This window comes from Vreelandella maris (genome assembly GCF_013371085.1).
Lineage (GTDB): Bacteria > Pseudomonadota > Gammaproteobacteria > Pseudomonadales > Halomonadaceae > Vreelandella > Vreelandella maris.
Map to the genome: position 1 here is coordinate 1 of NZ_JABWCV010000025.1, position 55,497 is coordinate 55,497.

A 55,497-nucleotide genomic window follows, 5' to 3' on the forward strand; every position below is an offset into this window, starting at 1 on the left:
CCGAACTCAGCAGTGAAACCGCTTAGCGCCGATGGTAGTGTGGGGTCTCCCCATGCGAGAGTAGGTCATCGTCAGGCACCTATACCACGAAGAACCCAGCCACCCGGCTGGGTTTTTTGTTTGCGTGGAAGAAAATAAATAGAGCTGGATAAATGCTATGATGCGCCCCAATGAATTAGGCAGCCATCACCGTTTGTGATGGACGAAATCGAGGTGAAGTGGTGAGCGAAACGGTACCTACGTCATGGTTAGTTTACTGCCGTCCAGGGTTTGAAAATGATGCGTTAGCTGAAATGCAGCATCATGCAGCATTAAACGACGTAGCCTGTGAGAAATTCTACGGCGAAGGGTGGGTAAGCTTAACGCGTCTTGATGGCGAACCGATAAATGAGTTACATCGTCAAGCAGCCTTTAAAAAGCTAATTTTTGCACGCCAAAGCTTAGCGGCGTTGCCCGCTCTCACTCTTTCACGAGATGATCGCCTTACCGCTATTTTGGAGCAGGTAAAGGCTAGTCGATGGAACTTTGAGGAAATTTGGCACGAAACACCGGATACCAATGATGGCAAAGCACTGGCTGGGCTGATTAAGGCGCTTACCAAGCCGCTGGAAAGTATGTTGAAAAAGCGGGGTGCGTTAAGGCGTAGCGCGGGCGCACGACGTTTACATATTTTCTGGACTGACGGTGATCAAGTGCAGCTAGCGATGAGCTTTCCAGGCAATCGTAGCGATTTGATTAATGGTATTCGTCGGTTGCGTTTTCCCTCTCGTGCGCCTAGCCGCTCAACGCTAAAGCTGGAAGAGGCATGGCACGAGTTTATTCCTAGGGATGAGTGGGATGAGCGGTTAGCACCGCATATGCAAGCAGCTGATTTAGGTGCCGCCCCAGGTGGCTGGACATGGCAACTGGTTCAGCGCGGCATGTACGTTTATGCCATTGATAATGGTCCCATGGAATCGCAGTTGATGAAGACCGGCCAGATTGATCATCTCAAAGAAGATGGTTTTACCTGGGAGCCTCCGCAGCGTTTGGATTGGCTAGTCTGCGATATTGTTGATAAGCCAGTGCGAGTGTTAGCCATGGTGGAACGCTGGCTGATTCGTAAATGGTGCAAGGAGGCGATCTTCAACCTCAAGTTGCCTATGAAAAAGCGCTGGGATGAGGTAACGCGTTGCTTAACGGCATTGGAAGAGTCGCTGGAAAAAGCGGGCGTGCATGCGAATGTATCATGCCGTCACCTCTATCATGATCGGGAAGAGGTAACGGTGCATGTAAGGCTTAAGGATTAGCGCGAGTGAAACCGCAGGCTTAATAGCCAGGCTCGTAAATCCGAATAGTTTCATCTTCGGTTAATAGCGGTAAAATACGCTGCATGGCCATTGCCCGCGCTTCGCTGGAGTGCCACTCCTTCCAAGCGCGGAGGTCACGCCATTTGGTAATCATCAGTCGACGATCGGTATGACCAAGTTCTACCAGTGTTTCACCACCGATGAAGCCCCTTACGCCTAGAGAAACGCGCATTGCCTCCCGCGCTGCTTGCTCAAATTCTTCTTCAAGACCGGGCATAATTCGCCGTTCGATGATAACTTTAATCATACTTTCTGTTTCCTACATCGAGGATATTAATGGCTGATAATACGGGTACATTACCCAGCTTTGACGTGGTATTGGATACCTCAGGACTCTACTGCCCAGAGCCGATTATGCTGATGCATAACAAGGTGCGCGATATGACATCAGGCCAAGTGCTCAAAGTGATTGCCACCGATCCCGCCACTACACGAGATGTGCCCAAGTTTTGTCAGTTTTTAGGGCACGAACTGCTTGAGCAGGACACCGCGTCTGAGAGTAACTACCTCTATTTTATTCGCTTAGCATAAACCTTAGAGATAGCGCGAAAACACAAGCGAGGCTCAAATCAACATCATTGATGTTGGCCTCGCTCACTAGGCAGCACAGCATTAAGGCACTCGGCTAATCGCTTGCCACGACCATCATGGCTAGCGCCTCAAGCGTTGCCGGATCTTCTTCCAATATACGATTGGCGATATGGCGCTGGAAAAAGTAAACGGTTTGATGGCGAGCGTGAGCGCTGTAAAGGCACTTATCCCCTAACAAAATCGGTGTCATCGCCGCTTTGTTCTCGTCGGCAAGGAGCGCGTCAAGGCTACCGTCGCTGTAGAGACGCCAGCCGTAAACAGGCTTCATATGCCAGGGAGTGTTGGGGTGATTCATACACAGCGCGTGGGTGCCCAGAGTGTCGGGTATTTGCTGAATGAGAGTGACTTCTCCGGAAGCCTCATAATCAAAATATTCAGCTGCGGCGACTAACTCATGGTACTTATGGTCCGGTGGAGAGTCGAAAATCTCTTCCGTTTCAGGGTCGCGGTAACCCACGAAGTAGCCATTCTCCTGGCTGTTCAGATCATGGCAGGCCGCCAACGTTTCCATCCACGGCACCATGCCAAAGACGCTACCATCTTCTCTTAGCCCCCAGGCTAAAATAGGCATGCCGTAGTAAGTGTCGGGACTCGCAGCGAGTTGGTACACCATCTCTAGCCCATCTAGCTCCGGAGCTAAACGAACTAGGCACTTTTGCGCCTGCTGACGCTGACGCACAGTTTCCAGGTCGATGACCTGGGCAGAGCGGGGTGACAGGGATGCGCCCATTATGTCCCTCCTTGTGCTGCGTGGTCATGACATTGGCGAAGCAAGTTTGGCTTGCTTCATTATTATCCTTGCTTATCCACCTTACCTATCAACCAATAGCACAAGTTGCTCATAAGGTTAAGGGTTCTACGCTTTTTAATTATCTGAGCAAGTTGGAAAGCGAGCTCGTAGCGCTTGATGCTCGGTGAGCGCTTGCTGAAACTGGCCCCAGGGTGCTTGGGCGTTTTCCAGCGAAAGCCAGCGTGCCTGATAGCGCTGAATCGCTATTGGCTTGTCTACCGGCTGCGCGTCAATTAAGCGGTTGATCGCTGTTAGCCACTGTTGGGCAGTGTCTACCAAGCGTTCAAGCGACTGTGGTTCCCAGCGCCTCAAGCAGTGTGTGACATCTTTCTGCTGAGCTAATAATGCATTCGCTTCGGTTAAGCGTTGAGTGGCGAGTAGCAGGGCGCGCAACACTTCGGCGGTCAATGGCTGCTCTTGTAGGGTTTTTAAATGATTTTCGAGGGCTGAGGAGTCTTGCTGCCAATCGAGGTCAAACTGGTGATCCGTCATTCGCTGAAGATAATCAATGGCTTCAAGCTGGCTTGTAATAGTGTTTTCATCGACGGTAGCTAAAGGCTGGCTTGCGCGCGAAAAGCTTTTCACCCATTCGCTGGAATCAAAAATAGCGTTCCAACTGACGGCGGGTAACTGAGCTGTTTTAGTGACCGTCAGCTGTTGCAGGCGCGTTCGGTCTTCATCGCTTAACTGTTCGGGAACATCGCTGTTCCAGCAGGTGCTTAGCCGTTGCCATAGTGTTCGCTCATATAACCACTGCTGGCTAGGAGGTGCTACTCGACCGAGTTGATTGTTACGCGCCGCTATAAGAGAAGTAATTTGGCATTCGCGTAGCGCATAAATATTCAGCATGCTATCCCTTGTTTCGGGAATATCAATAAGCCGAGCAGAGCGCTCAGGGAAATCGCCAATATTCATGGGATTAGCCCGCTCAATACCTGCTTGGTCGAGGTCATTCGCAAGCTGCTGATGGTAGGTCTGCCACTGCTGTTCAGCGGGGTGATCACCACAGCCAGCCAGTAAGGCACTTAGGGTTAGCGCTATAAAAAAATTGCCCCGCCAAGCCATGTTTATCCCTTAATGCTGATACGCTGCAAACGCCAGGCAAGTAGCAGGGCCGCAGTGCTCAAACCCGCAATCAAACCCATCCAATAGCCATGAACCCCAAGTGGAGCAACCATGCTACCCATGCCGCGGGAGCCCAGCCAGTGGCCGCCGCCCAAGCCTACAATCCAGTAGGAGAGTACCGTTATCACCATCACGATGCGGGTATCTTTATAGCCGCGTAAAGCGCCTGCCAGATTGACCTGTAGTGAGTCAGAGAGTTGGAAGATAACGGCCAAGGCAATGATTGAAAGTGCCAGCGACTGTATCTCACTGTTCGAGGTGTAAAGCTCAATAACGGGAATCGCGCTGAACCACAGCAAAATGCTGTTGATAATTGCGACGATCACGCTGATGACAATGCCGTTCCAGGCGACCTGCCGGGCTAAGGCCAAACGCTGTTGGCCAAGCGTGTTACCCACCCGTACAGTCAGCGCCATACTCAGTGACATGGGCAGCATAAACAGAATGGAGGTGAAGCTGAGCGCTATTTGATGAGCTCCCACCGTGACTTCACCAAAACTGGCAATAAAGAGTGCAATGAGCGTGAACAGGGTCACTTCGACAAAAATAGCCACACCAATGGGAACGCCCACCACCATTAATTCACGTATGCCTAGCCATTGGGGCGGTGTCAGTTTTTGCCAAATCGCAACGCTTTTATAAGTGCTTCCCCTGCGCGTGTAGTAAGCCATCGCGAGTGCCATCGTCCACATGGAGAGCGCCGTCGCTATGCCGCAGCCAAAAGCGCCTAAGGCAGGCAGCTGTTGCAAACTAGTGGGAGTCCAGGCACCAAATAAATCAACCAAACCATCGCCGCCGTAGATCAAGAGGTAGTTGGCAGGAATATTCACGCTTAAACCGACCAAGCTTATCCATAGCGCCGGACGGGTGTGATTCATGCCATCGGAAAACGCTCTAAGCGCCTGAAAAAGGGCGATCCCCGGCATTCCAAAGGCGACAGCTGACAGATAGGCGGCAGACTGGCTGGCAACGGCAGGGGGTACATTCATTAATTCAAATATCGGCATGACGACCGACCAGAGCAGTAAGGCCGCGACAACGCCTAGCAGCAGGGCAACCCAGAGCGCTTGGTGTACTGCTGGGCGGATAGCCGTTTGGCGCTGACCACCCAACAAATGTGCCACAATCGGCGTGAGCCCCATCAGGGTGCCCGTCATAAACAGCATCAATGGCATCCAAAGGCTGGAGCCTACCGAGACGGCAGCGAGTGACGTTGCATCATGTCGGCCTGTCATCATGACATCAACAACACTCATCCCTGCTTGAGCCAGCTGAGCTCCGCAAATGGGTAATGCCAAGTAGACCAGAGCGCGAGTTTCTGGCCAATACACCGATTTAACTTGTTGAGTGAAACCGCCCAATGAGAAGGCTCCTGATCGACGAATTAAACTATAAAAAAGCGATAGGCTAGCAGGGAAGCCTATGCCTTGCTGATCTGTATTTAGTTTGCCTCTGTGAGGCAGTTATACTTTCTCAAACGGCAATGATAAACGAGGTCAATTTGAATCACGTGCAGGATCGATGGACGCTGGCCGATATTACCGCGCTCTTTGATGGCATTTTTGCAGAGCATTATCAAACACGCCTAATTCGGGGGGACGATGAACCCCTCTATCGGCCTGCTGATAGCGAAACATCGTATCATCAAATTATTTTTGCGCGGGGCTATTATGCCAGTGCGTTACACGAAATTAGCCACTGGTGTATTGCTGGAGAAAAACGCCGCCAATTAGAAGATTACGGCTATTGGTATTCGCCGGACGGGCGTAACGCGGAGCAACAAGCTGCTTTTGAAAGCGCAGAGGTTGCTCCACAAGCGTTAGAGTACCTATTTACCCAGGCGTGTGGCCGTCATTTCCATGTCAGCGTGGACAATCTGGGAGGCGATACAGACGTGGATCGGGAAGCTTTCCAGCAGCGCGTTATGGTTCGGGCAGCGCGCTACCAAGATGAAGGCTTACCCCTACGTGCCAAAGCCTTTTGCCATGCATTGAATGTTTACTATCAACAAGGGCAGAAGCTTGAAACAGCTATTGCTCAAGGACTTGATAGGTTGCTATGCACACGACTATGTTGAAGTTGTCTACTATGTAGGTGTTACGAATCATAAGGAGGGAATCTCATGACTCAGCACAATCCAAACGGATCAGCCAAGGATGTGGTTGACACCCTAACCACAGATCATCAGGAAATGATGGCGCTGGCAGGCCAAATTAAAGGCTCAAATGACCCACAGTGGCGTAGAGATATGGCGGATACCTTGATCGCTGAGGTAATGCGCCATGCTGTTGCCGAGGAAATGTACGTTTATCCGGCAATAGAAAAATACATACCGAATGGAACCGAAGAGGTTGAGCACGACAAACAAGAGCACGATGAAATTGTTCAAGTAATGAAACAGCTGGAAGATTGTAACGCCGTCGATCCGGTTTTCATGGCGCAGCTCGAAAAGTTAGAAGGATTGTTAAGTCACCATGCAGACGACGAGGAGTCACAGCAATTTCCTAAGATGCGCACCCATATGTCCGGTGCCCAACTCATTGAACTAGGTGAAAAAGTAGAGCAGGCCAAAACACTGGCGCCGACTCGTCCGCACCCCAGCGCTCCTCATTCAGAACTCTTCCACAAGAGTGTGGGTGCAGGTGTAGGCATGGTTGATAGGCTTAGAGACAAGCTCACGAGGCGGAAAACGAAGTAAATAAACAAAGGATTTATACAAGCTTAATTTAGATGCTGGTGACCGCAGACAGTTTTTTAGACGACTTTTGCTAGATATTTTCCTGAAAAGGTAAGGGGGAGCAATGCGCCACTTAGTGGCGCTTTAGTTTACCTGCTTCAACTCGTGGGTAATATCAGCCATGCTGTGGTAGTGATGGTCGCTAAACTGCTTCAGCAGTTGTATTTCCTGCTTACTCGCATTTCGATAGGCATGATTGATTAGCTGCTCACGCGTGGCTGGAAAGCTTATTCCATCGAACAGGCTAGCAAAGCGAGCTGCGGATGGGGCTTGCATGGCACGCTGGCCGCCAGTCTTGCTTGGCTGGTTGTGGGGCACGTCTTCATGAGTACGCAATTCTCCGAAGGCACGCGCGACCTCGGCAGCATCGCGATACTCCTGGTCGGGTAATTGCCGCACGATGTCATACACCTCTTGCTCATCGTCACTCAGTGCATCGACGAGTTCGCTGCGTGTTTTCGGGAATTCAATCCCTTTCAGCGCTTTTTCAATATCAGCCGCAGAGACCGCCTGTTTTGGGTGAGAAGTGAGCATATGCCGCTCGTAAAGTGATTTTTGCTCGAACTCAGCCCCGCATATTTCGCAAGTAAACTGTGCCATCAGCGTATCTCCCCCAGCGCTTTTTGGATATCTGCCATCGTTGCGTACTTTCGGCTGGGAAATTCCTTTAATACGTCAATAACGTCATCTGTGGCATGGTTGGTTTTGGCCTGTTTAATCAGGTCCGCCTTGCTGCTCGGTAAATCGATGCCCTTGAGTGCCTTGGTAATGCCAGCCGCCGATGCCGAATCAGTGGCTGCCTTGCCACCGCGCTCACCGCCTTTGCTGCGATCGCCTTCGGGTTCCTTGGCTTCTGGCTGCATGTGCGGCTCGGTGAGCTCGCCACCTTCCAGCGCTTCATTGGGCCACTCGCGCTTTTTCAGCCCTAACGTCTTGAATAGGGCCGCCTTGCCGGTGATGGAAATTTGCTCTTCGGCGAGGTTGTCATGCGCTCCGATGAGCAGAAGTTGAGCATCTTCGTAGTCGAGCAGCCCGCTATCGTCAATATCCAGCCAGCGTTTGTCGGCGAATTTTTCTATTAAGCGCTTGGGGTAGTTCGGTTTAGCGTCTGGAAAACCGGGGACATCAAGGGAGGGGTTGCGCACCGAGATGATATAACTTGCCTCGGCAAGAATCCCCAGTTCCGCCTGCGCTTTGCCGGGTTTCGTGGGGTTGGTGAGCCGATAAGCCAAACGCGAACTGTTGTGACGCTCAAAGATAGCGTAGCGCCCCTCTCCAACGGGAATGGCTTCGCCCTGTTCCTGCTCGCCACGGGTTTTGGTAGCGTACTCGAGCGGCGCTAGCGCCTCGCCAATGTTTGTTGGCTTGCCTATCATGTCGTTCATCATCCACTCTCGTGCGGTAGACGATGGCTTGCCATGGCTAATCTCAGGCATGCGCTTTTTGCCCACCAGGAATAATCGAGCGGTATCTTTATCGTCTGGCGCTAGCACTAAGTAAAGGCGCTGAACGTCTTCAATGTTTTCGACCCGCGGTGTATTGACCTTGGGCCGATAGAAAAAATAGATATCTCCCTTTTCAACATAATCCTTCATCTGTCACCTCCTGTGTAGAAATGGCTATGTCGTTAAGATGGAGTCCTCAAAAGCGTGTCCTACAGCTATCTTTCTAAACAAAGCCTCATTATGGGTTAGCAGAGGATTTTCCTTCGTGCAAACGTATCCTAGGCTATTGGTAGCTAATGCCTAGTCCTCTTCAGTAAGGCGCTGGTGCATCGAGAGCATAACCTCAAGCTCATGTTCTGGACGCATCGGCTCTAAGCCCAGCTCGCTGAACGTTTCACGCCGCTGGCGATGCCATTCGCCAGGAGTGATTGAAGGGTAGAGCACCGATGCCGGGGCTAGCTCTACGAAAGGATCCAGCCCATAGGTATCAAACAGCCGTGCCAGTGCCGCTTCGTCGTCGCCGTTGTCGCTGGTATACAGCGTGGCGGAGAAGTGGTCGTTCTCAAGTTCGCGAATCACTTCCAGAGGACTAACCCCCAGGCTCTCCAGCTCTTCCATGCTGTAGGCGCCCAGGGCATTGGTGTCTTCCTTTATCCAGCTATCATCCGGCTGAATTAATGTTTGCTTCACTCGGCCATCGGGCAGCGACCAAGCAATGGCGAGCGGTAAGCCATCGTCTTCGCCCGTTTCAATGGCAATAAACCCAGGATAATCGGCCACGCTAGTACTCCTATTATGATTCTGCGGGAAGACGGAAAAAACGCTTGGCAGTTTGGGTGGTGGCGTTGCCTAGTTCAGTTTCGTTGATGCCGTGCCACTGAGCAATCTCGCGCACTATCCAAGGTAACAAAGCGGGTTCATGGCGGCGCCCTTTGAGTTTTGTAGGCAAGTTACGGGGTAGCAAATAAGGGCAGTCGGTTTCAACCATTAAACGTTCAAGAGGAATATCACTCACCAATGATCGCAGGTGATGACCGCGCCGCTCATCGCAAATCCAGCCCGTTAACCCTATATGCAAGTCTAGGTCGAGATAACCAAATAGCGTATCGCGGTCAGCAGTGAAACAGTGAACCACCGCGTGGCTGATGTCGTCTCGCCATGCATGCAGAATTTCGCGCATCCGCTGGCCCGCATCGCGCTCGTGTAAAAACAGCGGCAACCCGCTTTCGACCGCGAGCGCCAGCTGCGCTTCAAACGCACGCTCCTGCTCCTGGGGCGTCGAGAAGTTGCGATTAAAATCCAGCCCACACTCGCCCACAGCCACTACTTCCGGTAAGGCATGCAGGGCCGCCATGGCGCGCTCAAGACCTGCATCCCACTGGCTGGCGTCATGAGGGTGTACACCCGCCGTGGCGTACAGGCCAGGATACTGTTTGGCCAACTCGACGGCTTGCTCGGCGTGGGCAAGATCGGTACCGGTAACGATCATGCTCGTTACCTGCGCTGCCAGGGCACGTTGTATAACCGCCTCAAGATCACGTCCAAAGCTTTCGTGGGTTAAGTTAGCGCCGATATCCACCAAAGGGGCACTAGGCCGAAACTGTAGTGCTTCGGGTAAAAAATCATCGGCATACGCAGTGGTCAAAGGTGTCTCCCATTCAATATGAAAAGGCACCATTGTAACGGTATGCGCGAGCATCGACTAATGCATCAACGTTCCCCCTACCAGCGCGCTCATGCGTTACACTGTGCGCCTCACGACTAAGGAGGACACCGCGTGACCCTGTTACGACTCGAACAGCTGCAACTCGCCTACGGCACCCATGTACTACTCAATCGCGCCGACCTGACGGTTGAAAAAGGCGAGCGGCTGGCGCTGGTCGGGCGCAACGGCACCGGCAAGTCCACTCTGCTGAAGCTGGTAGCGGGGGATATTCTGCCCGACGATGGCTCCATTTGGCGCGCACCTGGTCTCAAGATCGGCGTGTTGGCTCAGGAGTTACCCGAGTCATCTGGCTTGACCATTTTCGATATGGTCGCCCAAGGGCTTCCAGAAGCCGGAGAGCTGCTCTCCGAGTACGATCATCTTATCAATGATCCTGACCCCGATATGGATCGCATGGCGACTCTGCAAACGCGCCTGGAAGCCATTGATGGCTGGTCATATCACCAGCGTATCGATACGGTGCTCACGCGCTTAGGCTTGCCACCTGAGGCTGAGATGAGCTCGCTCTCCGGTGGCTGGCGCCGCCGAGTAGCGCTGGCGCGCGCTCTGGTTGCTGAGCCCGATCTGCTGCTGCTTGATGAGCCTACCAACCATTTGGACTTAGACACCATTGCCTGGTTGGAAGAGCAACTGCTGGCCTTTAATGGCGCAGTACTGCTGATTACGCACGATAGGGCGTTTCTTTCCAAGCTGGCGACCAATATTCTGGAGCTGGACCGTGGCCAGCTAGGGCGATACCCCGGCAAGTACGAAGAGTATCAGGCCCGTAAGCAGCATGAGCTTGAAGTGGAAGCACGGGAGAACGCCGAGTTCGATAAAAAACTTGCTCAAGAAGAAGCCTGGATTCGTCAGGGCGTTAAAGCGCGGCGTACCCGCAACGAAGGCCGAGTGCGCGCGCTGGAAGCGATGCGTAACGAACGCAGCCAGCGCCGTGAGCGCCAGGGTAATGCCAACTTGACGGTGGATCGCGGCGAGCGCACCGGTAAGCGCGTGGTGGAGCTGCAAGGCGTCACTCAGCGTTTTGGCGATGATGTAATACTGCGTGATATTAACCTTGAAGTACTGCGCGGCGACCGTATCGGTTTCCTGGGGCGTAACGGCGCGGGCAAGACAACCCTATTGAAAATCCTGCTGGGCGAGCTGGAACCCACTGAAGGCAAGGTGCAGATGGGCACCAATCTAAAAGTAGCCTATTTCGATCAGCTGCGTGCCGGGCTGGAGCTGGATAAAACCGTGTATGACAACGTTGCTCAGGGCAGTGATCGCGTCAGCGTGGGCGGTAAAGATCGACATGTGATGAGTTACCTGCAGGACTTTCTGTTCACACCTGAGCGGGTACGCCAACCGGTGAAAGCGCTCTCTGGTGGTGAGTCCAACCGCCTGCTGCTTGCCAAGTTGTTCACTCAGCCAGCTAACGTGCTGGTACTTGATGAGCCGACCAACGACCTCGACATGGAAACCCTGGAGTTGCTTGAAGAGCTGCTTCTCGATTTCGATGGCACGCTGCTGCTGGTTTCCCACGACCGTACTTTTATGGATAACGTGGTAACCAGCATGCTCGCCTTTGAAGGCGATGGCGTGGTGCGTGAATACGTGGGTGGCTATACCGATTGGATTCGCCAGGGCGGCAAGTTGCCTCCAGCGCCTTGGGAAGGGGCGGCGCGTCAGCGTACTGAACCCACCTCAGAAACGCCTAAAAAGGTGGCCGAAGCTCCTGCTGCCCCGGCTAAGAAAAGCGTTAAGCTCTCCTACAACTTGCAGCGTGAGTTAGATGCGCTGCCCGCTGAAATAGAACGCCTTGAGAGTGAAGTAGAAGCGCTAGAGAGCGAGATCGGTGACCCAGCGTTTTATCAGCAAGAAGCAGAAGCCGTTACGGCTAAACTTCAGTCCCTTGAGAAAGTGCAGAAAGCGCTAGAAGTAGCCATGGAGCGTTGGATGGAGCTGGAAGCGATGGCCGCTGGGGAATAGATGTAGCAACGATAAAAGGCGCCGAACAGGCGCCTTTTTCGTAGCGATATAAAGCAAGGGTTTACTCGTCGCTTTTCTCGCCTTTTTTGCCCACGCGTACCGCAAGAACATCGCACTGAGCACCGTGCAGCACGCCAGTAGAGGTTGAGCCTAGCAGTAACGCAAAACCATGACGACCGTGGGAGCCCACTACGATCAAGTCCACATCATGCTCTTCGGCAAACCGGTGGATTTCGGTATCGGGCATACCCACGACAACATGCTGGTCAGCCTCAGCAATATGCGGCGCGGCAATTTCGGCTAAGCGTTTTTTGGCATGTTCATCCAACTGGTCTTGGATGCTGGTCAAATCCATCGGTATATCACCACCATAGGCAAACCCAAGCGGTTCCAGGGTATGCATAATGGAGATTTTGGCTTGATCGTTGCGTGCTGCGATCGCAACGGCACGTTCCAGGATTTTGTGGGAATCTTTGGTTAAGTCAACGGCAACTAAAATGTGGTGATAGCTCATGGCATATCTCCTTAGCGTGGATAACACTAGTTCACAAAGAATAATGGAGACTCTTTGTTCAATGACCGTTACTTTAGATGGCGTGCTTTATTTTAACAATGATCAGTGTTTTAACCATGACGTGTATCAAAACAACGACCTGAGTCATGAAGGTTAGAATAGCTTATACATTGTGGCTCACGTTAGAGGAAATGTAGAGATGGAATGGCTAATTATTATAGCAATTTCGATGTTTGTCATCGCACCGGTGATGTGGCTAAAGCCCAGTCCACGCCAGAGGCGCCAGCAGACGCTGCGCACGCAAATTGCCAAGCAAGGCGTAACTATCAAACTGGAAAAACCACCGCTTCACCACTTTAAAGGGACGATGCCTGCCTACCGGTGGCACTATCCTCAGTCAGCACCTGGGCCGGATTTCCTTTTGGTCAGAGATAGCAATGCGAGTGAAGCTTTAGCACCGTATCATGCGGGCTGGCGTTGGCGAATAGCCCCGTTGCGGCCGCTTCCGGATAATGCCGAGATACCGTTAAAAGCACTGCTTGAGCGTTTGCCACAAGACGCGCTGGTGATACAGTCGACTCCCTTCGCGCTGACCCTATGGTGGTGGGAATCGCAAACCGCTGAACGATTCACGACATATTTACCTGAGTTTAAGCAACTGATTGATACTCTTCAGGGCCATGTCGATCGGCCCACCGGTCAACCGCTCAAAGGGACAGAGCAGACTGCGCCAACCTCAAAGAATGATCATGAGGCTGGGCCGTCTTGATCCCGGGCCTGAATGGCTAACCCGTTGGCTTCAATCACCGCCAGCCATTCATTGAGCTGTTCAAGGTTCTCCTCGCTCAAGCCTGCAAACATCTCTTTACGCGCCTGCTGGGCAACACTGTCGATTTTTTCCAACAACGGCATAGCGGCTGGCGTCAGATAGATACGTTTGCTACGGCGGTCATTGTCACAGGCACGGCGTTCCACCAAACCTTGCTCTTCAAGCTGGCCGAGAGTGCGCACCAAGGACGGTGCCTCAACACCAATGGCGCGGGCAAGATCGCACTGTGGGTGTCCCTCGCCCATACGCCACAAGTGATAGAGCGTGACCCAGCGCGTTTGCGTTAAGCCTAAGGGAGCAAGTCGTCGATCTAGAATTGAACGCCATAGATGCGGCAAGCGTGCGATACGAAAACCAATCGTTGAAGCCATAATTAACTAGCTACCAATAAGTGTGAGTAAGCGAATTGTCATAAGCTGCGCCACTGAATGCAAGGCGATTAACAATTCAGTCATCCGGTTGCGCCTCTGCATCATTAGTACGGCCCGGTACAAAGCGCCGTAAGTTCAATCCGCTTAAGCCACTGGCGTGTATTTCTCCATCGGCTAGAGAAGCCTGCTGGCTATCCTCTGCCACCTCAAAGCGTATTAATCCTAAGCGTTGCCCAGTGCTTGTCATAATGTCGATGCGCCACTGCCCGGTTGGATCTTCTGGAAAGTTTTGTTTGTGACTCCATGCGCGGTATCCCTGCTCGCGTCCGCCGTTGATGTTCAATTCCACTACGTCCATTGGCTCACCATTATGATGCCAAGCGTGGGTAATGGTTTCACTCAGTCCACGCGGTGCTCTGATAGCGGTATACACATAGAGCCCATTATCGCTAATGGCCTGGGGAGTCAGCGTCATTGAGCCTTGGGGTAAGCGCTGCTCGACGTCAAACCCAGGAGAGAGAGCACTGCTGGTCATCCATAGGCTGGCAGGGGGTACCCAAATGCGCCCTAGCCAAGCGCCGTACGCTAACACCAACGTTAAGCCAAAAAAGGCGCACCAGCGCTTGAAAGAACTTTGCTTTAGTAGATGCCAAAAGCTAGGGAGGGCGACCACGACCGTGATCCCGAGCGCTAAGAGTAAACTTTGCCCGGTGGTGAGGTGTACCATGATCGGTAACGTCACGAGCAATACGAGAAACACGCACATGGCGTGGAATAAGAAGTAAAGGCTACGCCATCGTTCGGAAATTTTAAAATAGATGGGATCGATGATAGATAGTAGCGCCATCACGCCCACAAGCAGTGCAAACAGCGTCTGGCCACTATTCCATACGGTAGTAACTAAAATAAACGGCAGCGTGAAAAAAAGCGTTTCCTGGTGAATCATCTGGGCAATAAACGTCGTTACGCCTCTTGGTGGCGTTGGGTGGCCACGACGTTTTAGCCAGCGGCTGATTAAACCTTCGGAAAGCAGTAGCGTCCAGGCGAACAAAAGCCCTAGCGCGAGGGCAGCCCCCAGCCACTGTTGGCGATCGACCAGAAAGAAACTGCCTAAACCGGCAGAAAATGCCATGGGCGGCCATAGCCAGCTCCATGGCTTTAGTCGCTCGACAATGCTTTCTATATGCCGCTGAACGGTGGCAATGCGGGATGGCGTGAGCAGTGCGCCCATAGACAGTTAACCTGCAAAATAATTGGAAGCGTGATCCTAGCAGCATGAACGCCCGCAGGGGAGTGCTGGTCTCAGTAGATGGATAAATTAGCCAAAAGTCAGGGCTTGACGAACACAGGCAACTCAACCAAGCTAAAGCAATCAAACGGCCGTATGAAATCGATTGGGTTGTGTTGACCGTATATTTCTATTGGTCGAATAAAAGTGTGGCGGGTTCCTTTTATGGAACCAACCCGAATTGTGGAGAGAGCGCGGATGATCTACCAAGGCAACGCCATCACGGTGACACGTCGTGACACCCCGAGTGGCAATGACATCGCTATGCTCACTTTTGATCTGAAAGGTGAGTCCGTCAACAAACTATCCAGCGCAGTGGTGGCAGAGCTGGGTGAAGCCGTCAAAGCAATCCAAGCTGAAAATAGTTTAAAAGGCTTATTGATTGCTAGTGGTAAAGAAGTGTTTATCGTCGGTGCAGATATTACTGAGTTTCACACCCTCTTTGATAAAGGTGAAGAGTATCTGGTTGAGATGAATCTCAAGGTACACGATATTTTCAACGCCATCGAAGACCTGCCTTTCCCCACCGTTACCGCGATTAATGGGTTGGCCCTAGGGGGCGGCTGTGAAGTACTGCTAACCACCGATTTTCGCGTGATGAGCGAGAAAGCCAAGATTGGCTTGCCAGAAACCAAGCTCGGCATTTTGCCCGGCTGGGGCGGCTGTGTGCGCCTGCCACGTATTATCGGCGCTGATAACGCTATCGAATGGATCGCTGGCGGTACTGAAAATCGTGCTGATGCCGCGTTGAAGATGGGCGCTGTGGATGCCGTGGTGAGTGCAGAGCAGTTGGAAGACGCCGCGCTGGATATCCTTGATCGCGCCAATGCAGGTGAGCTGGATTATCAGGCGCGTCGTGCTGAAAAGACCAGCCCGCTGAAGCTCAACCCGATTGAGCAGATGATGGCGTTTGAAACCGCCAAAGGGTATGTCGCTGGCAAGGCTGGGCCGCACTATCCCGCGCCGGTTGAAGCGATCAAAGTGATACAGAAAGGCGCTGGTGAAGAGCGCGGCCGTGCTCAGGCAATTGAAGCCAAGGCTTTCGCCAAACTGGCGCTAAGCAGCGTAGCGTTCAACCTGGTCGGCCTGTTTCTTAATGACCAAGTGGTTAAAAAGAAAGCCAGCAATTACGAAAAACAGGCGCAGCCGGTGAAACAAACGGCGGTATTGGGCGCGGGTATTATGGGCGGTGGTATTGCCTATCAGAGCGCTTCCAAGGGCACGCCGATCCTGATGAAAGACATTAAGGACGACGCGATAGAGTTAGGCCTGAAAGAAGCCCGCAAACTATTTGCCAAACAGGTAGAGCGGAAGAAATTCACGACCGAGCAAATGGCTGAAAAGCTCACCAACATCCGTCCGACGCTCTCTTACGGTGATTTTGATAACGTCGACCTTGTTGTTGAAGCCGTTGTTGAGAATCCCAAGGTCAAAGACGCGGTACTTACCGAAGTGGAAGGCGTGGTGGGCGAGAACACTATTCTCACCTCCAATACCTCAACCATCTCGATCAACCGCTTGGCGCAAAACCTAAAGCGGCCTGAAAACTTTTGCGGTATGCACTTCTTCAACCCTGTGCACCGCATGCCGCTGGTGGAAGTTATCCGTGGTGAGAAAACCTCGGACGCCGCCGTGGGTGCCACCGTGGCCTACGCTCGCGCCATGGGCAAAACGCCGATTGTAGTTAACGACTGCCCCGGCTTCTTGGTCAACCGTGTACTGTTCCCCTACTTTGGTGGCTTTAGCTTCCTAGTTGAGCAGGGCGCTGACTTCCAGCGCGTTGATAAAGTGATGGAGAAGTTTGGCTGGCCGATGGGGCCTGCCTACTTGCTTGACGTGGTCGGCCTTGATACCGCCGTACACGCTAATGAAGTCATGGCCGAAGGCTTCCCTGATCGTATGGCGCGCGAGGGCAAAACCGCTATCCAGGTCATGTACGACAATGACCGCTTGGGCCAGAAGAACGACAAGGGTTTTTACGCCTACGAAGAGGACAAGAAGGGTAAGCCGAAGAAAGTGACCGACGAAGCGGCTTACGCCTTGGTCAAAGAGGTGGTGAAGGAGCACAAAGAGTTTTCCGACGAAGACATCATCGCTCGCATGATGGTGCCGCTCTGCTTGGAAACCGTACGCTGTTTGGAAGATGGCATTGTAGCGACGCCGGCTGAAGCTGATATGGCATTGATCTATGGCATCGGCTTCCCGCCATTCCGCGGTGGCGCTCTGCGCTACATCGATGCGATGGGCGTGGCTGAGTTTGTGAAACTCGCAGAAGGGCTAGCCGAAGAGCTGGGGCCGCTATACGCGCCGACCGATAAGCTGCGTCAGATGGCTCAAAACGGCGAGTTATTCTATTCCAACGATAAGTCTGCCAACCAAGCCTAACCACCACGTATAGGAGATAAAAGATGAGTTTGAGTCCGAGAGATATTGTGGTGGTTGACGGTGTCCGTACCGCCATGGCGAAAGCCAAGAATGGTGCTTTTCGTAACGTTCGCGCTGAGAACCTCTCCGCTGCGGCCATGCAGGCACTATTTACGCGTAACCCAAACCTAGACCCGTCGGAAGTTGATGATGTGATCTGGGGCTGTGTGAATCAAACGCTTGAGCAATCAATGAATATTGCTCGCAATGCGGCGATTATGACCGGTATTCCCCGTTCGGTACCTGCGCAAACGGTTAACCGTTTGTGCGGTTCTTCGATGACGGCGTTGCATATCGCGGCGGCCAATATCAAAGCGGGCATGGGTGATTTCTTTATCATCGGTGGCGTGGAGCACATGGAGCACGTACCCATGGCCCACGGCGTTGACGTCAACCCGGCGGCCAGCAAATACGCGGCCAAAGCGGCGATGATGATGGGCTTGACCGCTGAACTGCTGGGCAAAATGCACGGTGTTTCCCGAGAAGAGCAGGACAAGTTTGGCGTGCGTTCCCACCAGCGCGCTCAAGCGGCGATGGAGAAGGGCTACTTCGATAATGAAATTATCGGTGTTGAAGGCCATGATCAGCGCGGCTTTAGGGTGATGGTTCAGCGCGATGAGGTTATTCGCCCCGACTCTACCCTGGAGTCTATGGCGAGCCTCAAGCCGGTATTTGATCCGCGCAACGGTACCGTGACCGCGGGTACGTCCTCGGCGCTTTCTGTCGGCGCCTCGGCAATGGCAGTGATGAGCTACGAGCGCGCTCAAGCACTGGGCTTAGAACCCATCGCGCGAGTGCTTTCGACCGGTGTGGCGGGTTGCGATGCGTCCATCATGGGGTATGGCCCAGTGCCAGCGTCCAAGAAAGCGCTTAAAGCTGCTGGTCTCTCTGCCGCTGATATCCAAACGGTTGAGCTCAACGAAGCGTTTGCCGCTCAGGGTATTCCAGTGCTAAAAGACTTAGGTTTCCTGGATGCGCTGGACGAGAAGGTTAACCTCAACGGTGGTGCCATTGCCCTTGGGCACCCGCTGGGTTGCTCGGGCTCGCGTATCTGCACCACGCTGTTGAACGTAATGCAGCAGCGCGATACCACCCTGGGCTTGGCGACCATGTGTATCGGCATGGGGCAGGGCGTTGCAACGGTGTTTGAACGACTGAAATAACCATAGCGCTTAGGTACTTAAACGGCATCCTTCGAGGTGCCGTTTTTATTTGTCAGGTTTTTGTTCAGAAAAGCACTATTCAGGTTCAGATTGAAAAGCCGTGCGGTGAAAATCCGCTGCGGCTTGTACTTCCGCAATACCGCAGGTATCGGGTACCGGTACTGTGTTGCCCGCCAGAACCGCGAGCACCGCCCTTGTACCGTTGGCCAGTGACTCAAGGTTGTAGCCGCCCTCTAATATGAATACCAAACGGCCCTCGCAGTGCTGTTCGGCCAGCTGTTGCATAAAGCCGGTTAGCGCGCCAAACCCTTCATAAGAAACGTTGAGCGCTAAGTCATGCCAGTGTGGGTCAAAGCCTGCAGAAACTAAGATGATATCCGGTTTAAACCAGGCAGCCGCTGGCGCTAGGATGTCGCGAAAAGCTTTTAAATACGCTTCATCACCGGCGCCAGCGGGTAGGGGGACGTTGATGGTGGTGCCTTCGCCTAACCCAGCGCCTACCTCTTCAAGATGGCCAGAGCCGGGGTAGAAAGGCGCTGCCCGGTGAATATCAAAAAACATCACGTCGGGCTCTGCCCAGAAAATATCCTGGGTACCGTTGCCGTGGTGGGCGTCCCAATCAACAATGAGCACTCTTTCGCAACCTAGCGCGCTGCGGGCATGGGCTGCCGCCACAGCTACATTGTTAAACAAGCAAAAGCCGCGGGCGCGAACAGGTTCGGCGTGGTGTCCCGGCGGGCGCACAAGAGCAAAGGCGCTTTTAGCGCGTTTTTCCATCACTGCTTCCACTGCGGCAATAGCCGTTCCAGCGGCGACTTCAGCGGCATCAACGCTACCCGGTGAAACCGCGGTGGTGTCCACATCCAGCCAGGCATTTTTGCCGCGCAGGCTGAAAATGTCGCTTAGATAGGAAGTGGTATGCACACGCGCTAACTGCTCATGGGTAGCCGCTTTACCCCCTTCAATTTTTAAACCTTCAATGGGGGCTCTCTCAAGCAGCTGTTGAATAGCGGTTAATCGCCCAGGGTGCTCAGGATATTTCCAAGGCACAGGTAAGCCAGCAAGCAGATGGCGAATACGCTTATCGATTCGCTGAGGTAAAAAATCGGCATCAATGTTGGGTTCGTGAGCGAGTACGCGATTATCATAAAAGGCAATGACGTTGTGCATAATGGCTACCTAAGAATCGTGCGTTGATTACTCTCAATCGCACTGAATGCACGAAGTGCTTACCTGCAGTAAGGCAGGCTGCGCGTTTTTATACAATGCCGCTTTCAACACTAAATGCTAAGGTCATGCTAATTTCTTCTACTTGATCTGCAAACGTTGGCTGCCATTCACCGCGTAAAATGAGAGGGGGCTGTACCCAGCGCCAGCGTAAGCCAGTCACGATGCTTTCTACTGCGCGCTGAGTGCCCGTGCCGTCATGGCCTGCACGGATATAGAGCGCACAGGGCAATCCTTGCTTTTTTTCTAGAACAGAATAGTAGGTGCGGTCAAAGAAATCTTTTAGCGCGCCACTCATATAGCCCAGATTCTCCGTGGTACCGAGCAGGATGGCATCGCAGGCTAGTACATCCTCTGGGCCTGCCTCCAAAGGCGCTTTCACCACACACTGCACCTGCTCAAGATCGGGATGGCTAGCGCCCCGCGCGGCCGCTTCGCGCAGAAGGCGGGTGTTCGCCGACGGGGCATGAGCAATCACTAACAGTTGTTTACTAAATTCATTACTAAGCTCAGCATTCATAGCAAAGACCTAATTGAAATGTGGGGCAGCAAGGGGTTGCGCCACATAATGAAAATGCCACACTGCTTAAGAGTCTTAAAGTTGAGAAGCAATATGTCCAGTAAGACATTGATCAATGTCTATTACGATGCCCAGTGCCCTCTTTGTCGACAAGAGCGTCGGCGCTATGAGCGCTGGTCGGGTCGCCATGCAAAAGATATCGGTTGGCTTGACGTAAGCGAAAATGAGCAAGCTCTATGTGCAAAGGGTGTTGACCCTGCAGTAGCGCTACGCTCTCTGCATGTCGAAACCGAGCAAGGTCAATTAATAGAAGGTATTGACGCCTACCGTTTGTTGATGAAGCGTGTTCCGTTACTGGTCCCGGTCGCTTGGCTGATTGGCTTGCCTGGGATTAAACCAGCACTGCGAACCCTTTATGATGTGTGGGTAAAGCGTCGCCTACAGAAACAGGGCCGGTGGCCTCTCTAATGTCTAGCAAAGGAAGCCTGACAATGCAGCGAAGTGCGCTATATCTAAGGGTGGTAGGGGTAGGTGTAAGCTTATTGCTCGCGGGCTGTGCCGGTGGACAGCATCCTTCGCCCACCCCTAGCCAGACAGCGGCTGATGCACCGTTAGCCAGCCCGCAACCCGCGCCTGCCGCCACGACAGCGCCGGAGGCCGCCACGGCGAGTGACTGGGTGCCGCCGCTATTTATCAGTCCCGAAGAGGAAGCGTCCTACTATGTTAGCCGTTTGGCAGATCGGCGTTTTGTGACCAGCTACGGTGATCGTGACAACCGTCGTCCCTGGTACATTGCCGCTGAGCAATTAGGCGAAATAGGGCTTCCTGCTGTTCCACTGCTGTTTGCTCGGTTGAACACCAGCGATGCGTATGAACAAATGCTGGTTCTCTACGCGCTTCAGCTAGCCACTCAAGATCCTCAGCTAATGGTTCGAACAGGTGGCGATTACGTTCAGTTAGGGGTAGTACTTGACCCCACACATAATGCTGAGAATGTGGCGTCTGCTCAGCAGTGGTGGCAACAACACGCTGAGCAGGTGACCCGCTGATTAATAGCCTTCACACTCAGCAGCGGCTCATCAGATAAATCAAGGCATCAGATAAACCAAGGCCCATCAGATAGACCGAGGAGAAAAACATGGCATTTGCACTTTCATCAATGCAGGTTACCAGCCCAGCGTTTGCTGATCATCAAGCGATTCCTTCCAAGCACACTGGTGAGGGGGAAAATGTTTCGCCTGCCCTAGCTTGGAAAGATGCTCCCGAGGGAACCCAGGGTTTCGCTGTTATCTGTCACGATCCAGATGCTCCTTTGGTCAAGGATGGCAGCTACGGCTTTGTACATTGGGTGCTCTATAACTTGCCCGCAGATACCCATGAGTTAACTGAAAAGAGTGTTGTGGGCACTGCTGGCGCCAATGATAAAGGCGGAGTTGGTTACTTTGGCCCGATGCCCCCTGAAGGGCATGGTAAGCATCTTTATTATTTCTGGGTGTTGGCGCTGGACCATCAAACCTCGCTGCCTGAAGGACTAACGCTTGCCGAGCTACTCAAAGAAATAGAGCCTAATCTGCTAGGCATGAATCGTTTGGTAGGCACGTATCAGCGTGATTGATCGCATCTGCAAAAGTAGACAAGCGGAATAATCCGTGTAGGCTCCATCGCTTTCTTAGGCCTTGAATCAGCCTTTTCTATTAGCCAAGCGATGGAGCCATCCCATGAGTGATCTGCCTAACTGTCCTGCCTGCGCTTCCGAATTTAGCTACGATGATGGGCTTCAATACGTCTGCCCAGAGTGTGGCCACGAGTGGTCAAAGGTAGCAGAGGAGAGCGCTGAAGAAGCTTCAGGCGTGCGCGATGCTAACGGCAACATGTTGGTCGACGGCGATAGTGTCACGGTGATCAAGGATCTAAAGGTTAAAGGCAGTTCACTGGTGGTTAAAGTGGGCACCAAAGTGAAAAGCATCCGCTTGGTAGAGGGCGATCACGATATCGACTGTAAAATTGACGGCATCGGCTCGATGAAGCTTAAATCTGAATTTGTTAAGAAAGCCTAGCGTTAAACCAGGCAGTCAAAAAAATAGCCCTCTGATGTCAGGGGCTATTGATTTATCAGCCCTCGACTTTTACGCAGTGGTATTAATTTGCGTACCGACGCTTCCACTTGTGGCCAGTTGTGGGGCCTGGGCAACGCTGTCCATTAGCGCAGTAATATGCGCTGCTTGTCCGTCTAACGCCTCTTTAAAAACGTTAAACTGGGCCTGCTGGACGACTTGCACCTGCTGCATCGCCATTGAGGCGCTGACCATATTGTTGACTGCTGAATCCATCTTTTAATCCTCGAATAGCAAGCCGCCATCCAGAGCGATGGCACTCAATACTCAATCGAAATTACCAGATGCTGTTCGTACATGCAAAGCGATAGCCAGCAGCAGTATAAAGCTAATAGCTTTTTTAAATGATAATGATTGTTGTTTTTGATGCGATTAGCGTCGATCGTGCTGTTATTTTGCTCAAATTGCCAACCATTTAACTCAAGGGCTTCACATCAAATTTATACAGGACTAAAATGGTACTCAATTGATGCAGCCAACCAGTTGATTGACTGCGTACCAAGCACATAAAAGGGGAGTCGACATGCTCAAGCTTTCTCGGCTGACAGACTATGCCGCTGTAGTGATGGCACAAATTGCCCGTCACTCCCAAGCATCACATGCAGCGGCCGACTTGGCTGAGGCTGTGCAGCTGCCACACCCCACAGTAAGTAAAACACTTAAAATGTTGGCACGTGCGGGACTGTTGGTTTCCCAGCGTGGTGCGCAAGGCGGTTATCGCTTGGCGCGGCCAGCATCACAGATTACGGCAGCTGACATTATTGCGGCGATTGAAGGCCCTGTTGCCATGACCGAGTGTAGCCAAGCGGAAGGCGATTGCGAGCTTGTGGCTACCTGTGGTGTGGCTGACAACTGGCAGCGGGTTTCATTGGCGATGCGAACGCTGCTTGAAAGCGTGACCTTAGCGCATTTAGCCGATACAGCACCCATAAAATTGCCGGTGCAACTACCTATTCAAACGATCAGCCTGTCGGCGGCGTCGGCCTAAGCGCGGCGCAAGCACAGCAGGCCTACTTTATTATTAAAGGCGATAATCTCGCCACCCAACTGCCCGGAGGGTATCACCATGGCAAGCGAAGAAATGGAACAGTTGGTTCGTCGCGAATACAAAGACGGCTTCGTAACCGATATTGAAAGCGACACCCTGCCACCTGGCCTGGATGAAAACACCATCGCCTTTATTTCCAAGAAAAAGGGCGAACCCGAGTGGATGCTGGAGTGGCGCTTGGATGCCTATCGTCAGTGGTTGAAGATGGAAGCGCCATCCTGGGCGCATCTCGATTACCCACCGATCGATTACCAGTCGATCTCCTATTTCAGTGCGCCCAAGCGCCCGGAAGACCGCCCCCAGAGCCTGGATGAAGTCGATCCCAAGCTGCTGGAGACCTACGAGAAGCTGGGTATTCCGCTGCATGAACGCGCCGCGCTGGCTGGCGTTGCCGTTGATGCAGTATTTGACTCCGTGTCGGTAGCCACCACTTTCAAAAAGCAGCTTGGTGAAGCAGGGGTTATCTTCTGCTCTATCTCCGAGGCTATCCGCGACTATCCGGAACTGATCAAGCAGTATCTAGGCACCGTGGTGCCGGTGGCGGATAACTACTTCGCGGCGCTCAACTCAGCGGTCTTCACCGACGGCTCTTTCGTATTCGTGCCGGAAGGCGTGACTTGCCCGATGGAGCTGTCTACCTACTTCCGCATTAACGCGGCCAATACCGGCCAGTTTGAGCGCACGCTGATTATTTGCGAAAGCCGCGCCCAGGTTTCCTACCTGGAAGGCTGTACCGCGCCGATGCGTGACGAAAACCAGCTGCACGCTGCAGTCGTTGAGCTGGTCGCTCTGGACGATGCCTACATCAAGTACTCCACCGTGCAGAACTGGTATCCCGGTGATGAGAATGGCAAGGGCGGTATCTACAACTTCGTTACTAAGCGTGGCGACTGCCGTGGCGACCGTTCACGGATTAGCTGGACTCAAGTTGAAACTGGCTCGGCGATTACCTGGAAATACCCTTCCTGCGTACTGCGCGGCAAGGACAGTATTGGTGAGTTCTACTCCGTTGCGGTAACGAATGGCCGCCAGCAGGCCGACACAGGCACCAAGATGATTCACATTGGCGAAGGCACCCGTTCCTATATCGTGGCTAAAGGTATCTCCGCCGGTCGCAGTGATCAGTCCTACCGCGGCTTGGTGAAAATCGGCCCGCGGGCCAAAGGGGCACGTAACTTTACTCAGTGCGATTCGCTGTTGATTGGCGATAAGTGCGGTGCGCATACCTTCCCTTATCAGGAAATTGGCAACAGCACGGCGACTATCGAACACGAAGCGACCACCTCGAAAATCGGTGAAGACCAGCTGTTTTACTGCCAGAGCCGCGGTATCTCGGAAGAAGACGCGGTCAGCATGATTGTGAATGGCTTCTGTAAAGACGTTTTCCAAGAGCTGCCGATGGAGTTTGCCGTGGAAGCGGAAGCGCTGCTCAACGTCACCCTGGAAGGCGCGGTAGGTTAATCGTTAGCCGTTTAGACTACTTAATTATATCAGTGTCGCCGTAGCGACTCGCTAGAATTAGAAGGTAATCAATATGTTGCAAGTGAATGATTTACACGTCTCCGTCGAAGGTAATGAAATCCTCAAAGGCCTCACCCTGACCATCAATGCGGGTGAAGTGCACGCCATTATGGGGCCGAACGGCGCGGGTAAGTCGACGCTATCAGCGGTTATCGCTGGTAAAGATGGCTACGAAGTCACCCAGGGCACTATTACCTTTGAAGGCAAAGACGTGCTCGAAATGGAAATTGAAGAACGCGCCCAGGCGGGCCTGCTGCTGGGTTTTCAGTATCCGGTCGAGATCCCGGGTGTTAAAAATATCTACCTGCTGAAATCGGCGCTGAATGCCCAGCGCGTCGCCCGCGGCGAAGGCGAAATGCCAGCGCCGGAGTTTATGAAGCTGGTGAAAGAGAAGCTTGGTTACATGAAAATGGACGCCAGCTTCCTGCAGCGCGCCGTTAATGAAGGCTTCTCTGGCGGTGAGAAAAAACGCAACGAGATCCTGCAAATGCTGGTGCTTCAGCCGAAGCTTGCGATGCTCGACGAAATCGACTCTGGACTGGATATCGACGCCATGAAAGTGGTCGCCGATGGTGTCAACAGCCTGCGCGCTGAAGACCGCGCCATTCTGCTGGTGACTCACTACCAGCGCCTGCTGGATTACATCGTGCCTGATCAGGTTCACGTCCTGGTCGATGGTCGTATCGTTAAGACCGGTGACGCTGAACTAGCTAAGCAGTTGGAAGCCAATGGGTACGAAGGTATCGAGGAGTCTGTGGCATGAGCGATACGCAAACCTTTTTAGATACACTCAAAGCGCGCAGCCCGCACTATCAGGCGGAGCCCACGTGGATTGCTGCACGTCGTCAGGCGGGTGCAGCCCGCTTTGAAGCGCTGGGTTTTCCGACTCGGCGTGATGAAGAGTGGAAATACACCGACGTGCGCTCAATTGCTCAAGGCAACTTTGCGCTCGCCGACAACGCCGAGTTCTCTCAGGCCAGTGCCGCGGCGCTGACGCTGCCCATCGATGCTTACCGCCTGACCTTCGTGGATGGTGTTTTCTCGTCGGCGCTCTCGGATGTGGACTCGTTGCCGTCAAGCGTCCAGGTGTTACCGCTTTCCAAGGCGCTGGCGGAGAACCACGAAGCAGTTGGTGGCCCGCTGGGTCGCTTAACCGGGGTGGGTTTCTCACCGTTTGCGGCGCTGAATACGGCATTTATGGAAGAGGGCGCTGTGGTGCGCATTGCACCGGGAACGGTCGTTGAGAAACCTATCCTGCTGCAGTTTCTGTCCCGCGCTGGCCAGCCGGTGATGTGTCACCCGCGCGTACTGGTGGAAGCAGGTAGCCGCAGCGAAGCCACGTTGATTGAACACTACACCGGCGAAAGCGAAGCGACCAACTTCACCAACGTCGTGGGTGAACTGATGCTTGATCGTGGGGCGATCCTTGCTCACTACAAGCTACAAGAAGCACCATTGGGTGATATGCATGTGGCGAGCATTCATGTCGAGCAGGGCCGCGATACACGCTATACCTCGTACAACCTGAGCCTGGGCGGCGCACTAGTGCGTAACGACTTGATCAGTGATTTGAACGGCCAGGGCGCGGAAACCAACTTCCTGGGCCTGTTCTTTGGTCAAGGTCGCCAGCACGTCGATAACCACACCAAGGTCAACCACAATGCGCCGCTGACGTTCTCTAATGAGAACTACAAAGGCATTCTGGATGACCGCGCTCACGGCGTGTTTAACGGCAAGGTCTACGTCAAGCGCGACAGCCAGAAAATTGAAGGGTTTCAGAGCAATCAAAACCTGCTGCTTTCGGATCGTGCTCACATCGATGCCAAGCCTGAGCTTGAAATCTACGCCGATGATGTTAAGTGTTCACACGGCACCACTACCGGCCAGCTGGACGAAGAGGCGGTCTATGCCCTGCGCACGCGCGGTATCGATGAAGCCACCGCACGAGGCCTGCTAACCCTCGCCTTTGCGGGAGAGGTGTTGGATAAAGTTAGCCTGGATGCGATTGCCGAGCGCGTTGAACTCGCGGTTGCGGGTAAGTTGCCGGAGCGCTTTAATCTTGCTGGGCTTGTTGAAGCGGCAGCCGCACTTAACGACTAGTTCTTTAAGACCCGCTTTTAAAGACTAGCCTCAAGGGCTCAACGAGGAGTGATTGATGCCAAATACCGTTATTGAGCAGGCGCCCGCGCAAGTGCAAGCACCCTTTGATGTCGCCCGTCTGCGTCAGGATTTTCCGGTACTTGCCCGTGAAGTGCACGGCAAGCCGCTAATCTATTTAGACAACGCGGCGACTAGCCAGACGCCTCAACAGGTGATTGACGTCTTCAGCGATTATTACTCACGCTATAACGCCAATATTCACCGTGGGCTGCATACCCTTGCCGATGAGGCAACGGCGGCGTTTGAAGGCACGCGTCACAAGGTGCGGGCGTTTCTCAACGCGGAAGATGCGCGTCAGATCATCTTTACCCGCGGTACCACGGAAGCCATCAACTTGGTCGTGCAGAGCTGGGGACGTAAAAACCTAGCACCTGGCGATGAAGTGCTGATCTCAATGTTGGAGCACCACTCCAATATTGTGCCCTGGCAACTGTTGGCCGCCGAGATCGGGTTTACCATTAAAGTGATTCCCGTTGAGGCCAATGGCGCATTGGATATGGCTGCTTATCGCGCACTGCTGAGTGAGAGTACAAAGCTGGTAGCGGTCAATCATGTCTCTAATGCGCTAGGGACCATTAACCCTGTGCAGGAAATGGCGGCACTTGCTCACCAGCACGGCGCCTTGATTCTGATTGATGGCGCCCAAGCTGCCCCTCATCAGGTAGTCGATGTGCAGGCGATTGATGCTGACTTTTACGCCTTCTCGGGCCACAAAGTGTATGGGCCAACCGGCGTAGGCGTGCTGTATGGCAAGCAGGCTTTGCTGGAGGCGATGCCGCCTTGGCAGGGCGGCGGTGAGATGATTAAAACCGTCTCTTTCGGTGCAGGCACCACCTTCGCCGATTTTCCGCACAAGTTTGAAGCCGGAACGCCCGCCATTGCGGAAGTCATTGCGCTGGGGCGTGCACTTGAGTGGGTAGAAAGCGTTGGTGTTGCTGCTATCGGCGAGTGGGAAGGGCAGTTGCTTGACCGCGCGACGCAAGCGGCTGGACGAATCGATGGGCTGCGTATCTTAGGCACCGCACCGCAAAAAGCAGGCGTGTTGTCGTTTGTGGTGGAAGGGGCGCATTCGCAAGACATCGGCTTATTGATAGATCAACTCGGCGTGGCTATTCGAACCGGCCACCACTGCGCGCAGCCCTTGCTGCATCATTTCGGAGTCGATGCGACGTGCCGTGCTTCATTTGCTGCGTATAATACGTTCGAAGAAGTGGATAGCTTTATTGAAGCACTCAATCGTGTCATTGGTATGGTGCGTTAAGGTCGGTTCTTTAAGGCCAGCTCTTTGAAGAACGTTTTTAAGGACAGATATGGATCTTGAGCAAGTAGCCAGTCTCGAACGGGGTCAACAGTTGCCGCTCCAGCGCGATGTGGAGGCTATTGCCATTCCGTTTGGTAGTACGGAAACGCTCGTTGAAGATAGCGTAGTCAGCGTCATGCAGGCTAAAGGTAGCTCGGTGAGCGTCGGTTTTGAGGGGCGCCTGTACTTGATTGAGGGGAGCAACCTTGATGCGCTGGGGCTTGAGTCGTTGCCCCGCCCCACACTACCTGAAACTGCCAGTGAAGAGGAAATCGAGCAGTTTGTGTGGGATCAGTTACGCACCTGCTTCGATCCAGAGATCCCCGTCAATATTGTTGATTTGGGCCTAGTTTACGGCTGCCGCATTGAGCGCCTGATCAGCGGCGAGCGCATTGCGACTATTCGTATGACGCTAACCGCCCCGGGATGCGGTATGGGCGATGTTATTGCAGCGGATGCGCGCAATAAGATTCTTGGTGCACCGCAGATCAGCAAAGTACACACCGAGATAGTCTTCAGTCCCCCCTGGAGCCGTGACATGATGAGTGACGAGGCCAAGCTTGAACTCGGCATGTTCTAACCCCAGCTGGGGAACTGGATGCATAACCTCTTGTTGAAATGGTTAAAGCGCTTACTAATGTCGCTAGGAGCACTGTCGCTGCTGGCGACATTGCTGTTTATAGGTGGCAATTTTTGGGTGCTCGCGACGACAGCTGCTTATATCGAACGTCAACCGCAGCAGTGCCGTCCCGCGAGTGTGGGAGTCGTCTTCGGTACTTCTCACTGGACGCGCAGCGGTGTTCGGAATCCGCACTTTCATGCGCGAATGCGTACTGCGGCCACCTTGATTGAACAGTCCCAGGTCGAGCATCTGTTGCTGTCTGGAGATAATCGTACCCAAGCGTATAACGAGCCACGAGCGATGTGGCGCGAGCTTTATCGGCGCGGCGTTGCATCAGAGCAATTGACCATGGATTTTGCGGGCTTTAGCACTTATGACACCCTTGCGCGGGCACGGGATGTGTTTCAGTTGGATAAAGCGCTACTGATTACCCAGAGCTGGCACCTTCCCCGCGCGGTGTACATTGGACGTGCGTTGGGGATGGATGTTACTGGCTGCGTGGCGGATGATGCCACGGTGGGAGTCGAGTGGCGGTTAAAACTGCGCGAGTGGGCAGCGCGTGTGGCTACCCTGGGCGATCTGTATCTATGGGGCAGGGAGCCCTATTTCCTCGGCACTCCAGAGCCCATAGAGTTTAAGAAGCGTGCGCCCATCGAGCTAATTCTGCCGTCACTAAACGAACGCTTTTCGGCACCCTAGCGTTGCGTTTTGCGCTTTTGCAGCGCATAGAGCTCGCGAATCAGTTTACGGCACCCCCGCATGCATTCCTCTACCACCGGTTCGATGGGATCAGGTAGCGGATGGGTAAAGAGCGAAGAGAGCGCTTGCATCAATACACGCTCTTGCTCTAATAACTCATTGATCAATACTTGGCTATCGTTACCTACGAAGCTTTTTAGACGGCTCCAAAGCCATAAAAAGTCATCGCGTTCAACGTCTGCATCCCGAGGCAGCATTTTCAAATGCGCACGGGCAAGCTCCTGCAATTTACGCATCTGCTTAAGCCGCTCAGTATAATGCGGCTTTAAAGCGTCGCGCAGTGAGGGGCGCAGGCGTTCGATATTGTCTTGGAAATAATCAATGCTATCGGCCAGCGCTTCCAATACGCTGTCCATCGCCACTTGGCGATTATCGAGAAACATGAGCGTCTACCTCCTTCGGTGACGCAGATTGTGGGGGGGACAGCGTCGATTTGCCACCCCCGAATCGGATTATTTTAAGATTTTGCCTTAGCCTTTAGGCTTGGGCGGCGCTTTACGAGCTGGGGCGGCATTTCTTTCAATGTGCTCAATGATCATGCCCGCAATATCCTTGCCGGTGGCGTTCTCAATGCCCTGCAAACCAGGCGAAGAGTTAACCTCCATAATCACCGGGCCGTGATTTGAGCGTAACAAGTCGACACCGGCAACGCGCAGACCCATGGCCTTGGCTGCACGAATCGCCGTTGAACGCTCTTCAGGAGTGATTCGGATCACGCTGGCGGAGCCCCCGCGGTGTAGGTTCGAGCGGAATTCACCATCCGCCGCCTGACGCTTCATCGAAGCCACGACTTTATCGCCGATCACTAAGCAGCGAATATCAGCACCGCGTGCTTCCTTAATGTACTCCTGAACCATGATATTGGCTTTCATACCCATGAAGGCCTGAATGACTGATTCCGCCGCCTGGTTCGTTTCCGCTAACACCACGCCAATTCCCTGGGTGCCTTCAAGCAGCTTAATCACCAGCGGGGCGCCTTTGACCATGGTGATCAAGTCAGGAATATCGTCCGGAGAGTGCGCAAAGCCGGTAATCGGTAGCCCCAGCCCTTTGCGTGACAATAGCTGAAGTGAGCGTAGTTTGTCCCGCGAGCGTGTAATTGAAACGTTATCGTTGATAACGTAGGTGCCCATCATCTCGAACTGGCGTAACAGCGCACACCCATAAAAGGTCACCGACGCACCAATGCGGGGGATGACCGCATCAAAGTGCTCAATTTCTTGACCTTTATAGTGAATCGAAGGGTGGTGGGAGGTAATGCTCATATAGCAGCGCAGCGTGTCCACCACACGAGCGGTATGCCCACGCTGCTCTGCAGCTTCAACCAGACGGCGTGTAGAGTACAAATTACGGTTGCGCGATAGCAGAGCGATATGCATGTAGGGGACTCCGAGTCTAAATAAAGGCGGCTAATAAAAGGGGTTAAGGCTCACCGTGCAAAAATGCCGCACCGGGTGCAATTAGCAGGCGGCGCATAGCGCGGCGTCCTAATAACATTGGGTGGCGCATATTGCTGCGGTCAGTCAGGGTCAGTTCAACCGGAAAATTCAAATCACCCATTTGCATTGGGGTACGTATTACATAGCGCCACTCGCTATGTCCGTTTGAACTGGTGACTCGGCGTCGATCATGTAAATGTAGACTGTAGCGATGGGCGGGTGTAGTTGGCCCAGCGCTGTGGGTAATAAAACTTACCCATAGTTGACCATGTTCATCTTCATGTGTCTCTATCTCTTCTGCATGCAGGGCAGAAGTACGCGCACCAGTGTCTGCTTTACAGCACAGGTGAAGCCCTAGCTCAGGTAACGTCACCATTTCACGGCGTCCAATGACCGCCTTGGCCTGATAGGGTAATTCCTTCACGGCTCACTCCTTGCAATTAAAAATGACAACATCAAATCAAGCCTTTCTCTGCGACATCATCATGCTCAAACGGTGTTGAATAGAAGAGCCTTCGGGCGCATCACGCATGGCCATCATGACCGGTAAACGTAGCCGTGGGATGAGAGCAAGATCACGCACTACCGCGGCAAAATCAGTACGCTCATCTTCCGCCAAACGCTGTAGAAAAAGAGGTAAGCGCTCAGCGTCTTCAAGATACACCCAGCCACGCCCGGCTATGGCAGCCAGCATATCCGGCCCACAAACTGTGGTGTCTTTAAGTAAAGCGGAGTACCAATTGCCCACCGCTATTGCATTCGTATTACCCACAGCGCGCAGGCAAGCACATAAGGTTTCAATGTCGCCCGCTTGTGCGGCGGCTTCGCCACGACGTTGCAGCGCGTCGACTAATGCCTGTGGCAGTGCCTGGTGCTCTAAACAGTAGCACACGGAGTTAATAACGGCGGTAGGTAGGTCAGGCAGTCTCAGCGCTAACGTGTCCGCGTCGGGCGATTCCATACGAACGACGTAATCGGCAATTCCCTGTAATCCCAATGCCTGCCAATCAATCGCTTGCTGGCCACTCAAGTAATCCTCAACCGGCTCAAAATGCTGGCTGGCAGGTAGCCCTGCGTCAGAAGTGGCACGGGCATTGAGTATCGCTTGAAAGGTAACGCTGGGCGTAAAGGCGAGGGGATTATCCTTCATTAAGTGGTCCACGTCCGCTGTTTCTTCACGTCCCACCTGAGAAACAGCTCGACCTAATGTTTCCAGCAGACGATTTAAAAACGCATCACGCTGAGCAGGGGCAAGCATTCCCTGTTCATCTAGTGGCAGCGCTAAAAACCAAATGGCAGGTTCGGGCATATCCCCCAAACGGAACAGAATGGCTAAACGTGCTTGGCCTTGCCAAGGTTCTGGCCACGCCAGTTCGCCACGCTCAAAGGCGGCGAGGGACTCCCGTGGGCAGGCGACCACATGGCGGCCCATATGGTAAAGGGAAACCTCTGCGCCGCTGCGGGTAAAAAACTCATCAAGGGTTTGAATCGGTTGCATGACATCCTTCCGCGTTGCAAGCCTGCACTCTACCTTGATGATGGGTCACTGTCAGCCGCCGAGGCGGATAAATACCGGCCAACGGGTATGTCTTACATGACAGTGTGGTTAAAAAGTAAACAACTGTGCGAAAGCCCCATGAGAGCAAGCGCTGCGACACCTTTCCATAGTTTATCCACAGGCTCGTGCAGGTTTTCTGTGAGTCTATGGATAACTCTTCACAAGTGACCTTGATTGGCAAGCAGCCAGCCGAATGGGGATAATAGTAATAAGATACGCTTTTTCATTTTTCGAGGTAGTTACAAACGACGTTATGAGTACTTTTCAACCGCTACAGACAGCACTTCTAGAACTTGAAGCCGCGATGAAAGCCGCCGATCTATGGCGTATGCCGACACCTGACGCTGATGCATTCGCCAGCCAGCAGCCGTTTTGCATTGACACGATGTCGCTGCCTCAATGGGTGCGCTTTGTATTCATTGCTCGCTTAAACGCCTTAATTGAGGCCCGTGCCGCCATGCCCGCCAAGTGCGAAGTGGCTCCCGCTGTGGCCGCGTATTTGCAGCAGGAGAAAACACCTGCACATCATCAATTGCTTGTTGTACACGCGGTAGAGAAAGTTGACCAGTTAGTCACTGAAAGCTGAACAGTATTTAAAGGTGAAAGCGGTTTAAAATACAAAGCCTGCCGCAAGGCAGGCTTTGTAAATTACATCTGTCATAACGCTTTTGAAGGCGGCTTAGAAACGGTAGCTGAGGCCCGCCATTACCACTACTGGGTCGATCTCAACGGTGCCCGCCTCTGCACCGCCCACCTTGGCATCGGAATCGATATCGATATACCACGCCGCAGCATTTAACGCCCAATGTTCATCAATCAGCAGATCGATACCGACTTGACCCGCTGCGCCCCAGGAGTCGTCAAGCTCCAATGACGCGCCGATATCGGTTTTTTCGTCAGAGAAGAGAGTGTAGTTAATACCTGCGCCGACATAAGGCTGAACACGGGCCTCGGTACCCCCTAACGGGTAGTACTGTAATGTGAGGGTAGGTGGCAAGTGCTTGGTAGAGCCATCGGTCACGCCTTCCACTTGCAGGTCGTGTTTGAAGGGTAGTGCGGCCAGCAGCTCGACGCCCATCTTGTCGTGGAAGCGATAGCCTAGCGTGAAGGCAAAATTCGTCTCTGCATCGACATTAACATCGGCGCCTAATATCTCACCGTTATTGCTTGTCGGGTCCACTTTTGCAACACCCACGCGGGTAAAAAAGTCACCCGCGCCATAGGCGAATACCTGGCTGCTGGTCATCAAAGCCGCAGCGGCAATACTGGAAACGAGTAGGGTGGGAAGGGCGGCTTTACGCATGAGTTGACTCCTAGTGGCATTGCTAAGCGGCTATGGATAAGCCACTTCATGATGTTTAAGAGTTTAATAAAGAGGTGGTCACTGGTTATTGATCTAGGGCAAGGGTGGGCTGCCTTAACGCCAGATTCGTTATTCATAACATGAACGGCAGGCATAAAAAGGCCACCCGAAGGTGGCCCGATCACATACAGCGCAGAAGGGCTGTAATGTAGAGACCTTCCTGTTGTCGATATATCTGACACGCAAAGGTCTCATGAACAACTTATTGGTTAGCGAGTGATGTGCTGATATTCACCCGCATCGGCTGTCATACTGCTCACTATCAGGATAGCAATAAAGGAAGCGATGAAGCCGGGAATGATCTCATACACACCGGGACCACCCATAAATTCACCGTTCCAGCCCAATGCAATCCAGATCATGACAGTGGCGGCACCCACTACCATGCCAGCGATAGCGCCAGCACCGTTCGTGCGCGACCACATCAGCGACAAGATAATCAGCGGGCCAAACGCGGCACCAAAGCCTGCCCAGGCATTACTAACTAGTCCAAGCACCTGTGAATCCGGGTCTGACGCGATAACGGCTGCCACCAAGCCAACCAGTACGACACTGATCCGGCCTACGCCCACACACTCTTTATCGGTCGCTTCTTTACGAAAGAACAGGCGATAGAAGTCCTCGGTCAGTGATGAAGACGCCACCAGCAGTTGGCTGGAAATGGTACTCATGACCGCCGCCAGCAGAGCAGCATAGAGAAAGCCAGTGACCAGCGGATGGAACAGCAGCTCGGCTAGGATAATAAAGATCGTTTCCGGATCTTCTACGTCCATGCCATTACGTACCGCGTAGGCACGGCCAAATATGCCCAGAGAGACTGCGCCAATCAGCGAGATGGCCATCCAGCTCATGCCGATATTGCGGGCAATAGGCACATCTTTCAGCGTTCGGATAGCCATGAAGCGTACGATGATATGTGGTTGGCCGAAATAACCCAGGCCCCAGGTAACGGCAGAGAGCCAGCCGATAAAGGTCAATCCTTCTGTCCATGACAGTAGCGTGGGATCGACCTCATTGAGTGTCTGTGACGCTTGGGTGAAACCACCGCCACCTTCGCCAAACAGCACCACCGCTGGCATGATCACCAAGGCCAGCATCATGATGCAGCCTTGCACGAAGTCCGTCATGCTCACGGCCAGAAAACCGCCGACCACGGTATAGACCAGGACCACACCCAGCGTAATGATGATGCCCGTAGCGTAATCGCTCAGGCCACCAATGTTGATGACGCCAGCAAAGGCGCTTTCGAACAGCTTACCGCCTGCCACTAAGCCTGACGCCGTGTATACCGCGAAAAAGATAACGATGACGATGGCGGAGACCGTTCTCAGCGACATTGACCGAGTGGGGAACCGGTTGGCCAAGAAGGCTGGAATCGTAATCGCATTGCCATAGTGCACCGTCTGTTCACGCAAGCGCGGTGCCACCAGCACCCAGTTAAAGAAGGCACCCACGAACAGGCCGATACCGATCCAGGCTGAGCCCAAGCCGGATACGAACATCGCCCCGGGTAACCCCAGCAGCAACCACCCGCTCATGTCTGAAGCGCCAGCCGACAGGGCCGCCACCTTTGGGCTAAGGGTTCGGCCACCTAGCATGTAATCTTCCGAGGTGGATGTGGATTTGCGCATAGCATAAAGGCCGATGCCAATCATGAGCGCAAAGTAAGCAAAAAGGCTGATCCAAACGCCAATAGCCATAAAAAAGTCTCCTGTTTCTTAGTTATTAAGTCGGACGTAGCGCCGACAGGTTAGTGCGCTTACCGAGAAGAGTGGGTTGTGGCGCAGTCTTGTTGTTGTTAATGGCTGTTATTCCCTTTTCCTATTCACTTGACGTACCCCAGTAAGTGTCAGGCTGGGGTCGGGTCGGAGAATTTGTGGGTGTGATGAGCGGCTCACTCATCACCCAGCGCCAGTAGCGACGCGTTCCCGCCTAAGGCAGCGGTGTTATTAGTAATCGTTTTTTCAGTTACAAAACGCTGCAAGTAGTGAAGACCGCCGGCTTTTGGCCCTGTACCAGAAAGCCCTTGACCACCAAACGGTTGAACGCCCACCACAGCCCCAATGATATTACGGTTGATGTACACATTGCCCACGCGCATTTTCTGCGCTATTTCAGCGGCGAATGATTCGTTACGGCTATGTACGCCAAATGTCAGGCCGTAATTGCGTCCGTTAATGTCATTGATAACTTTATCAAGCTCGCTGGCTTTGTAACGCACGATATGCAGTATGGGCCCGAACTGCTCGCGCGTGAGTGAATCGATGCTATCAATCGTGAAAGCGACAGGCGCTACGAAAGTGCCATCTTGTGTATGCTCAGCAGCCATCGGTGTTTCGGCGACCAGACGATTTTCGGCTTTGAGTTTTTCGATGTGCTCCATTAAGCCTTTGCGCGCCTCTTCATCGATTACCGGCCCCACATCGGTGCCTAAATCTCGAGGGTCGCCAATGCGCAGTTCATTCATCGCGCCTTTGAGGATTTCAATGACCCGGTCGGCAACATCGTCTTGTAGATACAGTACCCGCAGCGCCGAGCAGCGCTGCCCAGCGCTCTGAAAGGCTGACTGAATCACATCTACCACCACCTGTTCAGGCAGGGCAGTAGAATCGACAATCATGGCGTTCATGCCGCCGGTTTCCGCAATCAGGGTGGCCAGCGGGGCATTTTCTCGTGCCGCCAAAGCGCGGTTGATAATTTGTGCGGTGTCGGTGCCACCGGTGAAGACTACCCCGGTGATCCGTGGGTCGGAGGTCAGCACACTACCTACTGTGGGGCCGTCACCGGGCAGTAGTTGGACGACATCACGGGGCATGCCCGCTTCGTGGAGCAGCTCAATAACACGATGCGCGACGATAGACGTCTGTTCCGCCGGTTTGGCCAGTACTGTGTTGCCTGCTACCGCCGCCGCGACAATTTGGCCGCAGAAGATCGCGACAGGGAAGTTCCAGGGGCTGATGGCTGCGAATACGCCCTTGCCCCCCATAAATAAGCGGTTGGATTCGCCAGTGGGGCCAGGGAGCTCGATGACTTGGCCGAAATCCTTTTCAGCGCGCATGGCGTAGAAACGGCAGAAGTCGACGGCTTCTCTAATTTCATCGACGCCATCGGTAAGCAGTTTACCGCCTTCACGCGAGCACAATGCCATTAGCTCTGGCATATGCTCTTCCATCAAATCCCCCAAGCGACGCACAATAGCCGCCCGTTCGGCCACCGGGGTGGCGTCCCAGCGAGGGAAAGCGGCCCAGGCAGCATCCAGCGCCTGGGTGGCTTGCTCTTTGCTCGTCCACTGAACGCTACCGATGGTTTTTTGGCGGTCGTATGGGCTGGTAACGCTATGGGTATTGGCGGCGTCGTCAGCGACATCAAAAGCGAGCAGCGGCTTCGTCGGGTACTGCTGATCCATAAACGCGGCCATCTTCTCCATGAGCGGATAGTAGTGGCTGCGTATATTCAGATTTACCCCACGTGAATTGCGCCGCTTGGGCCCGTAAATGTCTTTGGGTAACGGGATGTTCATATTGGCCAGATGTTGCTGCTGGCGCAGGGTTTCAATCGGGTGCTGACACAGCCACTCGACCGGTACGTCAGGGTCAACCAACTGGTGAACAAACGAGGAGTTGGCACCATTTTCAAGCAGGCGCCGCACTAAGTAGGGCAGCAGGTCTTTATGCGCACCCACCGGGGCGTAAATTCGGCAGTAGGTACCTTTCGGGGCTCGCTCAAGAGCAGCGTCATAAAGGGCTTCGCCCATGCCATGCAGGCGTTGAAACTCAAAAGGACGGCTATCGCGATTAGCAAATTCTAAAATAGTCGTCACAGTGTGGGCATTGTGGGTAGCAAACTGCGGGAAAATGCGCCCATTGGTGTCGCTAGAGAGCAGGAACTGCGCGCAGGCGAGATAGGCTACATCGGTACCCGCTTTACGTGTAAATACCGGATAGCCGTCGACCCCAAGCTGCTGGGACTCTTTAATTTCAGTATCCCAGTAAGCGCCTTTGACCAAGCGCAAAGGAATCTCATCACCTTGCTGGTCGGCCAAACGGTTGATGTAGTGCAACACTGGCAGCGCGCGCTTGGAGTAGGCTTGAACCACTAAACCGAAGTGCCCCCAGCCCTTGGCGGCTTCACTTTCGTAAACTGCACGGAAGACTTCCAGGGAAATCTCCAGGCGATCAATCTCTTCAGCGTCAATAGTGACCGCAACATCCAGTGCACGCGCCTTGCTGACCAGCTTGATGACCGTGTCGACCAGCTCGGCAAGCACTTGCTCGCGGCGGCCAAACTCATAGCGCGGGTGAAGGGCTGAGAGCTTAATGGAGACCGACGGCGCCGGGGTTTTATCGCTTAACGTTTTGCAGGTCTTGCCGACTTGCTCAATGGCCCGCGCGTAGTCATCAAAATAGCGCTGTGCGTCATCACGGGTACGGGCGGCTTCGCCCAGCATGTCGTAGGAGTAAGTATAGCCTTTATTGAACAGCGGCTTGGATCGCTTCAGCGCTTCATTAATATCGCGCCCCAGCACAAACTGCTTACCCATGATCTTCATCGCTTCGTACATGGCGCGGCGGATCACCGGCTCACCCATACGATTAACCATGCGATTGATGAAGTTGGCGGGCTGCCCCTCTTTAGGGTGGTCTAGCTTGAGCACGCGCCCGGTCATTAACAGACCCCAGGTAGAGGCGTTGACCATCCACGAGTCGCTCTTGCCCACGTGAGACTGCCAGTCGGCGGGGCCGAGTTTGTCTTCAATCAGGGCATCGGCGGTGGCTTTGTCGGGAATGCGCAGCATGGCTTCCGCTAGGCACATCAGCATCAGGCCTTCGTGAGTATCCAGGCTGTACTGCTGGAGTAACTCATCAATAGTATCGACGGCCGTGTCCATTTTACGGACATCCTGAACCAATGCGGCTGTATTGGCTTCAATGCGGGCAAAGTCGTCGCGGTCAGCATCCAGCACCTTGATCAGTTCGCTGACATAGGCGCTTTCATCCACTATATAGTGGTCGCTAACGCGCGCCATGAGAGTGTCGAGATCAGTTTGCCAGATGGCAGGGTCACGCATTTTCTTGGCATTGAGCATTGAAGCCCCCGAAAGTCTGAACAGAGCGAATGGGTAACAGGGCGTTACGCCCAAGCTAGTCAGCGAATGTAGAGTGCGGCTAACTCAGGTGTATGCTGATTTCACGGTAAAACATGTCAATTCCGCGGCAAGCACAGTAACTTTACGACTTTAGTATAGTTTTTGCTGGCCAGCTAGCGGCCCTAACGCAGCGTTTGAGGCACTGAGCGCAATGGGTGACGCATCACCCTGGCGTAGTTTACGCGGCGACAAACCATAGCTACGCCGGAAAGCATGAGAAAGTGCGCTTTGGTTGGCAAAGCCGGTTTGAATGGCAATATCGGTGAGCGGAAGTCGGCTTTGCAAAATCAGTTGGCGGGCCGCATTTAGCCGTTGCCGCTTGACGTATTGCCAGGGTGAAAGCCCGGTTTGAGCGCGGAAACAGTCGGAAAAATGTGCTTCGCTCAAACAAGCCAGCCGCGCTAGGTCGGCGACACGCAGCTCCTCGGCGAGATGCTGGCGAATAAAATGATTAATTCGCGTCAAATCCAGCCGACGTTGGTTTGAAGTGGTAGCAGAGCCTAATCTCGCTTTAAGGGAGCCTAAAAGGGTGGCCGCTAAGCGGTCTTGCTGAAAGGAGTTGGTAGAGGTATCAAACCCTTGAGCAAGTTCGCTCTCCATAAAGGCTAAGTAGTGGCGCAGTGCGTTGTCTAAACCAAAGAAACGGGGGGCATCAAATAGCGCTACTAATTCGTGATTTTCACCTGTTAAAGCGGGGGCGTCCTCGGGCAGGTCGAGAATCAATTGTCGATTATGGCCGTTGCCCGAATAGTAGTGCTCGTGATTGGCGGGCACGATACAGCCCGAAAAGGCATTGACGCGCCCACCTAATCCTTCAATTTCAAACTCTGACGAGCCACACATGGTGATGACTATTTGATGAAAATCATGGGCATGATGTTGCGTGGCGCTGGCCAGAGGTATTTGTCGAATGGTGCTCGGCATAGCAGGTCTCCTGGATCGCACCAGCTACTGCTGGCGGAGGGCTGTATGGGCGGACAAATGATCGCGAAGGGCCTTAAGTTCAGCCTGGCCCTCTTGATTGAGCAATGGTTTACCCTGGGCTACCATCCAGCGTCGGCCATGCTGCTCCATTAAATGCGCGGCACGGCGACGAATGCCATCCAAATACTCATTATGCCGAATAGGGTAGCCGATGATAGCGTTCCACTCGGTTTCGCTTACCTGGCTGTTGAGCGCTTTATCAAACAGCGCCAGTAAATCCTTAGGTTCTGTGCGGTAGCGCGGCGTGCTTGAGGTCATCAACACCAGCATTACCGCGCCAATCACCAGCAAACACACCCCAAATACCAATAAATACAGCGCCATTCGCTGGACTCCTAGGCGTCATCAGTTCATAAATTGTCATTTAATTATACGCGTGACGCCGCCAAGGTCGAAAATTTTACTATTTTGCGAACTTTTCCAGTGCGGCGTGTCTGAGTATGTACAGACAACAGCGCGATAGCAGTCGCTAAAGTTGTTGTTCTGGCTCTTTGTTTTGATCCCTTGCTTCCGCTACTCCTTGAGTAGCGGTTTTTTTTGCCTGATGCTTGCCTGTTTTATCGCTGCTTAAAAAAAGCGTTGCCAGCATAACGGCTAATGGCGGCGAATCATTAGCAGTGCAATTAGGATATCACGTCGTGTCACGATGCCTATTAACCGTTGTTGTTCTACGACTGGGTACACCTTGGGTTTCGCTGAACGCATTTCCTGTGCCAAGTCGGTAATGCTCTTATTCGGTGATACGCTGAGTACTTCGTGGCGCATCAGCTCTTTAACGAGCGGTGCCTCATCATCGTGATAGATACTATCAAGCACACGGCCCAATACATCCTGCTCCGAAATAAAGCCGATTAAGCGGTCGGCGGCATCAACCACCGGTGCACCTGGCAAGCGGTGTAGTGCCAGGCCCTTGGCTAATGTGGTGATGGATGCGTCGGGTGAAACACGGTAGCAATCGCGGGACATGATGTCGCGAACGATGTTGGGTGCAGCTCTACTCATCATGAACACTCCTCGATCATCGTATTCAGCGCTGTGACAATAAAGCCGTCGCAGGCAGTGCGTTCTGATTGTTCGTTGTTGTAGGCGCTAAGGTAGAATCAACTCTTTCACTGTAGGTGATTTGTTCATGGCGTGCGTCCTGCAAGCTATCTTTATTCAACGCTATAAGTACTGAATTTTCTGTGTTGTTAATTTTCTAATGGCATAGCTGATCGTTAATTAAGGCATCAAGGAGCCTTCCATGGATGCACGTGAATATTTAAACCGCAAAGGCGTGGGGAATGAACGTGACCCGGATCGACCCAATACGTTAGAAGAGAAAGCCTGGGAACGGGCGAGGGGCTCTGGTCATCAACGGCCTAAATCGGGCACACCCCATGATTGGGAAGACTGGGAGCGCCATCACGATGACTTGGCTGAAGGGGCTGAAACCCTTGAGCAGAAAATCGATAAAGAAGCCCATCGGATTGCCCAGGAGCGGGCTGCTCAGGCCGCTAAGGAGCCAGCCCCTGACGCCGTAGAACACTTCACGCCACCACCCAAGGCGGCGCTAGATACGACCCCGGCTGCATCATCCAAAACGGCATCAGTAAACCAGGCAGAACCAGCGACACCTGAGCCCGCCGCGTTGAAGTTCGCCTATTATGCCCTGGCGATATGCCTGCCACCCCTCGCAGTCGGCTTAACACAGGGCGGCCAAAAGCGTGTGATTATCGCGGTGCTGCTGACTCTGGCGGGTTGGTTGCCGGGTGTGGTGTATGCGGTTTGGTGGTTGCAGCGGCGTTAACCAACGATTGTTATTACGTTTACGGCTTGGCAGCTTCAACCATGTGCGTATAATCCGCGTAAACTAATTTATAAGCCGGGGTTTACGATGGGTTATCTAATGGGCGTTACCGCCCTGTGGGCATTTTCCTTTTCGTTGATAGGGGTTTATCTGGCGGGGCAGGTCGACAGCTACTTTGCGGTGCTGCTACGAGTAACGCTTGCCATGCTGGTGTTCCTGCCGTTTTTACGCCCCGGCCTGTTGCGTGGTAAGCAGCGGCTCGCCCTCATGGGATTGGGTGCCATCCAATTGGGGGTGATGTACACCTTCTTCTACCAATCCTTTTTGCTGTTGTCGGTGCCTGAAGTACTGCTGTTCACGATCTTTACGCCTATTTATATCGCACTGCTGGATGACCTCCTGTTTGGCCGCTTTACCCCCATCTATCTCGTGACGGCACTGCTTGCAGTTCTCGGGGCAGGCGTCATCCGCTATGACGGTGTCGATAGCGGCTTCTGGATGGGCTTTTTAGTGGTGCAGGGGGCAAACCTTTGCTTTGCTATTGGTCAGGTAGGTTATCGTCGATTAGCGGCTGATTTGCCTCCTACGCTGGCGTGGCACAATGTATTTGGCTGGTTCTTCATTGGCGCAATGGTAGTGGCACTACCCGCTTATTTACTCTTCGGCAACAGCGCTGCATTACCGACCACATCGCTGCAGTGGGGCGTACTGGCCTGGCTGGGGTTAGTGGCGTCTGGCGTTGGCTACTTTGCCTGGAATCAGGGCGCCACTAAAGTGAATGCTGGCACGTTAGCAATTATGAACAATGCACTGGTGCCAGCAGGGCTTATCGTTAACCTGGTAATTTGGAACCGCGATGCGGATATTCCGCGCTTGCTGCTAGGCGCGCTCATCATTGCGGCCTCGCTGTGGCTCAACCATTGGTGGTGCCAGCGTCGTCAAGTGGCCGTTAGCTAAGCCTATTTGCCCGATACCTCAGGTGTCTCCATAATGGCGGCTTCTGTTAGCGAGAGTCGGCCCATGAGCAACACCTTACCGCCAGATGCCAAATCTTCAGAGGCTATGTCTTCAAAGACAGTAGCTTCAAAGACTAGGTCGCCCTCCAGCGATCAATCAGGCAGGCCCTTTAAAACCATCGGGCTGATTGGTCGGTTGGGTAGCGATAAAGTAATCGATTCTCTGCAACGTCTGGTGACCTATCTCGTCGCCCATGAGTATTCGGTGCTGGTGGAAGACCGCACGGCAACCGCCTTGCCGCACCATGGTCAACCGGAAGCAAGCCGCCGCATGTTGGGGGAGTTGTGCGATCTGGTGATCGTGGTGGGAGGCGATGGCAGTTTGCTTGGTGCGGCGCGTACACTTTGCCGAAGCGGAACGCTTATTTTAGGGGTTAATCGTGGCCGCTTAGGGTTTCTCACGGACATCTCGCCGGATGAGCTGGAAACCCGTGTTAGTGAAGTGCTCGCGGGCGAATTTGAGATTGAACAGCGTTTCCTGTTAGACGCCGTGCTTTACCGTAACGGTGTTGCGGTGGGCAACGGCGATGCCTTGAATGAGGTTGTCCTGCACCCCGGCAAAGCGGTACGCATGATTGAGTTTGAGCTGTTTATTGATGGCCAGTTTGTTTATAGCCAGCGCAGCGATGGCTTGATTGTCGCCACGCCTACCGGTTCTACGGCTTATGCGCTCTCGGGTGGTGGGCCGATTATGCACCCCAAACTTGATGTAGTGACGCTGGTGCCGATGTTTCCCCATACGCTGTCGAGTCGGCCAATCGTGATTGATGCCGCTAGCGAAATCCGTATTCATATTGGCGAAACTAACCAAACCTATCCGCATATTAGCTGCGATGGGCAAACGCGAGCGGTAGCGAAGCCCAACGATGTGTTGGTGATTACCCGTAAGCCTGAACGCGTTCAACTGGTGCACCCCATCGGACATAATTTCTACGAAGTGCTGCGCAGCAAATTAGGCTGGAGCCATCGGTTGGGGGATTAAGCATGCAGCGTAAAACGCAAGGCAGGCCTCAGCTGGAAGGATATGACCTGATTGGTGATGTCCACGGCTGTGGCGCTACGTTAGCCACATTACTCGAAAAGCTGGGTTATCATCAGCGCAGCGGTGTATACCGTCACCCACGCCGCAAGGTGATTTTCCTTGGCGACCTGATTGATCGTGGGCCGCGTATTCGCTTGGCAGTGACCATCGCCCGGCGAATGGTAGAGCAGGGCGAGGCCTACATTGTGATGGGTAACCATGAGTACAACGCCCTGGCGTATACTCATCCAGGGCCTGCAGGTAGCCACAAACGCTGGCTGCGTGAGCATACTCCTCGGCATAATCGCATTATTCAAGACACTCTAGAGCAGTATCGCGACTACACCAACGAGTGGGAAGATACGTTGGCGTGGTTTAAAACTATCCCGCTCTGCCTTGAGATAGACGGGATTCGGGTGGTGCATGCCTGCTGGGATCAGAAGCTGATTGACGAGCTAAAGCAGCGACGTCCTGATCAATGCATGGACACCGAGTTTTTGGTTGAATCCACCGACCCCACTACCCAAGCGTATCAAATACTAGATCGCCTCACTCGAGGCCCGCATGTCTCGCTGCCAGAAGGAATTGCGATACACTCTGGTGATGGCTTTACGCGGAAAAGTTTCCGCGCCCACTTTTGGGCTCAAGACCCACAGCAGTGGGGGGATGTAGTCTTTCAGCCGGATAACTTGCCCGGCGATCTTGAAACCCGCGAACTCACGGCCGAAGAGCGGCAGCAATTGAGTTATTATGGGCCAGAAGAGCCACCGTTATTTATTGGTCACTACTGGTGCGAAGGGATACCGTCGCTTCCCGCTCGCAATATCGCCTGTTTAGACTACAGCGCGGTCAAATATGGCCGGTTAGTCGCTTATCGCTGGAGCGGGGAGACGACGCTAAATGCCGACCACTTTGTATGGATTAAGGTGCCGAAAGAGGAGCGGGCATTGCCGAAACCCTGGGAAATTGATTTTGATTAGGTGATTATTTCTTTGGTTACGTTTTTTTACATAATTTTTGCAAAACGGCTGAACTAACGCTGCTGTCGGCTATCAGAGTAAGTGTTCCCTTGAATGATCCCTTGCTTTTATTCTCCGGCGGTCCCCACCGCCGGTTTTTTTTTGCCTGTCTGTTGGCAGCCGATAGCTCGCCCAATACCTACTCGCTGCGGTCAGCGTGCCGTTAGCGCATTGATTAGAGGGATGTTATGCATCCAGTGATGCTTTTGCCCGATCACGCGGATACAAGCGAACTGCGCAAGGCACTTTGGCGCCACCGCATTGGTCACCGCATTACCGACGAGGCCGACGGCCAGCTGCTATGGATTGCTGACCCTCGTCAGCACGATGAATTAAAATCACTGGTAGAGCGCTGGAAACAGGGGGAACCCCTGGAGCTTCAGCACTCAGCCAAGCGTTCACGCAACATGACTTCTTCCCTGACTTCTCTCAAACAAGTGCCGGTGACGGCCTTGATGATTGCGATAAGCGTGGTGGTGTTTGCTCTGATAGGGGTGTTCGGTGACCAACTGATCGTGACGTTGACCATCGTGCCCATCGGTATTGCGGGGGGTGAGCTTGTGTTCGGTCAGCTGTCGCAAACGCTCTCGTCAGGGCAAGTGTGGCGCTTGCTATCGCCTGCATTTCTGCACTTTGGCTGGATGCATTTGATATTTAACCTGATGTGGGTGTGGTACTTCGGCCGTCAGATTGAAGCGCTGCAGGGCAGCCGTACTATGCTACTGCTGCTGATTGTGGCGGGCATAGGCGCCAACATCGCTCAGTACCTGACCGGTACCGTATTGTTTGGCGGTATGTCCGGTGTGGTTTATGCGCTGCTGGCCCACGTTTGGTTGATGTCCCGACGGGTACCCCGAAGTGGTTTCTTTGTGCCGCAAATGCTGGTGGTCTTCATGCTGGGGTGGATGGTGTTCACCATGACCGATATGGCGGGCAGCGTTGGTTTTGGCAATGTCGCTAATGAAGCGCATTTGGGTGGCCTACTCGTGGGGCTCATCACAGGCTGGTATTATTCATCCCGCCGTTTGAAAAAACATTAAGAGGCCGCAATGAGCGAAATGACGTTCGAGAAAATGATTAACCAGATGACCCCAGCGATCTATGAGAGCCTGAAACAGGCGGTATCGCTGCGCAAATGGCCTGATGGTCGTCGCTTAACGCCCGAGCAGACCGAGCTCTGTTTGGAAGCCGTGATGCGCTATGAAGCTGAGAATAATGTGCCGGAAGAGAGCCGCGTAGGCTATTTAGAGCAGCGTACCTGTGGGGCAGCTGCCAACGGCGCTGGTGTAACACCAGAAATGGCCGGCTTGGCACGGGATGCCACGCGTGATTGAAGCGGCAGTGCAAGGTTGTTTAAGCAAAATGGCAGCAGCGCTGCCTGATCGTCAGCATGAGCAGGTAACCTACCATTTGCGTGCAGGGGAGCATTGTGTCGCGCTTAATGAGCGTATCGGTGAGCCGCTTAGTTTGCGTTGGACGGGCGCGATTGCCTGTACCCACTGTGGGCGGGCGACCAAGAAGAGCTTTGCTCAGGGCCACTGTTACCCTTGCTTTAAGCGGTTAGCACAATGCGATACCTGCATTATGAAACCAGAAACCTGCCACTTTTTCCAAGGCACCTGCCGTGAGCCGGAGTGGGGAGAGAAGCACTGTTTTCAGCCTCACATCGTTTACTTGGCTAACTCTTCTGGCTTAAAAGTGGGTATTACGCGCAAAACCCAAATGCCAACCCGTTGGTTGGATCAAGGTGCAATACAGGCACTGCCGATTCTGGAAGTCGATACTCGCCAGCAGTCCGGGTTTGTCGAAATGCTGTTCAAAGAGCAGGTGGCCGATCGCACCAACTGGCGGGCCATGCTTAAAGGTGACGTTACAGTAATGGATTTAGCCGCTGAGCGTGACCGGCTGCTGAGCCTGTTAGCTGGCGGGCTGAATCAACTCCGCGAGACTCATGGGGCAGATGCCATTCGCACCCTGGAGCAGCCCGCACAAGAATTTCACTACCCGGTCAGCGTCTTCCCAAAAAAAGTGGTGTCGCATAATTTTGATAAGCAACCGGTAGTGGAAGGCGTGCTGCAAGGCGTCAAAGGCCAGTATTTGCTGCTTGATAGCGGCGTTATTAATCTCCGCAAATTCACAGGTTACGAGATCCAGGTGAGTTAATCGGCTAGCCAGAGTGCGGTGAGTTGGCTAAGGTTAGGGGGTAGATTTATCTCGCCTTAAGCAATGCAAGGAAGCCCCGATGCCCTGGCTTAAACTGCTTCACATTGCCGCGCTAGTGATTTGGTGCGGCTCGCTGTTGTACTTGCCCGCTTTGCTCAGCCAAACGCTGCAGCTACGTAAAGACTCGGGCTTTGCTCAGGGTACGCCGCCAATGCCGCGGTTTTTTTATATCTCCTTTGCTACCCCTGCAGCCTTAGTGGCGATTGCGTCGGGTACGCTGCTGTTTCTTATCCATGGCATATTGGGCGGCTGGTTAATCTTAAAGCTTGGCGCCGTGGTGGCGATGGTGGCCGCTCATGGCTGTTTTGGCTGGTTAATACTGCGTCTTGAGCAGGGCCACTACCGTTGGGTGAAGCCCGCCAACTGGACAGCGCTATGCGTTGCGTTAGTGGCCATTCTCAGTGTGCTAGGCTTTGTATTAGCAAAACCGCTGGATTGGAGCTAACACTGTGGCTCTAGTCCTCAACGTCGACACCGACCGCATGTTCATACACCAGTTGGCCGCCCAGCAGGCCCGCCACGGCGATCAAACCAGCGGTGATCAGCGATACGGCCAATCCCCAGGGCAAAATCGCGCTGGCGTCGTTAAAGCGCAGCAGCCAGTTCAGCGACGCCAGCGAGAGCATTACGACCGCTACGATGGCATGACTCCAACCGGTAATCAGCCGGCGAATACGCGGCACGGTGACCAAGTCAATAATCCCCGCCGTACTGGCAATCCAGCCGCCAAACGCACCGACGCCAGCCAGCCACAAGCTGGCACGCAGCCAGAATTCATCACCACTCAGCAAAAAGCCGATATCGCTGGCCACCAGCGCCAACAGCGCGGCGACCGGGAAATGAATCATCACTGGATGCAGTGGGTGGCCGGCGATAGAGGCGCGGCTTACGATCGAGATTTGGCGAGTTTTTGCCATGGTCACTTCCTGTGGGCAGAAAAAAGGAATTCAGGGATGAGGCTTAGACTTCAATATTTAACACGTATCCAGCGCTTAACAAGTATTCAACGCTTAACCCAGCAGAGGGTCAACCGGCTGGGCATTCTGCTCGCACTGTTAGCTGGATTACTGCTAACCGGCTGTACGGGCGATAAGTCTATTCTAGACCCGGCAGGCCAAGCTGCGCGAGATGTGGTGATGATTTGGTGGGTGATGCTAGGGTTTGGCACCGTCGTATTGGTCATGGTCACCGTTTTTTGGCTGTATACCTTTAAGCGTAAAGAGGTGGCACGCACGCCGGTAGAAGAGCGCCGGGTGGCACGGCGTTGGATTGTCGGCGGCGGGATAATACTGCCAGTCGCCAGTATTATCGCGCTGTTAACTTTTGGTGTGCCGACGGGTCAACGCATGTTAACGCTGCCTTTAAGTGATCCACCGGAAGTGATTGAAGTCATCGGCCATCAGTGGTGGTGGGAAGTGCGCTACCCCGAAGCGGAAGGGGGCGAAGTGGTGACTGCTAATCAACTCATCATGCCGGCGGGTGAACCCATTGATTTTCATGTCACCGGTGCCGATGTGATCCATGCCTTTTGGGTGCCGCGGTTAGGTGGCAAGATTGATATGGTTCCAGGGCGCATCAATAAAATACGCTTGGAAGCGGATGAGCCAGCGGTATTTGGCGCTCAGTGCGCTGAGTTCTGCGGCGCCCAGCATACTAAGATGCAGCTCTATGTAGAAGCTGTGGAGCGAGATGAGTACGACGCTTGGTTGGCTGACCGTCAAACGGAAGAATTGTCGTCGCTAGCGGCAAACGACCAACAGCATGAACCTGCCAGGGAGGCATTTATGACCCATTGCGCGAGCTGCCACCGGGTAGCCGGGCTCTCAACGGCTGGAGAAGGGCCTGACCTTTCTGATTTAGGCAGCCGTACCAGCTTAGGAGCGGGCATTATGGCCATGGAAGAGGGCGCGGTGACCCACTGGCTGCAACACCATCAACGTTTAAAACCAGGCAATAAAATGCCGCCCCACGATGATATTGACACCGCTACCTTGGCGTCCCTGGGTGCTTGGCTGGAGAGCTTGACACCATGACGACCATTAATCGTGAAGTGACGCCACCGGGCGATTTACCCGAAAATCCTAAGCGGTTGCACAACGATCTGCATGAGATCTGGGGAAATCCGCGCGGCTTGAAAGCACTGACCATTGTAAACCACACCACCCTTGGCCTGAGGTTCATGATCACTGGGATGGTATTTTTCTTGATCGGCGGTTTGTTGGCCATGCTGGTACGCACCCAGCTGGCGCTTTCTGATCAAGATTTCATGACGCCGGATATCTATAATCAAGTCACCACCATGCACGGCACGGTGATGATGTTCTTGTTCGCTATTCCTATGCTCGAAGGGCTGGCGATTTACATGATTCCTAAGATGATCGGTGCCCGCGATCTGGTCTGCCCACGGCTGACATCGCTGGGCTACTGGTGCTATCTATTCGGCGGGATCATCTTAACTTTTAGTTTGGTGTTAGAGATGGCACCGGACAGTGGCTGGTTCATGTATACCCCGCTTAGTAGTAGCGAGTACTCACCGGGTTTAGGTTCGGATTTTTGGCTACTGGGGATCACCTTTGTTGAAATCTCCGCCCTCTCTGCGGGTGTAGAACTGGTGGTTTCAATACTGCGTACGCGTACCCAAGGAATGGCGCTGCATAAAATGCCGCTGTTTGCCTGGTACATTCTCGCGATGGCTTTAATGATTGTGGTCGGTTTCCCGCCGCTGATTCTGGGCAGTATTTTACTTGAGCTCGAGCGTGCCGCTGGGATGCCCTTTTTTGACGTGGCCGGGGGCGGTGACCCTATTCTTTGGCAGCATCTCTTCTGGCTGTTCGGTCACCCTGAGGTTTACATCATCTTTTTACCGGCGGCGGGGATAGTGTCTACGCTGATACCGGTGTTCGCTGGTCGTCCGATTGTGGGCTATGGCTGGGTGGTTTTCGCCATTGTCACCACCGGCTTCATTAGCTTTGGGTTATGGGTCCACCATATGTTCACTGTGGGGATTCCCCAGCTGGCTCAAGCCTTCTTTTCAGCTGCCAGTATGTTGGTCGCAGTGCCCACGGCGATTCAGGTATTTGTTTGGCTGGCGACGTTATGGCTGGGTAAGCCGAAGATGAAGCTGCCGATGCTATGGATATTAGGCTTTTTGATCATTTTTGTGTGCGGCGGCTTAACGGGGGTAATGCTGGCGCTGGTGCCGTTTAACTGGCAAGTGCACGATACCCACTTCGTGGTGGCACATATGCACTACGTTTTAGTCGGCGGAATGTTCTTCCCGCTGATCGCCGGGCTTTACTACTGGCTGCCTCTCTTTTCAGGCCGCATGCCTTCTGAAACGCTGGGTAAATGGGGCTTCTGGCTGACATTCATCGGTTTTAATACCACCTTCCTTATTATGCACTGGACCGGGCTGCTGGGTATGCCGCGCCGTGTTTACTCTTATGACGCGGGCATGGGTTGGGATATTTTTAATCTAATTTCTTCAGTAGGCGGCTTCATTATGTCGGCGGGGATTGCCATGGTGCTGCTGGATTTTGCCCTACACTTCCGTTTTGGCAAGCCCGCTAAGCCTAATCCATGGAATGCTGATGGCCTTGAGTGGGCCAATAGCATGCCGCCAAGCGCCTATAATTTTGTCAGTTTGCCAAAAATCGAGACACGCCACCCGCTTTGGGATGATCCTGATTTGCCGCGCACTATGGCGGAAGGCCAGCATAGTTTGGCGGTAGCGACTCATGGGCGACGTGAAACGTGGGGAACCGATCCGTTAACCGGCAAAGTGCGCGAAATTATTCACCTGCCGGGTAACTCGTGGTGGCCACTTTTCGCCGCGATGGCACTGGCAGTGGTGTGTTTAAGCCTGCTGACGCGCCTTTACCCGTTGGCCGTTATCGCCGTGGTGATCGCTGGATTGTTTCTATTACGCTGGTCATGGGAAAACGGTGCACATCCAAAAGCTGCGCCTGATGCACGGGTGGCACCCGGCGATCCTCCGCTGCACTCGCGCACCATGGATGGCCCTGGCTTATGGGCAATGTCGATTACCATGCTGGCCAATGGCTCGTTCTTCCTTTCCTATTTGTTTGGCTGGTTTTACCTTTGGACGGTCTCGCCTGAATGGCGAATGCCTGAGGTATCACCGCTCTCTCTGATGGGGCTGCTGTTGGCTGGTGGGTCACTCACGGTAGGTGCAGGCATCCTCGAAAAACTGATAAGTGGGTTGCGTCAGCAGCGTGATGCTGGGCTGTCACTAGGCATGTTCAGTACTAGTGCGCTTGGGTTTTTGCAGGTGGGCATCACGCTTTGGGTACTGCTGAGCGCAGACCTTGCGGTTACCGAGAACTCTCATGATGCAATCATTATGGTGGGACTAGCGTATGCACTGTTTCATGGAGGTTTGGGTGCTGTGCTAACGCTGCTTCAGGGCCTACGGGTGGGTTATGGCTATGTGGGCGCCCATGCACCTTTTGAGCCCGCTGTCGTTGCTCAATTGTGGCGTTATAACGTGGCGACGTTCTGGATCATCGTGGGCGCGCTTGCCGTGCTGCCCCGTGTCATAGGGAGTTAGGCGGATGAACATCGTGATGCAGCGCTTACACCTCACTCACCCATTACACTTTGTTATTGGCTTAACGCTTTGGAGTGCTTGGTTTGTAACAGTTTACGGTGGCCATGCTGTGGCCTGTGAAGTCATTCCCCCTGACCCAGAACAAGGTGTTTTTACCCTCGTTAATGCGTTGTTGCTTATGGTCAGTCTTGCCGCCGTTGCGCTGTTAGCTGCGTTAACGGTGGGGTGTTACCGCATGAGCAAACGTCATGCTGGGCGGCTGCGCTTTAATGCGCGGGTTTCTGCCGGGCTCTATCTCTTTTCTACCTTCGGCGTATTGTTTGCAGCGATGCCCATCATCGGTATTCCGCCTTGCCTGTGAGCGGTATGACTGACACTAACGCAGACAAGCTTTATACCCTTCACGGCATGTGGTGTACCAGTTGCGCGTTGGCCGTGGAAGGCTCCCTCAAACGGAGTGCTGGTGTGCGCGACGTTAGCGTGCATTATCCCAGCGCCACGCTCTGTATAAGCGGCACGCCAGCCGCGATTCAGCTCTCAGGGCTTGCCTCAAAGGTCAAGCGACTAGGCTACCGGCTGACGGAACTTGAGCCGGTGGGCGATGCCCATGCGCGACTGGAAGAGGAGAGCCGCTACCTCACCCTTAGGCTGATGGTGGGTTCGCTATTTGGCATGTGGACCATGCTTGCCTCAGTTCTGATCTACGCATCCGCCTTGCCCAATGAACAGGTCGAGCAGGTAGTGGCATGGGTGTCGGGTGCTTTTTCACTTCCCGTGGTGCTGTTTGCGGGCGTGCCGTTTTACCGAGCGGGATGGCGTACATTGCTCGCCAAACGCCCTGGAATGGATGTGCTCGTCAGCCTTGGTGTGTTTGGCGCAGTACTCGTCTCGCTTGGGCTTTTATGGCGCGGTTCATCGGAAGTATATTTCGATACGGCGGTGATGCTGATTGTGCTATTGCTGGTCGGGCGGTTAGTGGAAACGCTGTGCCGTCACCGTGGGTTAAAAGCGCTGGACGTATTGACACTACCGAACGCGAACATAAGCGTTTACCAACATGAACATTGGGTAATGGTTCCTGCCGATGAAGTGGCCGCAGGAATGCGCGTCGAGTTAGCGCCAGGTGAGCTGATAGCGCTTGATGGCACCCTGGAGGCGCCTGGTTGGATCGATACTGCCTCGTTGACCGGTGAAAGCCTGCCGCGCCACTTTCATACAGGTCAGAAGGTCTACGCAGGCTGCCGCTACCTGGGGGCAGCGCCGCTGGTAATGCAGGTGAGCGCCGGGGTAGGCAAGCGCCGGTTAGACCGTCTATGCGACGAAATGCGCCGCTATCAGGCCAAAAAAGGCGAGCTGCAGAAGCTTGCTGACCGCTTTGCCGCTTGGCTAAGCCCCTTAGCGCTTGTGCTGGCGTTACTGACGCTGCCTGCTGCGCTGTTATTTGGAACGGGCTGGGAAGAGGCCTTTGTGCGGGCGCTTTCCGTACTGGTGGTGGCGTGCCCCTGTGCTGTGGGGCTTGCCGTGCCGTTGGCAAGCCTTGCCGGTAGCGGTCAGGCCATGCAGCAAGGTATTGCGCTACGCGACCCGGCAGCGCTTGAAACCTTGGCGCGCATTCGCTCGGTAGCACTGGATAAAACCGGCACCTTAACGACCGGGAATCATTCCGTGCTGCATTGGCAGGCGCGGGAGGGCGTTGATAAGCATACTGTGCAGCGCAAATTAAGCGCCGCCGTCGTTGGAAGCGAACATCCGCTAGCGCACGCGTTAACCCACTGGTCGGATAATCAACATGATCAGCACCCGGAGCAGAATCCGGATCAGAATATAGAAGTAAATGAATCGCCTGGGGAAGGGCGCCGAGTGCAGCTAAATAGCGGCGAGTGGCTAACGCTAGGCAGCGCTAATTGGCTAACTCGTCAGCAGATTGCGTTGCCATTTCAAGCTGAAGACCCCGCGCTGACGTTTGCTTCTCAAGTGATGTTGGCTGACGAAGCGGGCTGGCTGGCCACGTTCTATCTGGCTGATCAACCGGTGGAGGATGCCGCTCCAAGCATGAAGCGCCTGCTCGCATCAGGCTATGTGGTGGTGATGATTAGTGGCGACCGGCAGGGAGCCGTTAGCTGGCTGGGTGAGCAGATAGGGCTTGCCCGAGAAGCTTGCTATGCCCAGCGTTCGCCTGAAGCCAAAGCGAGGCTGTTGCAGGCGCTACCATCGCCAACGCTCTACGTGGGTGATGGCTTGAATGATACGTTGAGCTTGGCCGCAGCTGATGTGGGGATTGCCCCGCTAGGTGCCAGCGAAGCCGCCCGTGAAGGGGCTTCTGCACAGCTCATGACGCCGGGAATGGGTGGTGTAGTGCAACTGCTTAGCATTGCTAAACGCACCCGGCGCATCATGGTGCAGAATCTGTTCTTCTCGGCACTTTATAATACGCTGGCACTAGGGCTGGTAGCTGTGATGGCCATTCCGCCCCTGGTCGCGGTACTCGCCATGGCGGCAAGTTCGCTGAGTGTCACGCTCAATGCCGCACGGTTAGCGTGGGCCGAGCCGGAGGAAAACGATCAGAGGGTTCCAGAATAGCCGAGTGCCTGTTTAAGCCGCTCGGCATTCGTTGCCACCCAACGTGGGTCAATCGCTCCCCAGTCACGTATCTGGTAGCGGCCAATGTTGTAGCGCTCGCCTTCATCTTTCGTAAATACGCACTCGATATCTAATTCGGCAAGGGAGGCGATCGTATCCTGGGCGGTACGCCGTGGCATGCCGGTGGCCTCAATGAGTGCAGGCACGCTGGCAGCGCCATGTTCGATCAGATGGGCCACGTATAAACGTCGGTAAAAACTCGATTTCGTTTTGCTAAGCGCGGACATGAGGGTTCCTTAACAGCAAATTGATTAATGCGCTGCTTAGCTTAAAGGAATAAGTCGCCCTGCGCCCGTGGTGGGCGGAAATCCCGCGTGTTCAAGCCCTGCTCGGTGCGATCCTGCATGTTCCACTGGCGGCTGGCGCGTGCAAAGCGCTGGGCAATTAAATTCGCGAATACTCCTTCACCACGAAAGCGCTTACCAAATTTGGCATCATAGGCTTTGTCGCCCCGGCACTGACGCATAAGACTCATCACTTTGGCGGCGCGTTCTGGGTAGTGAGCTTCCAACCACGCTTCAAACAGCGGCGCTACTTCATAAGGTAAACGCAGTAACATCCAGGACGCCGTTCGTGCGCCTGCTCGGCTGGCGGCTTCCAGTAGCTTTTCGATTTCATGGTCGGTCAGCCCTGGGATAACCGGTGAAATCAATGTCCCTACCGGCACACCCGCCGTATTAAGTTCACGAATAGCCCGTAAGCGCGCCTGAGGCGACGCCGCCCGTGGTTCCAGCGTGCGCTTTAACTGGGCATCCAGGCTGGTCAGGCTAACAAAGACCCGCACCAAACGATGTTCCGCCATCTCTGCCAATAGTTCTAGATCGCGTAGCACCAGCGTGCTTTTAGTCACTAACGTTACCGGATGGCGGCATTCCAGCAGTAACTCCAGCAAGCGGCGGGTGGTTTTATAAGTAGCCTCTAATGGCTGGTAGCAATCGGTGTTGCCGGAAAGGTTGATCGGGCGGCACACATAGCTGGGGTGGCAGAGCTCCTCTGTTAACCGTTCCACCATCCCGCTGCGGGCAATCAACTTGGTCTCAAAATCCAGCCCTGGCGATAAATCCCAGTAAGCGTGGGAGGGGCGTGCGTAGCAGTAAACGCAGCCATGTTCACAACCACGATAAGGGTTCAGTGAGCG

General features: G+C 53.7%; 59 protein-coding genes and 1 rRNA gene (1 of these 60 only partly in view). 33 read left to right on the top strand and 27 right to left on the bottom strand.

The window, feature by feature from the left end; translation table 11 throughout:
• Both rrf and rlmM read left to right on the top strand, forming a co-directional pair.
• Positions 1-77, top strand: a 5S ribosomal RNA gene (gene rrf, locus HUO07_RS22280); the annotation flags it as partial.
• A 141-nt stretch (positions 78-218) separates the two neighbouring features.
• On the top strand, positions 219-1,289 hold the full coding sequence (gene rlmM / locus HUO07_RS17210; protein ID WP_176304581.1) for a 23S rRNA (cytidine(2498)-2'-O)-methyltransferase RlmM: 1,071 nt from the start codon (positions 219-221) through the stop codon (positions 1,287-1,289).
• A gap of 19 nt (positions 1,290-1,308) precedes the next feature.
• Here the strand turns inward: rlmM and HUO07_RS17215 are convergent, their stop codons facing one another.
• Positions 1,309-1,596, bottom strand: coding sequence for an antibiotic biosynthesis monooxygenase family protein (locus HUO07_RS17215; protein ID WP_101145289.1), 288 nt, complete (start codon positions 1,594-1,596; stop codon positions 1,309-1,311).
• A 29-nt stretch (positions 1,597-1,625) separates the two neighbouring features.
• Here HUO07_RS17215 and tusA point away from each other — a divergent pair, with 29 nt between their 5' ends.
• Complete coding sequence (gene tusA / locus HUO07_RS17220) at positions 1,626-1,880, top strand: sulfurtransferase TusA (RefSeq protein ID WP_035556892.1); 255 nt, start codon at positions 1,626-1,628, stop codon at positions 1,878-1,880.
• A gap of 94 nt (positions 1,881-1,974) precedes the next feature.
• On the opposite strand, the gene HUO07_RS17225 is transcribed toward tusA, so the two are convergent.
• The 3 genes from HUO07_RS17225 to HUO07_RS17235 all read right to left on the bottom strand — a co-directional run bounded on the left by HUO07_RS17225 (position 1,975) and on the right by HUO07_RS17235 (position 5,216).
• Positions 1,975-2,670, bottom strand: coding sequence for a hypothetical protein (locus HUO07_RS17225; protein WP_176304582.1), 696 nt, complete (start codon positions 2,668-2,670; stop codon positions 1,975-1,977).
• A 135-nt stretch (positions 2,671-2,805) separates the two neighbouring features.
• Entirely contained in the window at positions 2,806-3,795 is a 990-nt protein-coding gene (locus HUO07_RS17230) for a DUF3080 family protein (protein ID WP_176304583.1), read from the bottom strand.
• 2 nt (positions 3,796-3,797) lie between these two features.
• Positions 3,798-5,216, bottom strand: a complete 1,419-nt coding sequence (locus HUO07_RS17235) for an MATE family efflux transporter (protein ID WP_176304584.1) — start codon at positions 5,214-5,216, stop codon at positions 3,798-3,800.
• A 122-nt stretch (positions 5,217-5,338) separates the two neighbouring features.
• On the opposite strand from HUO07_RS17235, the gene HUO07_RS17240 reads away from it, so the two are divergent.
• Positions 5,339-5,932, top strand: coding sequence for an elongation factor P hydroxylase (locus HUO07_RS17240; protein ID WP_422822703.1), 594 nt, complete (start codon positions 5,339-5,341; stop codon positions 5,930-5,932).
• Positions 5,933-5,977: 45 nt separating this feature from the next.
• Positions 5,978-6,553, top strand: a complete 576-nt coding sequence (locus HUO07_RS17245) for a hemerythrin domain-containing protein (protein ID WP_176304586.1) — start codon at positions 5,978-5,980, stop codon at positions 6,551-6,553.
• Between the two features lie 123 nt (positions 6,554-6,676).
• Here HUO07_RS17245 and HUO07_RS17250 read toward each other — a convergent pair whose 3' ends face one another.
• The 4 genes from HUO07_RS17250 to HUO07_RS17265 all read right to left on the bottom strand — a co-directional run bounded on the left by HUO07_RS17250 (position 6,677) and on the right by HUO07_RS17265 (position 9,715).
• A complete protein-coding gene (locus tag HUO07_RS17250) occupies positions 6,677-7,192 on the bottom strand; it encodes a DUF2795 domain-containing protein (RefSeq protein WP_176304587.1) in 516 nt (171 codons plus the stop codon).
• Positions 7,192-8,187, bottom strand: coding sequence for a DUF2795 domain-containing protein (locus HUO07_RS17255; protein WP_176304588.1), 996 nt, complete (start codon positions 8,185-8,187; stop codon positions 7,192-7,194). The genes HUO07_RS17250 and HUO07_RS17255 overlap by 1 nt, the downstream gene beginning before the upstream one ends.
• A gap of 150 nt (positions 8,188-8,337) precedes the next feature.
• Complete coding sequence (locus HUO07_RS17260) at positions 8,338-8,817, bottom strand: hypothetical protein (protein ID WP_008959945.1); 480 nt, start codon at positions 8,815-8,817, stop codon at positions 8,338-8,340.
• 13 nt (positions 8,818-8,830) lie between these two features.
• On the bottom strand, positions 8,831-9,715 hold the full coding sequence (locus tag HUO07_RS17265) for a TatD family hydrolase (RefSeq protein WP_422822705.1): 885 nt from the start codon (positions 9,713-9,715) through the stop codon (positions 8,831-8,833).
• A 99-nt stretch (positions 9,716-9,814) separates the two neighbouring features.
• On the opposite strand from HUO07_RS17265, the gene HUO07_RS17270 reads away from it, so the two are divergent.
• Complete coding sequence (locus tag HUO07_RS17270; protein WP_176304590.1) at positions 9,815-11,731, top strand: ATP-binding cassette domain-containing protein; 1,917 nt, start codon at positions 9,815-9,817, stop codon at positions 11,729-11,731.
• 61 nt (positions 11,732-11,792) lie between these two features.
• Here the strand turns inward: HUO07_RS17270 and HUO07_RS17275 are convergent, their stop codons facing one another.
• A complete protein-coding gene (locus HUO07_RS17275) occupies positions 11,793-12,245 on the bottom strand; it encodes a universal stress protein (protein ID WP_008959936.1) in 453 nt (150 codons plus the stop codon).
• 199 nt (positions 12,246-12,444) lie between these two features.
• Between HUO07_RS17275 and HUO07_RS17280 the strand changes: the two genes are divergently transcribed.
• Positions 12,445-13,014 (top strand): preprotein translocase subunit YajC, encoded by a 570-nt coding sequence (locus tag HUO07_RS17280; protein ID WP_176304591.1) that lies wholly within the window; start codon positions 12,445-12,447, stop codon positions 13,012-13,014.
• Here the strand turns inward: HUO07_RS17280 and slyA are convergent.
• Complete coding sequence (gene slyA, locus HUO07_RS17285) at positions 12,993-13,445, bottom strand: transcriptional regulator SlyA (RefSeq protein ID WP_035556925.1); 453 nt, start codon at positions 13,443-13,445, stop codon at positions 12,993-12,995. The genes HUO07_RS17280 and slyA overlap by 22 nt on opposite strands.
• 76 nt (positions 13,446-13,521) lie before the next feature.
• Positions 13,522-14,676 (bottom strand): DUF5924 family protein, encoded by a 1,155-nt coding sequence (locus HUO07_RS17290; RefSeq protein ID WP_176304592.1) that lies wholly within the window; start codon positions 14,674-14,676, stop codon positions 13,522-13,524.
• A 255-nt stretch (positions 14,677-14,931) separates the two neighbouring features.
• Here HUO07_RS17290 and fadB point away from each other — a divergent pair, with 255 nt between their 5' ends.
• Entirely contained in the window at positions 14,932-17,118 is a 2,187-nt protein-coding gene (gene fadB, locus HUO07_RS17295) for a fatty acid oxidation complex subunit alpha FadB (protein ID WP_176304625.1), read from the top strand.
• Between the two features lie 23 nt (positions 17,119-17,141).
• Positions 17,142-18,320, top strand: coding sequence for an acetyl-CoA C-acyltransferase FadA (gene fadA / locus HUO07_RS17300; protein ID WP_176304593.1), 1,179 nt, complete (start codon positions 17,142-17,144; stop codon positions 18,318-18,320).
• A 75-nt stretch (positions 18,321-18,395) separates the two neighbouring features.
• Here fadA and HUO07_RS17305 read toward each other — a convergent pair whose 3' ends face one another.
• Both HUO07_RS17305 and HUO07_RS17310 read right to left on the bottom strand, forming a co-directional pair.
• Positions 18,396-19,490 carry a histone deacetylase family protein gene (locus tag HUO07_RS17305; protein WP_176304594.1) on the bottom strand — a complete coding sequence of 365 codons (1,095 nt, stop codon included), beginning with the start codon at positions 19,488-19,490 and terminating at the stop codon, positions 18,396-18,398.
• A gap of 88 nt (positions 19,491-19,578) precedes the next feature.
• Entirely contained in the window at positions 19,579-20,067 is a 489-nt protein-coding gene (locus HUO07_RS17310) for a flavodoxin family protein (protein ID WP_176304595.1), read from the bottom strand.
• Between the two features lie 93 nt (positions 20,068-20,160).
• On the opposite strand from HUO07_RS17310, the gene HUO07_RS17315 reads away from it, so the two are divergent.
• The 4 genes from HUO07_RS17315 to HUO07_RS17330 all read left to right on the top strand — a co-directional run bounded on the left by HUO07_RS17315 (position 20,161) and on the right by HUO07_RS17330 (position 22,124).
• Positions 20,161-20,535, top strand: a complete 375-nt coding sequence (locus HUO07_RS17315) for a thiol-disulfide oxidoreductase DCC family protein (RefSeq protein ID WP_176304596.1) — start codon at positions 20,161-20,163, stop codon at positions 20,533-20,535.
• Between the two features lie 23 nt (positions 20,536-20,558).
• Positions 20,559-21,116, top strand: a complete 558-nt coding sequence (locus HUO07_RS17320) for a hypothetical protein (protein ID WP_176304597.1) — start codon at positions 20,559-20,561, stop codon at positions 21,114-21,116.
• 89 nt (positions 21,117-21,205) lie between these two features.
• A complete protein-coding gene (locus HUO07_RS17325) occupies positions 21,206-21,682 on the top strand; it encodes a YbhB/YbcL family Raf kinase inhibitor-like protein (RefSeq protein WP_176304598.1) in 477 nt (158 codons plus the stop codon).
• Positions 21,683-21,785: 103 nt separating this feature from the next.
• Complete coding sequence (locus HUO07_RS17330; protein WP_176304599.1) at positions 21,786-22,124, top strand: zinc ribbon domain-containing protein YjdM; 339 nt, start codon at positions 21,786-21,788, stop codon at positions 22,122-22,124.
• Positions 22,125-22,193: 69 nt separating this feature from the next.
• Here the strand turns inward: HUO07_RS17330 and HUO07_RS17335 are convergent, their stop codons facing one another.
• Entirely contained in the window at positions 22,194-22,397 is a 204-nt protein-coding gene (locus HUO07_RS17335; protein ID WP_008957031.1) for a putative motility protein, read from the bottom strand.
• Positions 22,398-22,704: 307 nt separating this feature from the next.
• Between HUO07_RS17335 and HUO07_RS17340 the strand changes: the two genes are divergently transcribed.
• From HUO07_RS17340 to HUO07_RS17370, 7 genes are all read left to right on the top strand, one after another.
• Positions 22,705-23,169, top strand: a complete 465-nt coding sequence (locus HUO07_RS17340) for an SUF system Fe-S cluster assembly regulator (protein WP_008957030.1) — start codon at positions 22,705-22,707, stop codon at positions 23,167-23,169.
• A 78-nt stretch (positions 23,170-23,247) separates the two neighbouring features.
• Positions 23,248-24,690 carry a Fe-S cluster assembly protein SufB gene (gene sufB, locus HUO07_RS17345; protein WP_176304600.1) on the top strand — a complete coding sequence of 481 codons (1,443 nt, stop codon included), beginning with the start codon at positions 23,248-23,250 and terminating at the stop codon, positions 24,688-24,690.
• 73 nt (positions 24,691-24,763) lie between these two features.
• Positions 24,764-25,513, top strand: a complete 750-nt coding sequence (gene sufC, locus HUO07_RS17350) for a Fe-S cluster assembly ATPase SufC (RefSeq protein ID WP_176304601.1) — start codon at positions 24,764-24,766, stop codon at positions 25,511-25,513.
• Positions 25,510-26,850: a Fe-S cluster assembly protein SufD gene (gene sufD / locus HUO07_RS17355; protein ID WP_176304602.1), complete on the top strand. Its 1,341-nt coding sequence runs from the start codon at positions 25,510-25,512 to the stop codon at positions 26,848-26,850. The genes sufC and sufD overlap by 4 nt, the downstream gene beginning before the upstream one ends.
• A gap of 55 nt (positions 26,851-26,905) precedes the next feature.
• Positions 26,906-28,171 (top strand): aminotransferase class V-fold PLP-dependent enzyme, encoded by a 1,266-nt coding sequence (locus HUO07_RS17360; RefSeq protein ID WP_176304603.1) that lies wholly within the window; start codon positions 26,906-26,908, stop codon positions 28,169-28,171.
• Positions 28,172-28,220: 49 nt separating this feature from the next.
• A complete protein-coding gene (sufT, locus tag HUO07_RS17365; RefSeq protein ID WP_176304604.1) occupies positions 28,221-28,790 on the top strand; it encodes a putative Fe-S cluster assembly protein SufT in 570 nt (189 codons plus the stop codon).
• Positions 28,791-28,808: 18 nt separating this feature from the next.
• Complete coding sequence (locus tag HUO07_RS17370; protein ID WP_176304605.1) at positions 28,809-29,531, top strand: SanA/YdcF family protein; 723 nt, start codon at positions 28,809-28,811, stop codon at positions 29,529-29,531.
• Here HUO07_RS17370 and HUO07_RS17375 read toward each other — a convergent pair.
• From HUO07_RS17375 to HUO07_RS17390, 4 genes are all read right to left on the bottom strand, one after another.
• The gene (locus tag HUO07_RS17375) at positions 29,528-29,974 is read right to left on the bottom strand and encodes a hypothetical protein (protein WP_176304606.1); all 447 of its coding nucleotides are present in this window, start codon (positions 29,972-29,974) and stop codon (positions 29,528-29,530) included. The genes HUO07_RS17370 and HUO07_RS17375 overlap by 4 nt on opposite strands.
• 87 nt (positions 29,975-30,061) lie before the next feature.
• Complete coding sequence (gene rimK / locus HUO07_RS17380) at positions 30,062-30,970, bottom strand: 30S ribosomal protein S6--L-glutamate ligase (protein WP_008957022.1); 909 nt, start codon at positions 30,968-30,970, stop codon at positions 30,062-30,064.
• 43 nt (positions 30,971-31,013) lie between these two features.
• A complete protein-coding gene (locus HUO07_RS17385) occupies positions 31,014-31,454 on the bottom strand; it encodes a putative ATP-dependent zinc protease (protein WP_176304607.1) in 441 nt (146 codons plus the stop codon).
• A gap of 36 nt (positions 31,455-31,490) precedes the next feature.
• Complete coding sequence (locus HUO07_RS17390) at positions 31,491-32,528, bottom strand: DUF3549 family protein (RefSeq protein WP_176304608.1); 1,038 nt, start codon at positions 32,526-32,528, stop codon at positions 31,491-31,493.
• 313 nt (positions 32,529-32,841) lie between these two features.
• On the opposite strand from HUO07_RS17390, the gene HUO07_RS17395 reads away from it, so the two are divergent.
• Positions 32,842-33,174, top strand: a complete 333-nt coding sequence (locus tag HUO07_RS17395) for a YqcC family protein (RefSeq protein ID WP_176304609.1) — start codon at positions 32,842-32,844, stop codon at positions 33,172-33,174.
• A 93-nt stretch (positions 33,175-33,267) separates the two neighbouring features.
• Here the strand turns inward: HUO07_RS17395 and HUO07_RS17400 are convergent, their stop codons facing one another.
• The 6 genes from HUO07_RS17400 to HUO07_RS17425 form a co-directional block, all read right to left on the bottom strand.
• The gene (locus HUO07_RS17400) at positions 33,268-33,891 is read right to left on the bottom strand and encodes an OmpW/AlkL family protein (protein WP_176304610.1); all 624 of its coding nucleotides are present in this window, start codon (positions 33,889-33,891) and stop codon (positions 33,268-33,270) included.
• A gap of 269 nt (positions 33,892-34,160) precedes the next feature.
• Positions 34,161-35,651 (bottom strand): sodium/proline symporter PutP, encoded by a 1,491-nt coding sequence (putP, locus tag HUO07_RS17405; protein ID WP_176304611.1) that lies wholly within the window; start codon positions 35,649-35,651, stop codon positions 34,161-34,163.
• 194 nt (positions 35,652-35,845) lie between these two features.
• The gene (gene putA / locus HUO07_RS17410) at positions 35,846-39,037 is read right to left on the bottom strand and encodes a bifunctional proline dehydrogenase/L-glutamate gamma-semialdehyde dehydrogenase PutA (RefSeq protein ID WP_176304612.1); all 3,192 of its coding nucleotides are present in this window, start codon (positions 39,035-39,037) and stop codon (positions 35,846-35,848) included.
• A 150-nt stretch (positions 39,038-39,187) separates the two neighbouring features.
• Positions 39,188-40,021 carry an AraC family transcriptional regulator gene (locus HUO07_RS17415; protein WP_101145266.1) on the bottom strand — a complete coding sequence of 278 codons (834 nt, stop codon included), beginning with the start codon at positions 40,019-40,021 and terminating at the stop codon, positions 39,188-39,190.
• 24 nt (positions 40,022-40,045) lie between these two features.
• Positions 40,046-40,405 (bottom strand): hypothetical protein, encoded by a 360-nt coding sequence (locus HUO07_RS17420; protein ID WP_008957014.1) that lies wholly within the window; start codon positions 40,403-40,405, stop codon positions 40,046-40,048.
• Positions 40,406-40,675: 270 nt separating this feature from the next.
• A complete protein-coding gene (locus HUO07_RS17425; RefSeq protein ID WP_035557597.1) occupies positions 40,676-41,083 on the bottom strand; it encodes a CBS domain-containing protein in 408 nt (135 codons plus the stop codon).
• A 241-nt stretch (positions 41,084-41,324) separates the two neighbouring features.
• Between HUO07_RS17425 and HUO07_RS17430 the strand changes: the two genes are divergently transcribed.
• The 8 genes from HUO07_RS17430 to HUO07_RS17465 all read left to right on the top strand — a co-directional run bounded on the left by HUO07_RS17430 (position 41,325) and on the right by HUO07_RS17465 (position 47,594).
• A complete protein-coding gene (locus tag HUO07_RS17430) occupies positions 41,325-41,870 on the top strand; it encodes a YqaE/Pmp3 family membrane protein (protein ID WP_176304613.1) in 546 nt (181 codons plus the stop codon).
• 87 nt (positions 41,871-41,957) lie between these two features.
• Positions 41,958-42,827, top strand: coding sequence for a carboxylate/amino acid/amine transporter (locus tag HUO07_RS17435; protein WP_176304614.1), 870 nt, complete (start codon positions 41,958-41,960; stop codon positions 42,825-42,827).
• A 63-nt stretch (positions 42,828-42,890) separates the two neighbouring features.
• Positions 42,891-43,868, top strand: coding sequence for an NAD(+) kinase (locus HUO07_RS17440; RefSeq protein WP_422822704.1), 978 nt, complete (start codon positions 42,891-42,893; stop codon positions 43,866-43,868).
• Between the two features lie 2 nt (positions 43,869-43,870).
• Positions 43,871-44,887: a metallophosphoesterase gene (locus HUO07_RS17445; protein ID WP_246286765.1), complete on the top strand. Its 1,017-nt coding sequence runs from the start codon at positions 43,871-43,873 to the stop codon at positions 44,885-44,887.
• 227 nt (positions 44,888-45,114) lie between these two features.
• Complete coding sequence (locus tag HUO07_RS17450; RefSeq protein ID WP_176304615.1) at positions 45,115-45,966, top strand: rhomboid family intramembrane serine protease; 852 nt, start codon at positions 45,115-45,117, stop codon at positions 45,964-45,966.
• Positions 45,967-45,975: 9 nt separating this feature from the next.
• On the top strand, positions 45,976-46,260 hold the full coding sequence (locus HUO07_RS17455; RefSeq protein ID WP_176304616.1) for a YeaC family protein: 285 nt from the start codon (positions 45,976-45,978) through the stop codon (positions 46,258-46,260).
• Complete coding sequence (locus HUO07_RS17460) at positions 46,244-47,089, top strand: DUF2797 domain-containing protein (protein WP_176304617.1); 846 nt, start codon at positions 46,244-46,246, stop codon at positions 47,087-47,089. The genes HUO07_RS17455 and HUO07_RS17460 overlap by 17 nt, the downstream gene beginning before the upstream one ends.
• Before the next feature lie 79 nt (positions 47,090-47,168).
• The gene (locus HUO07_RS17465) at positions 47,169-47,594 is read left to right on the top strand and encodes a CopD family protein (protein ID WP_008957005.1); all 426 of its coding nucleotides are present in this window, start codon (positions 47,169-47,171) and stop codon (positions 47,592-47,594) included.
• A 10-nt stretch (positions 47,595-47,604) separates the two neighbouring features.
• Here the strand turns inward: HUO07_RS17465 and HUO07_RS17470 are convergent, their stop codons facing one another.
• Positions 47,605-48,066 (bottom strand): DUF2231 domain-containing protein, encoded by a 462-nt coding sequence (locus HUO07_RS17470; RefSeq protein ID WP_176304618.1) that lies wholly within the window; start codon positions 48,064-48,066, stop codon positions 47,605-47,607.
• 36 nt (positions 48,067-48,102) lie between these two features.
• On the opposite strand from HUO07_RS17470, the gene coxB reads away from it, so the two are divergent.
• The 4 genes from coxB to HUO07_RS17490 are packed head-to-tail and all read left to right on the top strand — an operon-like array spanning position 48,103 to position 54,299.
• Positions 48,103-49,182: a cytochrome c oxidase subunit II gene (gene coxB / locus HUO07_RS17475; RefSeq protein ID WP_176304619.1), complete on the top strand. Its 1,080-nt coding sequence runs from the start codon at positions 48,103-48,105 to the stop codon at positions 49,180-49,182.
• Complete coding sequence (gene ctaD / locus HUO07_RS17480; protein ID WP_176304620.1) at positions 49,179-51,719, top strand: cytochrome c oxidase subunit I; 2,541 nt, start codon at positions 49,179-49,181, stop codon at positions 51,717-51,719. Before coxB ends, ctaD begins: the two co-directional genes overlap by 4 nt.
• A gap of 4 nt (positions 51,720-51,723) precedes the next feature.
• On the top strand, positions 51,724-52,080 hold the full coding sequence (locus tag HUO07_RS17485) for a hypothetical protein (protein WP_176304621.1): 357 nt from the start codon (positions 51,724-51,726) through the stop codon (positions 52,078-52,080).
• A 5-nt stretch (positions 52,081-52,085) separates the two neighbouring features.
• Positions 52,086-54,299, top strand: coding sequence for a heavy metal translocating P-type ATPase (locus HUO07_RS17490; protein WP_246286767.1), 2,214 nt, complete (start codon positions 52,086-52,088; stop codon positions 54,297-54,299).
• Here the strand turns inward: HUO07_RS17490 and HUO07_RS17495 are convergent.
• Both HUO07_RS17495 and HUO07_RS17500 read right to left on the bottom strand, forming a co-directional pair.
• Positions 54,281-54,586, bottom strand: a complete 306-nt coding sequence (locus tag HUO07_RS17495; protein ID WP_176304622.1) for a winged helix-turn-helix domain-containing protein — start codon at positions 54,584-54,586, stop codon at positions 54,281-54,283. The two genes, HUO07_RS17490 and HUO07_RS17495, sit on opposite strands and share 19 nt — an antisense overlap.
• Before the next feature lie 41 nt (positions 54,587-54,627).
• A protein-coding gene (locus HUO07_RS17500) for a PA0069 family radical SAM protein (protein ID WP_176304623.1) crosses the window boundary here: on the bottom strand, positions 54,628-55,497 show its 3' portion. It continues 216 nt past the right edge of the window; 870 of the gene's 1,086 nt are visible here — the last part of the coding sequence; the start codon falls outside the window, past its right edge; it ends in the stop codon at positions 54,628-54,630.

Coding starts and splice junctions, on each gene's coding strand:
- HUO07_RS17215 (WP_101145289.1), bottom strand. CDS start 1,596: ATGATTAAAGTTATCATCGAACGGCGAATTATGCCCGGTCTTGAAGAA.
- tusA (WP_035556892.1), top strand. CDS start 1,626: ATGGCTGATAATACGGGTACATTACCCAGCTTTGACGTGGTATTGGAT.
- HUO07_RS17225 (WP_176304582.1), bottom strand. CDS start 2,670: ATGGGCGCATCCCTGTCACCCCGCTCTGCCCAGGTCATCGACCTGGAA.
- HUO07_RS17230 (WP_176304583.1), bottom strand. CDS start 3,795: ATGGCTTGGCGGGGCAATTTTTTTATAGCGCTAACCCTAAGTGCCTTA.
- HUO07_RS17240 (WP_422822703.1), top strand. CDS start 5,339: ATGATAAACGAGGTCAATTTGAATCACGTGCAGGATCGATGGACGCTG.
- HUO07_RS17245 (WP_176304586.1), top strand. CDS start 5,978: ATGACTCAGCACAATCCAAACGGATCAGCCAAGGATGTGGTTGACACC.
- HUO07_RS17250 (WP_176304587.1), bottom strand. CDS start 7,192: ATGGCACAGTTTACTTGCGAAATATGCGGGGCTGAGTTCGAGCAAAAA.
- HUO07_RS17255 (WP_176304588.1), bottom strand. CDS start 8,187: ATGAAGGATTATGTTGAAAAGGGAGATATCTATTTTTTCTATCGGCCC.
- HUO07_RS17265 (WP_422822705.1), bottom strand. CDS start 9,715: ATGGTGCCTTTTCATATTGAATGGGAGACACCTTTGACCACTGCGTAT.
- HUO07_RS17275 (WP_008959936.1), bottom strand. CDS start 12,245: ATGAGCTATCACCACATTTTAGTTGCCGTTGACTTAACCAAAGATTCC.
- HUO07_RS17280 (WP_176304591.1), top strand. CDS start 12,445: ATGGAATGGCTAATTATTATAGCAATTTCGATGTTTGTCATCGCACCG.
- slyA (WP_035556925.1), bottom strand. CDS start 13,445: ATGGCTTCAACGATTGGTTTTCGTATCGCACGCTTGCCGCATCTATGG.
- HUO07_RS17290 (WP_176304592.1), bottom strand. CDS start 14,676: ATGGGCGCACTGCTCACGCCATCCCGCATTGCCACCGTTCAGCGGCAT.
- fadB (WP_176304625.1), top strand. CDS start 14,932: ATGATCTACCAAGGCAACGCCATCACGGTGACACGTCGTGACACCCCG.
- fadA (WP_176304593.1), top strand. CDS start 17,142: ATGAGTTTGAGTCCGAGAGATATTGTGGTGGTTGACGGTGTCCGTACC.
- HUO07_RS17305 (WP_176304594.1), bottom strand. CDS start 19,490: ATGCACAACGTCATTGCCTTTTATGATAATCGCGTACTCGCTCACGAA.
- HUO07_RS17310 (WP_176304595.1), bottom strand. CDS start 20,067: ATGAATGCTGAGCTTAGTAATGAATTTAGTAAACAACTGTTAGTGATT.
- HUO07_RS17315 (WP_176304596.1), top strand. CDS start 20,161: ATGTCCAGTAAGACATTGATCAATGTCTATTACGATGCCCAGTGCCCT.
- HUO07_RS17320 (WP_176304597.1), top strand. CDS start 20,559: ATGCAGCGAAGTGCGCTATATCTAAGGGTGGTAGGGGTAGGTGTAAGC.
- HUO07_RS17325 (WP_176304598.1), top strand. CDS start 21,206: ATGGCATTTGCACTTTCATCAATGCAGGTTACCAGCCCAGCGTTTGCT.
- HUO07_RS17330 (WP_176304599.1), top strand. CDS start 21,786: ATGAGTGATCTGCCTAACTGTCCTGCCTGCGCTTCCGAATTTAGCTAC.
- HUO07_RS17335 (WP_008957031.1), bottom strand. CDS start 22,397: ATGGATTCAGCAGTCAACAATATGGTCAGCGCCTCAATGGCGATGCAG.
- HUO07_RS17340 (WP_008957030.1), top strand. CDS start 22,705: ATGCTCAAGCTTTCTCGGCTGACAGACTATGCCGCTGTAGTGATGGCA.
- sufB (WP_176304600.1), top strand. CDS start 23,248: ATGGCAAGCGAAGAAATGGAACAGTTGGTTCGTCGCGAATACAAAGAC.
- sufC (WP_176304601.1), top strand. CDS start 24,764: ATGTTGCAAGTGAATGATTTACACGTCTCCGTCGAAGGTAATGAAATC.
- sufD (WP_176304602.1), top strand. CDS start 25,510: ATGAGCGATACGCAAACCTTTTTAGATACACTCAAAGCGCGCAGCCCG.
- HUO07_RS17360 (WP_176304603.1), top strand. CDS start 26,906: ATGCCAAATACCGTTATTGAGCAGGCGCCCGCGCAAGTGCAAGCACCC.
- sufT (WP_176304604.1), top strand. CDS start 28,221: ATGGATCTTGAGCAAGTAGCCAGTCTCGAACGGGGTCAACAGTTGCCG.
- HUO07_RS17370 (WP_176304605.1), top strand. CDS start 28,809: ATGCATAACCTCTTGTTGAAATGGTTAAAGCGCTTACTAATGTCGCTA.
- HUO07_RS17375 (WP_176304606.1), bottom strand. CDS start 29,974: ATGTTTCTCGATAATCGCCAAGTGGCGATGGACAGCGTATTGGAAGCG.
- rimK (WP_008957022.1), bottom strand. CDS start 30,970: ATGCATATCGCTCTGCTATCGCGCAACCGTAATTTGTACTCTACACGC.
- HUO07_RS17390 (WP_176304608.1), bottom strand. CDS start 32,528: ATGCAACCGATTCAAACCCTTGATGAGTTTTTTACCCGCAGCGGCGCA.
- HUO07_RS17395 (WP_176304609.1), top strand. CDS start 32,842: ATGAGTACTTTTCAACCGCTACAGACAGCACTTCTAGAACTTGAAGCC.
- HUO07_RS17400 (WP_176304610.1), bottom strand. CDS start 33,891: ATGCGTAAAGCCGCCCTTCCCACCCTACTCGTTTCCAGTATTGCCGCT.
- putP (WP_176304611.1), bottom strand. CDS start 35,651: ATGGCTATTGGCGTTTGGATCAGCCTTTTTGCTTACTTTGCGCTCATG.
- putA (WP_176304612.1), bottom strand. CDS start 39,037: ATGCTCAATGCCAAGAAAATGCGTGACCCTGCCATCTGGCAAACTGAT.
- HUO07_RS17415 (WP_101145266.1), bottom strand. CDS start 40,021: ATGCCGAGCACCATTCGACAAATACCTCTGGCCAGCGCCACGCAACAT.
- HUO07_RS17420 (WP_008957014.1), bottom strand. CDS start 40,405: ATGGCGCTGTATTTATTGGTATTTGGGGTGTGTTTGCTGGTGATTGGC.
- HUO07_RS17425 (WP_035557597.1), bottom strand. CDS start 41,083: ATGAGTAGAGCTGCACCCAACATCGTTCGCGACATCATGTCCCGCGAT.
- HUO07_RS17430 (WP_176304613.1), top strand. CDS start 41,325: ATGGATGCACGTGAATATTTAAACCGCAAAGGCGTGGGGAATGAACGT.
- HUO07_RS17435 (WP_176304614.1), top strand. CDS start 41,958: ATGGGTTATCTAATGGGCGTTACCGCCCTGTGGGCATTTTCCTTTTCG.
- HUO07_RS17440 (WP_422822704.1), top strand. CDS start 42,891: ATGAGCAACACCTTACCGCCAGATGCCAAATCTTCAGAGGCTATGTCT.
- HUO07_RS17445 (WP_246286765.1), top strand. CDS start 43,871: ATGCAGCGTAAAACGCAAGGCAGGCCTCAGCTGGAAGGATATGACCTG.
- HUO07_RS17450 (WP_176304615.1), top strand. CDS start 45,115: ATGCATCCAGTGATGCTTTTGCCCGATCACGCGGATACAAGCGAACTG.
- HUO07_RS17455 (WP_176304616.1), top strand. CDS start 45,976: ATGAGCGAAATGACGTTCGAGAAAATGATTAACCAGATGACCCCAGCG.
- HUO07_RS17460 (WP_176304617.1), top strand. CDS start 46,244: ATGCCACGCGTGATTGAAGCGGCAGTGCAAGGTTGTTTAAGCAAAATG.
- HUO07_RS17465 (WP_008957005.1), top strand. CDS start 47,169: ATGCCCTGGCTTAAACTGCTTCACATTGCCGCGCTAGTGATTTGGTGC.
- HUO07_RS17470 (WP_176304618.1), bottom strand. CDS start 48,066: ATGGCAAAAACTCGCCAAATCTCGATCGTAAGCCGCGCCTCTATCGCC.
- coxB (WP_176304619.1), top strand. CDS start 48,103: ATGAGGCTTAGACTTCAATATTTAACACGTATCCAGCGCTTAACAAGT.
- ctaD (WP_176304620.1), top strand. CDS start 49,179: ATGACGACCATTAATCGTGAAGTGACGCCACCGGGCGATTTACCCGAA.
- HUO07_RS17485 (WP_176304621.1), top strand. CDS start 51,724: ATGAACATCGTGATGCAGCGCTTACACCTCACTCACCCATTACACTTT.
- HUO07_RS17490 (WP_246286767.1), top strand. CDS start 52,086: ATGACTGACACTAACGCAGACAAGCTTTATACCCTTCACGGCATGTGG.
- HUO07_RS17495 (WP_176304622.1), bottom strand. CDS start 54,586: ATGTCCGCGCTTAGCAAAACGAAATCGAGTTTTTACCGACGTTTATAC.